The 41,217-nt window shown below is 39.2% G+C and carries 41 protein-coding genes (1 of these 41 running past the window's edge); 26 read left to right on the top strand and 15 right to left on the bottom strand.

The annotated features are described in order from the left end of the window. Positions 1-122 precede the first annotated feature (122 nt). The 6 genes from purE (at position 123) to PAARA_RS11090 (ending at position 6,809) form a co-directional block, all read left to right on the top strand. The gene (gene purE, locus PAARA_RS11115) at positions 123-605 is read left to right on the top strand and encodes a 5-(carboxyamino)imidazole ribonucleotide mutase (RefSeq protein WP_054561454.1); all 483 of its coding nucleotides are present in this window, start codon (positions 123-125) and stop codon (positions 603-605) included. A 1-nt stretch (position 606) separates the two neighbouring features. Next, on the top strand, positions 607-1,755 hold the full coding sequence (locus PAARA_RS11110) for a 5-(carboxyamino)imidazole ribonucleotide synthase (RefSeq protein ID WP_062569099.1): 1,149 nt from the start codon (positions 607-609) through the stop codon (positions 1,753-1,755). 135 nt (positions 1,756-1,890) lie between these two features. Continuing rightward, positions 1,891-2,121 (top strand): DUF2798 domain-containing protein, encoded by a 231-nt coding sequence (locus PAARA_RS11105; RefSeq protein ID WP_062569098.1) that lies wholly within the window; start codon positions 1,891-1,893, stop codon positions 2,119-2,121. Next, positions 2,118-3,050, top strand: a complete 933-nt coding sequence (locus PAARA_RS11100) for a YeiH family protein (RefSeq protein ID WP_083515304.1) — start codon at positions 2,118-2,120, stop codon at positions 3,048-3,050. The genes PAARA_RS11105 and PAARA_RS11100 overlap by 4 nt, the downstream gene beginning before the upstream one ends. Then, on the top strand, positions 3,047-4,210 hold the full coding sequence (locus PAARA_RS11095; protein WP_062569096.1) for an endonuclease/exonuclease/phosphatase family protein: 1,164 nt from the start codon (positions 3,047-3,049) through the stop codon (positions 4,208-4,210). Before PAARA_RS11100 ends, PAARA_RS11095 begins: the two co-directional genes overlap by 4 nt. 106 nt (positions 4,211-4,316) lie before the next feature. After that, positions 4,317-6,809 carry a prolyl oligopeptidase family serine peptidase gene (locus tag PAARA_RS11090; RefSeq protein ID WP_062569095.1) on the top strand — a complete coding sequence of 831 codons (2,493 nt, stop codon included), beginning with the start codon at positions 4,317-4,319 and terminating at the stop codon, positions 6,807-6,809. 29 nt (positions 6,810-6,838) lie between these two features. Here the strand turns inward: PAARA_RS11090 and rrtA are convergent, their stop codons facing one another. Next, on the bottom strand, positions 6,839-7,435 hold the full coding sequence (gene rrtA / locus PAARA_RS11085) for a rhombosortase (protein ID WP_062569094.1): 597 nt from the start codon (positions 7,433-7,435) through the stop codon (positions 6,839-6,841). Positions 7,436-7,519: 84 nt separating this feature from the next. Here rrtA and ggt point away from each other — a divergent pair, with 84 nt between their 5' ends. The 3 genes from ggt (at position 7,520) to PAARA_RS11070 (ending at position 12,004) form a co-directional block, all read left to right on the top strand. After that, positions 7,520-9,277, top strand: coding sequence for a gamma-glutamyltransferase (gene ggt / locus PAARA_RS11080; protein WP_083515303.1), 1,758 nt, complete (start codon positions 7,520-7,522; stop codon positions 9,275-9,277). A gap of 174 nt (positions 9,278-9,451) precedes the next feature. Continuing rightward, positions 9,452-11,146, top strand: a complete 1,695-nt coding sequence (locus PAARA_RS11075; protein WP_062569404.1) for an NAD-dependent malic enzyme — start codon at positions 9,452-9,454, stop codon at positions 11,144-11,146. 141 nt (positions 11,147-11,287) lie between these two features. Beyond that, positions 11,288-12,004 carry an SIMPL domain-containing protein gene (locus PAARA_RS11070; RefSeq protein ID WP_062569093.1) on the top strand — a complete coding sequence of 239 codons (717 nt, stop codon included), beginning with the start codon at positions 11,288-11,290 and terminating at the stop codon, positions 12,002-12,004. On the opposite strand, the gene PAARA_RS11065 is transcribed toward PAARA_RS11070, so the two are convergent. After that, entirely contained in the window at positions 12,001-13,359 is a 1,359-nt protein-coding gene (locus PAARA_RS11065; RefSeq protein WP_062569092.1) for a DUF2254 domain-containing protein, read from the bottom strand. The two genes, PAARA_RS11070 and PAARA_RS11065, sit on opposite strands and share 4 nt — an antisense overlap. A 121-nt stretch (positions 13,360-13,480) precedes the next feature. On the opposite strand from PAARA_RS11065, the gene PAARA_RS11060 reads away from it, so the two are divergent. The 5 genes from PAARA_RS11060 to PAARA_RS11040 all read left to right on the top strand — a co-directional run bounded on the left by PAARA_RS11060 (position 13,481) and on the right by PAARA_RS11040 (position 16,553). Further along, positions 13,481-13,855, top strand: coding sequence for an MAPEG family protein (locus PAARA_RS11060; RefSeq protein ID WP_062569091.1), 375 nt, complete (start codon positions 13,481-13,483; stop codon positions 13,853-13,855). A 3-nt stretch (positions 13,856-13,858) separates the two neighbouring features. Beyond that, positions 13,859-14,770: a substrate-binding periplasmic protein gene (locus PAARA_RS11055; RefSeq protein WP_062569090.1), complete on the top strand. Its 912-nt coding sequence runs from the start codon at positions 13,859-13,861 to the stop codon at positions 14,768-14,770. Next, complete coding sequence (locus PAARA_RS11050; protein WP_062569089.1) at positions 14,760-15,398, top strand: sulfotransferase; 639 nt, start codon at positions 14,760-14,762, stop codon at positions 15,396-15,398. The genes PAARA_RS11055 and PAARA_RS11050 overlap by 11 nt, the downstream gene beginning before the upstream one ends. A gap of 49 nt (positions 15,399-15,447) precedes the next feature. Continuing rightward, a complete protein-coding gene (locus tag PAARA_RS11045; RefSeq protein ID WP_062569088.1) occupies positions 15,448-16,020 on the top strand; it encodes a MiaE family protein in 573 nt (190 codons plus the stop codon). Between the two features lie 161 nt (positions 16,021-16,181). After that, the gene (locus PAARA_RS11040; RefSeq protein WP_062569087.1) at positions 16,182-16,553 is read left to right on the top strand and encodes a hypothetical protein; all 372 of its coding nucleotides are present in this window, start codon (positions 16,182-16,184) and stop codon (positions 16,551-16,553) included. Here PAARA_RS11040 and PAARA_RS11035 read toward each other — a convergent pair. Next, a complete protein-coding gene (locus PAARA_RS11035; RefSeq protein ID WP_245219959.1) occupies positions 16,550-17,248 on the bottom strand; it encodes a metallophosphoesterase in 699 nt (232 codons plus the stop codon). The genes PAARA_RS11040 and PAARA_RS11035 overlap by 4 nt on opposite strands. Before the next feature lie 299 nt (positions 17,249-17,547). Here PAARA_RS11035 and PAARA_RS11030 point away from each other — a divergent pair, with 299 nt between their 5' ends. Continuing rightward, entirely contained in the window at positions 17,548-19,125 is a 1,578-nt protein-coding gene (locus PAARA_RS11030) for an ATP-binding cassette domain-containing protein (protein ID WP_062569085.1), read from the top strand. Between the two features lie 157 nt (positions 19,126-19,282). Here PAARA_RS11030 and PAARA_RS11025 read toward each other — a convergent pair whose 3' ends face one another. Both PAARA_RS11025 and PAARA_RS11020 read right to left on the bottom strand, forming a co-directional pair. Then, positions 19,283-19,636 (bottom strand): type II toxin-antitoxin system PemK/MazF family toxin, encoded by a 354-nt coding sequence (locus tag PAARA_RS11025; RefSeq protein ID WP_062569084.1) that lies wholly within the window; start codon positions 19,634-19,636, stop codon positions 19,283-19,285. Further along, positions 19,636-19,890 (bottom strand): AbrB/MazE/SpoVT family DNA-binding domain-containing protein, encoded by a 255-nt coding sequence (locus PAARA_RS11020; RefSeq protein WP_062569083.1) that lies wholly within the window; start codon positions 19,888-19,890, stop codon positions 19,636-19,638. The genes PAARA_RS11025 and PAARA_RS11020 overlap by 1 nt, the downstream gene beginning before the upstream one ends. Positions 19,891-20,519: 629 nt before the next feature. On the opposite strand from PAARA_RS11020, the gene ppl reads away from it, so the two are divergent. The 6 genes from ppl (at position 20,520) to PAARA_RS10990 (ending at position 29,425) form a co-directional block, all read left to right on the top strand. Next, a complete protein-coding gene (gene ppl / locus PAARA_RS11015) occupies positions 20,520-23,249 on the top strand; it encodes an anti-phage protein Ppl (RefSeq protein ID WP_062569082.1) in 2,730 nt (909 codons plus the stop codon). Positions 23,250-23,891: 642 nt separating this feature from the next. Then, a complete protein-coding gene (locus tag PAARA_RS11010) occupies positions 23,892-24,287 on the top strand; it encodes a response regulator (protein WP_062569081.1) in 396 nt (131 codons plus the stop codon). Positions 24,288-24,294: 7 nt separating this feature from the next. Beyond that, positions 24,295-25,188, top strand: coding sequence for an AAA family ATPase (locus PAARA_RS11005; RefSeq protein WP_062569080.1), 894 nt, complete (start codon positions 24,295-24,297; stop codon positions 25,186-25,188). A gap of 3 nt (positions 25,189-25,191) precedes the next feature. Then, the gene (locus PAARA_RS11000; RefSeq protein WP_062569079.1) at positions 25,192-26,151 is read left to right on the top strand and encodes a DUF58 domain-containing protein; all 960 of its coding nucleotides are present in this window, start codon (positions 25,192-25,194) and stop codon (positions 26,149-26,151) included. Positions 26,152-26,153: 2 nt separating this feature from the next. Then, positions 26,154-28,094, top strand: a complete 1,941-nt coding sequence (locus PAARA_RS10995) for a transglutaminase TgpA family protein (RefSeq protein WP_062569078.1) — start codon at positions 26,154-26,156, stop codon at positions 28,092-28,094. Between the two features lie 8 nt (positions 28,095-28,102). Next, positions 28,103-29,425, top strand: a complete 1,323-nt coding sequence (locus tag PAARA_RS10990) for a Na+/H+ antiporter family protein (protein ID WP_062569077.1) — start codon at positions 28,103-28,105, stop codon at positions 29,423-29,425. A 221-nt stretch (positions 29,426-29,646) separates the two neighbouring features. On the opposite strand, the gene PAARA_RS10985 is transcribed toward PAARA_RS10990, so the two are convergent. From PAARA_RS10985 to PAARA_RS10975, 3 genes are read right to left on the bottom strand one after another with little or no spacing between them, the layout of a single operon-like run. Next, the gene (locus PAARA_RS10985; RefSeq protein ID WP_062569076.1) at positions 29,647-30,081 is read right to left on the bottom strand and encodes an acyl-CoA thioesterase; all 435 of its coding nucleotides are present in this window, start codon (positions 30,079-30,081) and stop codon (positions 29,647-29,649) included. A 5-nt stretch (positions 30,082-30,086) separates the two neighbouring features. Next, positions 30,087-30,905, bottom strand: coding sequence for a M23 family metallopeptidase (locus tag PAARA_RS10980; protein ID WP_062569075.1), 819 nt, complete (start codon positions 30,903-30,905; stop codon positions 30,087-30,089). Next, positions 30,898-31,755 (bottom strand): 6-carboxytetrahydropterin synthase, encoded by an 858-nt coding sequence (locus tag PAARA_RS10975; RefSeq protein WP_062569074.1) that lies wholly within the window; start codon positions 31,753-31,755, stop codon positions 30,898-30,900. Before PAARA_RS10975 ends, PAARA_RS10980 begins: the two co-directional genes overlap by 8 nt. A gap of 207 nt (positions 31,756-31,962) precedes the next feature. Here PAARA_RS10975 and fabA point away from each other — a divergent pair, with 207 nt between their 5' ends. Next, complete coding sequence (gene fabA / locus PAARA_RS10970) at positions 31,963-32,478, top strand: bifunctional 3-hydroxydecanoyl-ACP dehydratase/trans-2-decenoyl-ACP isomerase (protein ID WP_062569073.1); 516 nt, start codon at positions 31,963-31,965, stop codon at positions 32,476-32,478. Positions 32,479-32,549: 71 nt separating this feature from the next. On the opposite strand, the gene rmf is transcribed toward fabA, so the two are convergent. Continuing rightward, positions 32,550-32,720 (bottom strand): ribosome modulation factor, encoded by a 171-nt coding sequence (gene rmf / locus PAARA_RS10965; RefSeq protein ID WP_062569403.1) that lies wholly within the window; start codon positions 32,718-32,720, stop codon positions 32,550-32,552. Between the two features lie 370 nt (positions 32,721-33,090). Between rmf and acuR the strand changes: the two genes are divergently transcribed. From acuR to gloA, 4 genes are all read left to right on the top strand, one after another. Further along, positions 33,091-33,723 (top strand): acrylate utilization transcriptional regulator AcuR, encoded by a 633-nt coding sequence (acuR, locus tag PAARA_RS10960; protein ID WP_062569072.1) that lies wholly within the window; start codon positions 33,091-33,093, stop codon positions 33,721-33,723. 61 nt (positions 33,724-33,784) lie between these two features. Continuing rightward, complete coding sequence (acuI, locus tag PAARA_RS10955; RefSeq protein WP_062569071.1) at positions 33,785-34,777, top strand: acrylyl-CoA reductase (NADPH); 993 nt, start codon at positions 33,785-33,787, stop codon at positions 34,775-34,777. 90 nt (positions 34,778-34,867) lie between these two features. After that, positions 34,868-35,284, top strand: a complete 417-nt coding sequence (locus PAARA_RS10950) for a VF530 family protein (RefSeq protein ID WP_062569070.1) — start codon at positions 34,868-34,870, stop codon at positions 35,282-35,284. A 192-nt stretch (positions 35,285-35,476) separates the two neighbouring features. After that, a complete protein-coding gene (gene gloA / locus PAARA_RS10945; RefSeq protein ID WP_062569069.1) occupies positions 35,477-36,007 on the top strand; it encodes a lactoylglutathione lyase in 531 nt (176 codons plus the stop codon). Between the two features lie 75 nt (positions 36,008-36,082). On the opposite strand, the gene PAARA_RS10940 is transcribed toward gloA, so the two are convergent. The 6 genes from PAARA_RS10940 to PAARA_RS10915 form a co-directional block, all read right to left on the bottom strand. Further along, positions 36,083-36,295: a CPXCG motif-containing cysteine-rich protein gene (locus PAARA_RS10940; RefSeq protein ID WP_062569068.1), complete on the bottom strand. Its 213-nt coding sequence runs from the start codon at positions 36,293-36,295 to the stop codon at positions 36,083-36,085. A gap of 131 nt (positions 36,296-36,426) precedes the next feature. After that, complete coding sequence (locus PAARA_RS10935) at positions 36,427-37,524, bottom strand: serine hydrolase domain-containing protein (RefSeq protein WP_062569067.1); 1,098 nt, start codon at positions 37,522-37,524, stop codon at positions 36,427-36,429. 120 nt (positions 37,525-37,644) lie between these two features. After that, positions 37,645-37,980 (bottom strand): lipoprotein, encoded by a 336-nt coding sequence (locus PAARA_RS10930; RefSeq protein ID WP_062569066.1) that lies wholly within the window; start codon positions 37,978-37,980, stop codon positions 37,645-37,647. Between the two features lie 64 nt (positions 37,981-38,044). Continuing rightward, on the bottom strand, positions 38,045-38,842 hold the full coding sequence (sseB, locus tag PAARA_RS10925) for an enhanced serine sensitivity protein SseB (protein WP_062569065.1): 798 nt from the start codon (positions 38,840-38,842) through the stop codon (positions 38,045-38,047). Positions 38,843-39,098: 256 nt separating this feature from the next. Beyond that, on the bottom strand, positions 39,099-40,922 hold the full coding sequence (locus tag PAARA_RS10920) for a protein kinase domain-containing protein (protein ID WP_062569064.1): 1,824 nt from the start codon (positions 40,920-40,922) through the stop codon (positions 39,099-39,101). A gap of 147 nt (positions 40,923-41,069) precedes the next feature. Continuing rightward, a protein-coding gene (locus PAARA_RS10915; protein ID WP_062569063.1) for an SDR family oxidoreductase crosses the window boundary here: on the bottom strand, positions 41,070-41,217 show its 3' end. The gene runs 614 nt beyond the window's last position; the window shows 148 of its 762 coding nt (coding positions 615-762); its start codon lies beyond the right edge, outside the window; it ends in the stop codon at positions 41,070-41,072.

The following is a 41,217-nucleotide window of genomic DNA, read 5'->3' as shown; positions in this document are numbered from 1 at the left end:
CCTAAATCGCTTTTAATTCCAACTGAAACTCGCATCTTGAGGTGGTTTGGGTATATAATACCCGCCACAAAATAAGGACAAAAGTCCGCTTTTTAGAAAACAATTTTAACTGAGGTGTATTTATGACAGTTGGCATTATTATGGGTTCCAAATCAGACTGGCCAACGATGGAACATGCGGCATTAATGCTAGAAAAATTTGGCATTGAATACGAAACTAAAGTTGTTTCTGCTCACCGTACTCCTCAATTACTTGCTGACTATGCAAGCTCGGCTGCTGAACGCGGCATTAAAATTATTATTGCGGGTGCCGGTGGGGCTGCACACTTGCCTGGTATGGCCGCGGCATTTACTTCACTGCCTGTTTTAGGTGTACCCGTTAAATCAAAAACACTTAATGGTGTAGATTCATTATTATCTATCTGCCAAATGCCTAAAGGTGTTGCGGTAGGTACACTGGCTATCGGCGAAGCAGGCGCTGCAAATGCTGGACTTTTAGCAGCACAAATTTTAGGTTGCCAGCAGCCAGAAATTTTCGCAAAAGTTGAAGCTTTCCGTAAAGAACAAACAGACACTATCTTAGCTAACCCTAATCCCGCAGAGTAATATGAATATTTTAATTTTAGGTGCAGGTCAGTTAGCTCGCATGATGAGCTTAGCGGGTGCACCGCTTGATTTAAATGTTGTTGCCTACGATGTGGGTAGTGAAAAAATCATTCATCCGTTAACCGGTGAAGTTCACAATAGCACATTACAACAAGCTATTGATAACGCAGACGCCATTACAGCTGAGTTTGAACACATTCCTGATGATGTACTAACGCTATGCTGTCAAAGCAATAAGTTTTACCCAGGTAAAGCAGCGATTAAAACCGGTGGCGACCGCGCACTTGAAAAAGCATTACTTGATAAAACAAATGTTGAATGTGCGCCTTACCAATTAATTACAGAAAAAGCGCACCTTATTGCTGCTGTAGAGCGCTTAGGCAAGCCGCTTGTGATTAAAACTTGCCAAGCGGGTTACGATGGTAAAGGGCAGTGGCGCTTAAAGTCTGATGATCAAATTGACCAAATCTGGTCAGAAATGGCAGATTTCATCGCATCAGGCACCGAAACTGCGCCGCATTCTATTATCGCTGAAAAGATGATTCCGTTTGATCGTGAAGTATCTATTATTGGGGCACGCGACAAAGCAGGTAACACAGTAATCTATCCACTCACTGAAAACCAACACACTAACGGTGTACTAACACTTTCAGTAGCGGGTAAAGAAAAAGCAGCAATTCAAGAACAAGCTGAGGTTGCGTTTAACAAGCTTGCGCAAGAGCTTGATTATGTGGGTGTATTAGCAATCGAATTTTTTGATGTGCAAGGCACGTTATTAGTTAACGAAATTGCGCCACGTGTGCATAATTCTGGTCACTGGACACAGCAGGGTACGCATTGCTCACAGTTCGAAAATCATATGCGTGCAGTTGCTGGTTTACCATTAGGTAGTACAGAACTACTTCGTCCTACCGCTATGATCAATGTACTAGGCCAGCCTTCTGTTCCACACTCAGTACTTGCAACGCCTGACGTTACAAGTCACTGGTATGGTAAAACGGCTAAACCTGGTCGTAAGATGGGGCATATTAATGTCTCAGCCGATAATCTTCATCAACTGGGTGAGCGTTTAGCGGCACTTGCTGAAGTGCTGCCAGAACACGATTATCCAGGCGTAGCTGCTACCAGCACCCAACTTATTTTAAACTGATCAGTTTAAATTCTAAGGAGCCGAGTTCATCTCGGCTTTTTAATATCCTAATAGAATAGTACCTCTTGTCTCAAAGCACTTGCGTCAGGTTTTTCTTGCTATAGACTAATATTTTTATATTAATATTAGCTTGTTATGTTACATCCTCGATTTAGAACAGTCGTATTTGCGTTTTTTATGGCGCTGTTTATGTCTGGATTTATGTCTTTAGTGATCAGCATTTTTAACGTTGGTTTAATTGATAACATTGCAACCATTTGGCTTAAAGCATGGGCTTTTGCTTTTTGTGTGGCATTTCCTACCGTTATTTTTGTCGCACCTGTAGTACATAAGTTAACCAATAGATTGATCAGAGCACCGTTGTGATAGCCGAACGCCCAAAACAAGTACTATTTATTACGTTATTTTTAGCATCTGCTTTGCCATTTGTTGGCTCAGCTACGGCACTTGTAGTCGGTGCTTTGTTTGCCATGCTATTAGGTAATCCATTTGCAGCGCAGTCACAAAAAATGAGTAAATGGATGCTAAAGTTGGCGGTAATTGGCTTAGGCTTTGCTGTTGATTTTAGCCAAGTAATAGAAGTAGGGCGTAGCTCTATTGTGCTTACAATCGTTAGTATTACCGCGATTATTGGCCTTGGCGAAATTTTATCGCAGTTATTTAAGTTAAATAAAAATACTGGCGTACTCATCTCATTTGGTACTGCTATTTGTGGAGGTAGCGCCATTGCAGCAATGGCGCCTGTAATTAAGGCCAAAGATCACGAAGTGGCGATATCATTAGCCGTGGTGTTTTTATTAAATGCCCTTGGTTTAGTGTTATTTCCGATGATTGGTCATTATTTTGGCCTGACTGAGCATCAGTTTGGGGTTTGGGCGGCACTGGCTATTCATGACACGAGCAGTGTAGTGGGGGCTTCCGCGGCTTATGGCGCATCTGCGCTTGCCATTGCAACAACCATTAAGCTGACCAGAGCGATGTGGATCATACCGTATACGAGTATCGCAGGTGTATTTTGGAAGTCTGATGAAAAAGCCAGTATCCCCTTGTTTATTATAGGCTTCTTGGCTGCTGCGCTGATTAATTCAAGTTTTCCAGAGTTTCAAACACTGTGGCACGCCCTTAACATAGGTGCTAAGCAAGTTTTGGTAATGACCTTATTTTTAATCGGCAGTGGCTTATCAATTTCAGTTTTAAAACAAGCGGGCATTAAACCTTTTATCATGGCGATGATCTTATGGATCATTGTCAGCAGTATTATTTTACTACTAATAGTAGACGGATTTATTTCATGAAAAATTCCTTATTAAGTTCTTCAATAGCACTTGCTGCAGGCTTGTTTGCTAATAATTTAGCGGCTGCAGATCTGCGTGTTGCCACTTTCAACGTGAGCATGGACGCCACAAATTATGCTAAAAAAGGTGAGGCGGTCGATAAAGATGCTTTAAGCAAAGCATTAGCCAGTAACCACCAGCAAATTCGCAACATAGCAGAAATTATTCAACGTGTAAGACCAGATGTAATTCTACTGAACGAGTTTGATTATATTGATGCTGAAAAAGGCATTAACGTTTTTCGCAAAAACTATCTGCAAGTACCGCAAAATGAGCAGGTTGCAATTGACTATCCATATTATTTTATTGCACCAGTCAATACGGGTTTAGCTACTGAATTTGATCTAGATAACGATGGTGTAAAGGGACATTACAAAGGCGACGCGCAGGGCTTTGGCTTCTTTGAAGGGCATTATGCGATGGCAGTACTGTCACGCTACCCAATTAATTTAGATAAAGCACGTACTTTACAAACATTCAAATATAAAGACATGCCAAATGCGCAAATGCCCATCGACCCTAAAACAGGTAAAAACTGGTATTCTGCTGAGGAATGGCAAGCAATCCACCTAAGCTCTAAATCATTTTGGGATTTACCGATTGATGTAAAAGGAAAAACGGTTCATCTACTAGCTTCACATCCAACACCGCCAGTTTTTGATGGTGATGAAGACCGTAACGGTAAGCGTAATCACGATGAAGTGCGCCTAATTGCTGATTACATCAATAATGCGAACTACATTTATGATGACAAAGGCCAAAAAGGGGGCTTAAAAGCGAAAAGCCGCTTTGTGATTGTTGGGGATTTAAATGCGGCACCTGAAGGTGGTAAAGCTCGTCCTGAAACAACAGACCAAATTTTGAAAAACCCTCTAGTGAATACCTCATTTACCCCTTCTAGCCAAGGGGCTAAACAGTCCTATAAAGAAGAATATGCAAAAAATTACACGGCCTATTGGCAAGCCCGTGCTGATTACGTACTCCCTTCTAATTACGGTATTGAGATCAATGACGGCGGGGTATTTTGGCCAGTAAAAAGCTCAGAATTATACCGTTTGATTAAAGATCGTAATGCCTCATCTGATCATCGTATGGTATGGCTTGATATTAGCTTGAAATAAGCTGTTATTAAACGGAAAAGTTTGGCTGTTTATCCTATAAAAATTGCTATTTCATCAGTGCTTCTGCTTAAATAAGGCGAATTATAATAACCCCGTAAGAAGCACTATGAAATTCAAAACCACTGCTAATAAAACGTTAGTGGCTCTCGCAGTCGCATCTAGCTTTATGCTAGCTGGTTGTCAATCAACCGCCTCAACACCTTCTGAAGAACAAGTAAACAATGTAGCCCCTGTTGTTGTTACCCCTGCTGACACAGGATCAGCTGAAATCACGTTAGAGCAAGCAATGGCTCACCCTGATTGGTTAGGCCGTCAGCCAGAGCGTGCTTTCTGGAATGGTGATTCTAACAGCATTGTTTATGCACAAAAGCAACAGGGTAGTGAGTTACGCGATTTATATGTTCAAGCGGTTAATAGTCAATCTGCATCACAATTAGCGTTAAACAAATTACACACCGTAGGTGCAAAAAATGCAGTTTACTCGGCTGATAAAAAGCAACAGGCTTATGCATTTGAAGGTAATATCTTTGTTAAAAACCTAAGCACTGGTCAAATTACACAAATTACACACGACAGCGCACAACAATCAAAGCCGCAGTTTTTAACGGATGGCAGCCTTGCGTATCGCCAAGGTAATGCATTTTATAAAGTTGATTTGGCAACAGGTCGTCAAGTTGAGTTAGTTAACTTACACCTAGACGATGCGCCTAAAGGTGTGCAAGAGCCAGACACGTATATTGCAAAAGAGCAGCACAAACTAATTGACTACATTGCGCTGACTCACAAAAACAAAAAAGATCGTGAAGCGCGTAAAGAGCAAATTAATGAGCAAAACGACAGTATTGCTAATTCACAGTTCTATTTAGGTAAAGATAAACGTTTGGCAGACGTACAGCTTTCACCAAATGGTCAAGCTCTCGTTGCAGTTACCACTGAAAACCGCTCATGGCGCGATGAAGGCGATATCATGCCTAATTACATTGCCGATGATGCGCGCGTAAAAGCTGAAAAAGTACGTCGTCGCGTTGCGGATGAAAAACCAATTAGCTCAGATGTTATTTACATCGACCTTAAATCAGGCGAGCAAACAACCCTTGCATTCGATACCTTACCTGGTTTTGATGAAGACGTTCTTGCAGCTGTTAAGAAAGAAAACTACGCTCGTGATGGCAAAACTTACAAGCCTGAAAAAGCGCCGCGTGCTATCAACCTAATGATGGATTGGGGTTGGGATCAAAGTGCAATCCAATGGAACACAGATGGTTCACACGTGGCTCTTATGCTTGAAGCATGGGACAACAAAGACCGTTGGCTAGCGACTGTTGATACACAAAACAACAAACTTGTTTCACAGCACCGTTTACATGACGATGCGTGGGTTAACTATGCATACAACGATTTTGGTTGGTTGAACAACTCTGATACGCTTTACTATCTATCTGAAGAGTCTGGTTACAGCCATATTTACAAAAAGCCACTTAACGGTAAAGCAACGCAGCTTACTAAAGGCCAATTTGTTGTTTCTAACTTAACGTTAACGGCTGATAACTCAGCAATTTACTACAAAGCTAACGTTGAGCACCCAGGTCTTTACGAAATCTATCGTGTAAACCCTGCAAACGGTGAGTCTGAGCAAGTCACTAACCTTGATGGCATGACCGACTACCAGTTAAGTCCAGATGAAAGCAAACTTTTGCTAACCCACTCTAAGATTATGTCGCCACCTGAGCTTTACGTTGCTGATGCAAAAGCAAATACCCAAGCAACTCAGTTAACGCACACGGTATCTGATGAGTTTTTAGCGAAGAAGTTAATTGCACCTAAGATTGTTGCTGTGCCTTCAAGCCACACTGATCAGCCAATTTACGCAAAAGTATATTACCCAGCTGATTATAAAGAAGGCGAGACAGGCAAAAACCGTAAAGCGGTTATCTTTAACCATGGTGCAGGTTACTTACAAAACTCACACATGGGTTGGTCTGGTTACTTTCGCGAGTTTATGTTCCACTCACTATTGGCTTCAGAAGGCTACGTAGTCATGGATATGGACTACCGTGCCTCTAAAGGTTATGGCCGTGATTGGCGTACAGCAATTTATCGCCAAATGGGTACGCCAGAAATTCAAGATTTAGCAGACGGCGTAAGCTGGATGGCAGACAACGCTAACGTAGATACAAAAGCGGTAGGCACCTACGGTGGTTCATACGGTGGTTTCATGACATTCATGGCGCTATTTACACAACCTGATTTATTTCAAGCAGGTGCAGCGCTTCGTCCGGTAACTGATTGGGCTCACTACAATGGTCCTTACACGTCGAACATCTTAAATCACCCAGATGTTGACCCAATTGCGTATGAGAAGAGTTCACCAATTTATTTTGCGGAAGGTTTGAAAAATCGCTTATTAATCAACGCACCTATGGTTGATGACAACGTATTCTTCCAAGACTCTGTGCGCCTAGTGCAACGTTTAATTGAGCTTGAAAAAGAAAACTTTGAAACAGCTATTTTCCCAGTTGAACCGCATGGCTTTGTACAGCCATCAAGCTGGTTAGATGAATACCGTCGTATTTATAAGTTGTTCAAAGAAACGCTTTAGTTTTTGGACTTATACAAAACAGCCACTTATTAGTGGCTGTTTTTATATGTAGACTTTAAAACATTTATAAATACTGGCAAAGCCAGTACTGTGCCACCAAGTGCACCAATAAGATGGGCATCTATAGCCACATTTGATGCAATTAATTGGCTTACTGAATCACTAGGGCCTGCAATTTGCTCCCAAATAACTTTCGCCCATGTGCCTACGAACAACAACCAGCCTGAAAAGAGGCCTGCTTGTACGTCTTTTATCGAGCCCCAAATTATTACACCATGCAGTAATGCACTAAGTCCCGTATAAATATAAATATCAGGGCAAAATAACCACACCCCTAATCCACACCAAAGTGCAAGAACAGCGATGTTAAAAGCGTATCTAAATGGTGATGTATGCTCAGCATGTAATGCCCATATTAAAAAAATACCAGCGCAATTTAAGAAAAGATGAGGCCAATTTGCATGAACGAATTGACTCGTGAAAATCCGCCAATATTCACCATTTGTAACTAACAACCGGTTAAATTCTAAATAATCATTAAGATTAAATGCCGCAAAAAAAGTGCTTAGTAAGATTAAACATAAAGGAGGAAGTACATATAGTGGTTTCAGGGGCAGGTTGATCATGTTATTTTTATGGCTTAGAGATTTTTTGCATATTGTGCACGTTTCACACCAAGATGCCAATTAAACAACCGGGATTTAGTTTTTATGTTTTTTAAAACCAAAGCACTTATCGTGCTCTCTTCTTCATTACTGTATTGTTCAACACTTTTAGCTGCACCGGCAAAAATTGAAACAAGAGAACCAGAAGCGGCAACGGGATTTGCTGATAAGCAGGTCGTTGAAGGCGATAAATATATGGTCGCAGCAGCCAATCCTTATGCTGTAAAAGCAGGGCAAAAAATGCTTGAGCTAGGCGGTACAGCAGTTGATGCGGCAATCGCCACTCAACTCGTTCTTACATTAGTTGAACCACAATCATCAGGCATAGGTGGTGGCACCTTTATGATGTACTTTGATAATAAGTCAAAGAGTTTAACAAGTTTTGATGGCCGTGAAACTGCGCCTAGTAATGCGGATGAAACGCTGTTTTTAGATGAGCACGGTAAAGCGGTAAAATGGATTGAAGCGGTGGTTGGTGGTCGCTCAGTGGGTGTTCCGGGTATTTTACATGCCTTTGCATCAGCTCATAAGCGCTACGGCAAGCTTTCTTGGCAAACGCTATTTCAACCTGCAATTGCGCTTGCAGAACAAGGATTTGTTGTGTCACCTCGCCTGCACAAGTTACTAGCTAAAGAACTAAACCCTGGTGTTACAAAGTTGCCCGTTATTCGTGATTACTTTTTTCCAGACGGAAAGCCGCTCGCTATTGGCACTGTTAAGAAAAACCCTGAGCTTGCAGCACTTTATAAAGAAATAGCAAAACGCGGTATTGATGCTTTTTACAAAGGCGAAAATGCACAACAACTTGTTCATGCAGTGCAAAATTCAATTGTAGCGCCAGGCACACTTCGCGTAGAGGATTTAGCAAGCTATCAAAGCAAAGAACGTGCACCTGTGTGTGTTGATTATCATCAATATGAAGTGTGTTCAATGGCTCCACCAAGCAGTGGGGGAGTTGCTGTGTTACAAATTCTAGCCTTGCTTGAGCACAAAGAAATGGCAAAGCTTGAACCTAACTCAGTACAAGCACTTCATTATTTTACTCAAGCATCGCGTTTAGCTTTTGCCGACAGAAATGTATACATGGGTGACCCTGATTTTATGGCAATCCCTACCGAAGGCTTGTTAAACAAAGAGTACATTACCAGTCGCGCTAAACTTATTTCAGAGAAAGATGTTCATGCCGAAGCAGGCACGCCACCTAACTCACTTGCTTATGCACAAGATGATGCGTATGAATTGCCATCAACAAGTCATGTATCTATTGTTGACAGTGAAGGCAATGCAGTTTCGATGACCAGTTCAATTGAGATGGCGTTTGGTTCAACAGTTATGGTAAATGGGTATATTTTAAATAATCAACTGACTGATTTTGCTTTATCGCCAACAAAAGATGGTAAACCTTTAGCAAATCGTGTTGAAGCAGGTAAACGCCCGCGTAGCTCAATGTCGCCAGTCATGGTGTTTAACAAAGACGGTAGCTTGCGCTTAGTGGTTGGTTCACCCGGTGGTAGTCGTATCATTGATTATGTAGCGCAAGTGGTTATTGGTGTTCTCGATTGGAATTTAGACGCGCAAGAGGCGATCAACTTACCACGCATTACAAACCGAAATAATTATACCAGCCTTGAAAAAGGCACCGAGCTTGCAAATCATAAAGCTGAATTTGTTAACCGTGGACACAATGTTCGCATCTTAGATTTAAACTCTGGTTTACATGCTGTTGAACTAAAAGAGGGTAAGCTTTACGGCGCTGCTGATCCGCGTCGTGAAGGTATTGCTTTAAGTGATAAAAGCCATTAAAAACGTGCTCAGCAGCCTTAAAGCTGCTGAGTTTTCATGTATACTAAAGAGTATGCAGTTTAGAGCATAAAATTCATTTTCTTCAATGGTCTGACAAGGTGGTTTGTCATTGCAATTTCACCTTTAACAGTAATAATGTCAGGTCATAATTATGACGCATCAAAGCTTGGAAATATGACTACAAATACCGATCCAAATTATCTATATATTCCTTATTCAGGCCCTGGCCTTATTGAAACGCCGCTATTAAACAAAGGCAGCGCTTTTTCACAAAAAGAAAGAGAAAGTTTCAACCTAGCTGGCTTATTACCTCCTCGTTACGAGACTATCGAAGAGCAGGTTGAGCGTTGTTATCAGCAATATTCAAGCTTTAGCGACAACCTAAATAAGCACATTTACTTACGCGCAATTCAAGATAACAACGAAACCTTATACTACCGCTTAGTGCGTGATCATCTTGAAGAAATGATGCCTATCATTTACACACCAACAGTAGGTGATGCCTGCGAAAAATTCTCGGATATTTACCGCAGTGCCCGTGGTTTATTTATTTCGTATGAAGATCGTTTTCAAATTGATGATATCTTACGTAATGCTACAAAAGGTAAAGTTAAAGTTATCGTTGTAACGGACGGTGAGCGTATTCTTGGTTTAGGTGACCAAGGTATTGGTGGCATGGGTATTCCAATCGGTAAATTATCACTTTACACAGCGTGTGGTGGTATCAGCCCTGCTTATACATTACCTGTAATGCTTGATGTTGGTACGAATAACGAAAAACTGCTAAATGACCCAATGTACATGGGCGCACGTCACAAGCGTATATCACAAGACGAGTATGATGAATTCTTAGAATTATTTATTAAAGCTGTTAAACGTCGCTGGCCTAGTGTGCTGTTGCAGTTTGAAGATTTTGCACAACCGAACGCAATGCCTTTACTGAAACGTTACCGTAACGACATTTGTAGCTTTAATGATGATATCCAAGGAACAGCAGCTGTGACTGTAGGTTCATTACTTGCTGCATGTCGTGTAAAAGGTGCAAAGCTTTCTGAGCAAAAAGTAGTGTTTGTTGGCGCAGGTTCTGCGGGTTGTGGTATCGCTGAGCAAATTATCAGTACTATGGTTGCTGAAGGCATTAGCGATGAGCAAGCTCGTTCTCAAATCTTCATGGTTGACCGTTTTGGTCTACTTACTGAAGGTATGGAAGGTTTACGTGATTTCCAAGATGCACTAGCTCAACCGAAAGCACATTTAAGCGAGTGGACTTACAGTGGTGAGTACGCATCACTCCTTGATGTAATGCACTGTGCACAACCAGACATCTTAATCGGTGTATCTGGTCAACCTGGACTCTTTACAGAGCAAGTTATCCGTGCAATGCATGCATCTTGTGCACAGCCAATTATTTTCCCATTGAGTAATCCTTCGAAGCAAGTTGAAGCACTTCCTGCTGATGTAATCGAGTGGACAGACGGCCAAGCAATTGTTGCTTCAGGTAGCCCATTTGATCCTGTTAATTACAATGGCCAAGTATTTCCAATTCCTCAATGTAACAACAGCTACATCTTCCCAGGTATTGGCTTAGGCGTTATTGCAGCTAAAGCAACCCGTATTACAGATGCAATGTTAATTGTCTCGAGTGAAACGTTAGCAGAGTCTTCGCCTCGCGCTAATACCGGTAAGGGTAGTTTGTTACCTGCCTTAACTGAGATTCAGGCTTTAAGTAAACGTATTGCGTTTGCTGTCGCTAAAAAAGCGATGGAAGAGGGCGTTGCATTAGAATTAAGTGATGAAGCTCTATGGGCTGCAATCGAAAAGAATTACTGGTTACCTGAATACCGTAACTACAAACGTCGTAGTATTTAATTCTTTATTTCTATTTAGAAAAAACAGGCTTTTTAGCCTGTTTTTTTATCGTTATTAAAAAATTTGCGCAATCGCCTTGTTCATATTGAATTAACCCTTTAAGGTGATAATGAACGGAGTTTAAGTTAAGGAACATGAATTATGCGTAAGTTCGTTTTTGCCACAATTGCCAGTGCAATCAGTTTAAATGTATTTGCTCAATCAGCACCTGATTCACCTCATATCTACATTCAAGGCCAAGCAACCGTTACCGCTATTCCTGATAACGTCAAGCTGACAGTGGGTATCGTCGAAGTTGATAAAGACCTAATAGCAGCAAAAAATAAAGCTGACACCACTATGGCTAAAGCGATAAAGTTAGCCAAAAGCCAAGGTGTAGATGAAAAAGGTATTTATGCTTCTAATATCTCGATTGATAGACAAACCGAATATAACAGAGAAACAGGTAAACAAAATTTTGTAGGTTACCGTGTAACGCGAAGCTTATCTCTGACCCTAGAAGACTTAAAAAAATACCCAATATTATTACAGCAACTTGTTGATTCAGGTATTAATGAAATAAATCAAACTCAATTTGTTTCTAGCCGCTATGATGAGCTGCACAAACAAGCACAAAAGCTCGCGATAAAAGATGCCAAAGCAGCAGCAAAAGAGCTTGCAAGTGATTATGGTGTAGAGCTAAAAGGTTTATATACGGCTTCGAATAGTCCTCTAAAGACCGATGTACAACCGTATATGCGTGCTGAAAAAATGATGGTTGCCGCAGATGCATCAGGTAACTACGTGCCGGATGCCTATCAAAGTGGTGAAATCACCATCACGGCCAGTAGTTACGTTGTTTACCTTATCGAAAATTAATCTTCTGAATTGGTGGTAAATTTTGCCACCAATTTTTCCCCTTTGTCTTCAGATATTCTCGCAATTGCTTTTAGCATGTTGGTAATTTGCTCTCTGTCGTAATCATTACTTGTATTACGGTCTATATCCTCTACTATCGCTTCTAAATAAATGAACAGGCTCTCTGTGGCTTCACTGTTTTCAGAGGATCTGAATAGAATATTTTTAAACGCTTCGAGTACATTAACCATTACATAAGCATCACCCTTGGCGTAATTGCGTATAGGGGTAAAGTTATCGTGCAATAGCTCGTCAAAAGATGTTTCGTGCAGATATAAATACGGCTTATCACCCTCAGCATGCTTCAGCGAGTAGTTCACATCGCTAATATTGAGCCTTTTAATGAGTAGAATACTCAACATATCGATCGCTTTTACTGCCGTACCAGGATCATTAATGCCTGGGCTCATTGCTTTTACTGCGATTTCAGAAATTTGCGTCATACCATAGCGGTAATGGTCACGAATGTATTCTTCGATATAAAAAATAAAACAAGCAAGCAGCTCTTCTACAAGTTCAGGTTTATCTGATAAATCCGTATCACACTTTAAAAAGGGATAACCTTTAACCGTAAAAAAACCTTGTTTAACCGAGATATAAATTCTGATGTTATGTTTCTTACACAAAGCACATAATTTATCACTGTGTGCACCTTTAAAGTAACCTTCTGTTTTACTTTTAATGCTATGCCAATCATCAAAGCGAGGAAAGTCGTTAACAGGGTTCTCCTCCTGCATTGAAATAATACTCTTTAGCTCCGCTTTGGTATTCTTGAATAAATCGTTGAGAACATTATCCACTTGAATTGCTTTAGAAATTGAGTGAATAAAGTAAACAAAAAAGCCCAATGAAATAAGGCCAAAAATTAATGAAAACAAGATGCCCAGAGAAGGGATCCCCGTATCTCCATCCCCAATAGTACGGATATTAATAAGCATAATAATGGTGTAAATAATGCTACCTAAATAAAAACCCAGTACAAGTTGATGTGATTTACGAGTAATGAGGCCAGGAAGTACTCTGGGAGACAGGCTGGCACTGGCACTATTTAATACAACCATTACCATCGAAAAGCTAAACACAGTGAGTGAAATAATACTGCCTGCTAGTGTGCTTAAGATGGTTCTGGCGTTTTCTTCACTGTCGACCAGTAACACACCAATGAGCTCTTTAAATTCCATCGATAAAGACGAATACTCAATTGCCGTTGTCACTAAAGCAAAAACTAAAAACATCACCGAGAGCATAGATGGGTAAAACCCTATACTGCTTATCATTTCTCGGTAGTTATCAGCTAATTTTCTTGGCGTAAACATGCACTTCCTTAAGAACAGTTAGACTTTCGATATGATCAAGTCATAATAGTTGAGAATATACAAACAGCCTAGCAATAAACTTGGCTAAGCGTCTAATGTTAAATAAAAATTTGGAAAAAATGTGATTGTTTCAATATTTGCAGCCGTTTTGGCAATAATGTACATCCAGTTAAGTTTTAGGGTAATTAACCTACGCAAAAAAAAGAAAATCTCGTTGGGAGACGGCGGAGACAGCACATTAAATGCTGCAATTCGCACCCATGGAAATTTTATCGAATACGTGCCTTTTTCGTTGATTCTGCTATTTTTAGTAGAGTATCAAGGTCTTTCAAGCCATTACTGCTATGTTTTAGGTTTAATGTTAGTCGTCGGACGCATTTGCCACAGTTACGCACTAGCAGAAAATCAATTGAAATTACGTGTTATTGGAATGGGGCTTACCTTTTTAACTATGATACTAAGCGCAGTTTTATTATTAATCACGCGAGTTATTTAGCTTATGCAAACGTCTGTTTTTACACTTGCCTTTCTTTTATGTTGTCAAAGCGCGCTTGCAAGTGTAGAAATGGACAACTCAACATCAAGCATAACTTCAGATAATCAAACGCTCCGTGTGGTGTACCCTAAGACCATGCCAAATTTAGATGAAGAGGTGCTTTATCCGCTCATTTTACTTCGCTCTGCTTTAGAACATAGTGGTGTAAAGTTCATACTAACTCCTTCTAAACACCTTCTAGGCCAAAGCCGTGTACTAAGACAAATAGAAGTTGGCGGAGAGATCAACGTCAACTGGACCATGACAACGATTGAACGAGAGCAACGATTATTCCCGTTAAGAGTGCCTTTGTTTAAAGGTTTATACGGATGGCGTTTACTTTTAACAACCCAATCGCAATTAAAACAACTAGAGCAACTGCACACGTTAGATGATTTAAAAACGGTTTACTTCGTTCAAGGGCAAGACTGGCCAGATACAAAAATATTACGAGACAACGGACTCGTTGTATCGACCTCTTTAGATTATACGTCACTTTTTAACATGCTAAATAAAGGGCGAGGGCAATTGTTTCCTCGTTCAATTTTGGAAGTGGATATAGAAAAAGAAATGTTTGAAAATGATATGGACCTTGAAGTGTTACCACAACTCATGCTGCAATACCCAAGTCCAATATATTTCTTTTTTAATAAGAACAACACTGACATTGCTGATGCAGTGACTAAAGGTATTAAGATCATGCGTGAAAATGGTGTATTTGATCGCCTTTTTTATAAATATAATGGCGCAGCAATCAATAATGCCAGCATACACACTAAGACTATTATAGAATTAGAAAATAAAGATTTACCTCCACTAACCCCGGTAGACGATGCGTCTTTGTGGTTAACAATACAGACTGTGAATGAAAAATAAGATATTTATAATCGGTTTGCCACGCACAGGCACAACCAGCATATGCCATAGCTTTTTAGAGCTAGGATATAAAACCGCACACACGGCTTATACCCAACAATCAATTCACAGCGCAGAAGTAATTGCCGATACCCCTGTGTTCAATGAATATAAACTACTCGACAAGCACTTTGATAATTGTAGATTTATTAATTTAGAGCGTGAGCTAACTAAATGGTTGCCATCAATAAGACAACTACTTACAAGAATGCACACCAACTTAATGCGAGAAGATGGTGGTTTTAATACTCACCTTAAACGTTGTTACTTAGATACTTTTGGCCGTTTTAATTTGTCCGATATTGAATCTGACGAATACCTAACACAGTGTTATAACCGCCACCAAAATCAAGTTTCTGAGTATTTTAGAGGGCGAGAACACCAGCTCTTGTCTTTGAATGTTGCTGATGAGCATAGTCCTAAACTACTTCAAAACTTTCTTCAAACAGAGCAAACTATCACCTTTAAACCACTGAATATTGCGGGCAAAGTAACAGCTTGGAATGACATAAAACACCCTAACAAAGTGGCCTCTACACGAAATGGAAAAATAGATAAGTCACTGGGTTACAATCACAAGATTTTATAACGTAAATACGCTAAAATCGCCGGCATTATTAGTTAAGTTGTTCGCTATTATGTTTGAATTAAAATATCACACGCCATTTGAATGGACTGAAGGTGTTCTTGCAGACTTTGATACCTTCTTGCAAGACCATGCCGCAGCTGAGAAAAAAGCTTCTGGTATGGCTATGTCAATGCTATCCCATTATCCAGATCGTCGTAAGCTGGTTAAAGCTATGACTGATTTAGCATTAGAAGAGATGATTCATTTTAAACAAGTACTCAAGCTTTTAATGGAACGTGATGTTTCATTAGGTAATGATCAAAAAGATCCTTATATTAAGAATATTCGCGCATTATTCAGAAACGGCCGTGATGAGTTTTTAATGGATCGTTTATTAGTCGCTGGCGTTATTGAAGCGCGAGGTCATGAACGCTTCTCTTTAGTTGCCGAGGCACTTCCTGCTGGTAAAGAAAAAGATTTTTATGTAGCTATCGCTAAATCTGAAGAAAAACATAAAAACTTATTTGTAGAACTTGCATACGAATACTTTGACAAAGCAGAAGTGGATACAAGATTAGAAGAGATCCTCGTTGCCGAAGCAGAAATTTGTAAGCAAATTCCATTTACAGCTGCACTGCATTAACGTTGATAACGTATTAGGTTTTACCTGATACGTTAAACAACATTTAAAACAATAACTAAGTGTTTAGAGAATACTTAACCCACAACAAATTGATTAAATAAACAGCAAGTATTCATCTTTCTCTCCTATAGTTAAAAGTAATTAACTGTGAGGATAGAAGCATGAAATGGATGATGACTCTCACTACGCTTTCATTAATAGGGATTGTAATCACAGGTAACTCGATTTACTCCGAGGTTAAACTCTTTAGCTCAAATGATAAGCCACGCGAAATAACCGCAAGTATGTATCGCTCACTTATGTGGCATAGTGGTATCTACAATAATGAAGAGTTTTTGCAATTCGCTAAAAGCTATTTTAGTGATGGTAAGATTGATACGCTTGAATATACAAAACTGACAAACCTAGCTAAGAAGAGCAGTGGACCTATAATCTACCTACAGCAAACAAATGAGCAACTTTGGCACGCCCGCTATCAATATAAACAATACCTCGAAGAAAACGCAGTGACGAGACTTGCAACTTTACATTAAAAGGCTTTGTACTGATTAATTAAAGGTTCAAGCTCTACAATCGTTGGCTTCCCGCCAAGGTAGTTAGTATCTATATGGTAAGTGTTGCCAAGCCAATAGGCACGTTGAGTTGTGTTATGACCATGAATAGATAAATCAACGCTCTGATTATCTTCAACTATCTTCTGTTTTGCTATTGTTCGTTCCCACAAAAGTGCAGACACAGCAAACTGTTTATTATTTGAAGGGGCCAACCAATTCCAATTATGCGACACAGTGTGTGATAAACCTATTTTAACACCTTGATAATCTAACAAATATGAAAGAGGGCGTTTGCGTAAGTAATTGCAAACAAATTCAAGTTCATCATCACTTGCATCTATATGCCAGCGACCACCATTTTTAACCCATAACGAAAAGTAGGCTTCATCATGTGCCAATAATGATTCCAGTAACATATGCTCGTGATTACCCAATGACATGTAAACACCCAACTCAATAAAGCGTTGAAGAAGTTTTACGCTATCATTACCTCTATCTATAACATCACCAAGCGAAAACAGCACATCGTGATTTTTATCAAAATTAACAGATTCAAGCGCTTGTTCAAATTTTGCTAAGTCAGCATCTAAATCGCCAATAACAAAGACCCGCTTGTTTTTATCTAACTGAAGTTTAATTTGCGTTTGGTTTTGTAATACAACTTGGCAATTCACTAAATTCAAAATGTAGTCCTTCAAGCACTCAATGATTTAAGACTAGCATAACTCGTTGCTATTTAGGTATTAACTGGTTATTATCTAGCCTCACTTATTAGGAGTTACCGCCAACATGAACAACTAAACCTGTTATCCAATTTCATTTTTATTTTTTTGGACCAACAGGGTTAGTAGGCGTTGCTCACTATCACTTGCATTATATTTCTTCTCGTGTGATCAAACGCTTAATACCAATTCGTAATTAAGTAGTCTATTTTGTGGATTGGTATCACTGCCCCTGTAATACAGGAGGCACTATGCCACAACTTCAAGCTTTTAATTTATGTTACCAACATGGCAATGGCGATGTTGTATTTAAAGACCTTTCATTCTCACTCACAGCTAAAGTCACCGCCTTAGTCGGCAGGAACGGCTGCGGTAAATCTATATTAGCGTCAATACTTGCTAAGCAAAAAGAGCCTAGCTCTGGTACGGTTATTTGTAATTCAGCCTTTGGCTTTTACAGGCAAATGAACGATGTAAATCAGGCTGATAACCAAACAATTGCTGAGGCTATTGGGCTAGAGCCAGTGTTTAAAGCCCTTGATGCTATAAACCAAGGGCAAGTTACAGAACAAAACTTAATGTTGGTTGAGGGTAATTGGGACTTAGAAGAGCGCTTTAATGCAGAACTTGTAAGGCTTGGCGTAAACAACAAAACCCCTAACTCCTTAAGCAAGCATTTAAGCGGCGGCCAGCTTAGCCAATTAAAGCTTTGGGCACTATTTACCTGCATTAAGCCCGACATTTTAATACTGGATGAGCCATCAAACCACCTGGATGCAAAAGGCAAAAGCTGGCTTATAAATCAAATACACAACTTTAAAGGGCAGCTATTACTGATAAGTCACGACCAAGAATTGTTAGAACAAGCCCATGAAATTTGGGAGCTAACATCCCTTGGTTTAACTTATTTTGGTACGTGTTTTTCTGAATACCAAACGCAAAAACAGCAGCAAGTTACTGCTCTTGAAAACAAGTTAAACCACGTTGTTAAACAGCAAAATAAACTCAAAGCAGCAGAGCAACTACAAAAGCAAAAAACACAAAAACGTGCAGGCCAAGGCGCAGCCCTTAGACGGTCTGGCAGCCAACCTAAAGTGCTGATAGATTCTAAAAAAGATAAAGCCAGCGCTAATTTGTCATCGCAAAGTAAAAACACCGCCAAGCGGGAAGGTGCGCTCACTCGTAATAAACAAGAGCTTTGTAGCCAGCTTGAACAAACTAAAGCGCAGCAATTTTACTTTGCGCAATCTGTTGAGATTAAACCCCACAAAGTACTTAGCTTGGAGGACGTTCTATTAGCGCACGGCACACAAAAACCGCTTAATTTACAGGTATTCAGTGATGATAAAATTCATTTAACGGGCGCAAATGGCACTGGTAAATCAACCTTACTTAAAACCCTGAACCAAGACATACCAGCAAAAGCAGGGCAGTTACATTGCAATCAAGCACTCTATTATTTAGACCAACATTTTACATTAATTAACGACGAGCTAACCCTGCTTGAAAACATCATGCTTTACTGCAAAAACCTAGATGAGAGTACCGCACGTACTCTACTTGCCAGTATCGGCTTTAGAAAAGATGCTGTTTTTAAACATGCCGCATTTTTAAGTGGTGGCGAGAAAATGAAGCTCGCCATGTGTATCGTCAGTAATATTGAAAGCACCGCATTTTTGTTACTCGATGAGCCCGATAATCATCTCGACCTTGAATCAAAACAGCTTTTAGCTCAGTCATTAAAGGGTTTTAAAGGCGGCTTTATACTCGTAAGCCATGATAAATACTTTGTAGAAAGCATCGGCTGTAGTAGGCAAATTGTTTTATAAATTACTCATTCTAAAGGTTTAATATTTACTATCATGCAAAAAATTGCGCTAACACCCCAAAACTAAAAGAAGGCCGTCTAACAACGGCCTCATAATATTGGCTTTTTATAATCTTCACTAAATTAGTTAGTTTACTCGATGTGTAATATTCCCATTATTATTCATCGAATAACGATTCAGCCCCAATCAACGGGATTAGCCGTAGCAAAACATCTTCCATTACACCATTTTCAGCAGTGGTAATTTTCTTCGCGCTGCGGTCTTTCCACGAAAGTGTTTGGATCAAACTTGACGTTACAACACTTGGTTTGTCGAGGTTATTTACTGGTACTTCAGTAGCTTGACCTCTAATACTTGTACTAATAGGGCAGCAAATTAACAACCCCGTTTGCTGATTGTATTCTTTACTTGAAAGGACTAATGCAGGGCGATACTTCCCGATCTCTTTACCTCTCACGGGCTCAAAATCTAGCCAAATAATTTCATTGCGTGTAGGTACATACTGAGCCATTACTCACCCAACTCTTTACCCGATACTAACGCCAGTTCATCAGCATGCGCTGTATGAGCATCTAAACCATTCAATAGTTCCTTTTCACTGAACGGAAAGCGCTTTTTTTGACGTTTGATTGGTTCAATAATAATTTTTTTTCCATCGGCTTTAACCTCAATGTCAGCGCCTTCAACTAAGCCGAGTTGCTTGATGAAAGCCGCAGGAATTATATTGCCAAGACTATTACCGATTTTTCGTACTTGAGTGCGCATATTTCACCTCATTAGTAGGTACATTGTTATAATATGATTAATTGTACGCCGCCTATTGTTAGTGTCAACTTTGTTATAACTAATGGCTAAATTAGCCGCCACTGATAAGTGTGACGCTAACTCGCGATTAAAGCCGCAACACAACATTTTAATTGATGCTTAAACCATAATAATAGTAGCTAAGGAGTAGGGCATGGCTGTCAATGCTCATTATGTACCACAATCGAAGAATTATAGTTAAAAAGTTTGTTCTGCAGGATGAATATAAAAACGCATTTGAAAATGGAAAACTATAAAAAAGGGTTTTAATATATCAAAGGCGGGGGCATCGTCACCCCAGACGGAATGACAATAAAAAAGGCCGCTTAATCGCGGGCTATTGAGTCAACTTGGAGCCACTATTATATATTTTTAGTGGCTTTTTCTTTAGATAAAAACCTAAGGCTTTGAATTTATTAGCATAATTCACTAACCCAAAAAGCCATGAACGTACAATTATTTATATAAATCAGCAAGTTAAAGCACCTTTAACGATAAGGATTATATATTTACATTTCTATTGACATAAAAAGTTGATATCTTAAGCCATCATTAACTACTTCATTAAGTTAAAAAATTAAGGATGATTTATGCCTGTTGGCTCCAAATGGTTTAAATTTGATTTTCATAATCACACAATTGCTTCTGACGACTACCAAGAGCATTCATTGACAGACCGAGACTGGCTACTGGCATACATGGCTAGAGAAGTAGATGCTGTCATTATTAGTGATCATAACACCGCGTCAAAAATAGAATCCATCAGGAATGAACTATCTCAAATGAAGAGTGAATTTGAGCAGGATGGCTTAGACGGATACAGGCCAATTACAATATTTCCGGGTGTTGAGCTGACAGCAACGGGAAATGTACATGTCTTAGCAATATTCGAGCAAAATACTACACATATAGAGATTGAACGGCTTATAGGTTTTTGTAATGGTTCTAACCCAATTCCCAGAGACGCTCAAAATCACGAATTAGTATTGCGCTCTAGTGTTCCAGAAATAATTTCTTTCATTAACAACGACCCTAATTGTTTAAGTATATTGGCTCACGTAGACGGTAGAAAAGGTGCTTTAGAAATTACAAATGAAGGTGAGTTAAGGGCTATATTTGAAGCATCCCCTAATGCCGTAGAAATTTGCGGGGAGTTGGACGAAATTCATAATGGTTTACATCAAAGCTTAATTTCTGAACTTCCGAAGGTTAGAGGCTCTGATGCTCATCATCCTGAACGTGCGGGTACTCGTACATGTTGGTTGAAAATGTCGATGCTAAATTTTGACGGATTAAAATCAGCTCTTCAGGATTATAAAAATTGTATTTTATTAGATTCTGAGCCACCTAGAGAACCGTTATTAAGAATCAAAAGCCTCAAATTGAAAACTAGGCTATGTCGCTCTGAACTGGGTGAGCCTATAGAAATTGAATTTAGCCCTTTCTACAACGCACTTATAGGTTCTAGAGGAAGCGGAAAGTCAACAATTGTAGAAAGTATTCGTATTGCTCTTCGAAAGGAAAACGGTCTACCCAGTTCAGTAAGTGAGAACCTAAGAAAGTTTAAATCCATTGATAATGGAATGGACCTTAATTCAATAATTGAGTGTGTCTACAGTAAAAACGGAACTGACTTCAAATTTTCTTGGGCACCTAATATTGAGCCAACGCTAGAAAAGCTGACTGATGGGGAATGGGAAGTAGATTCAAATTGGTCAAACGATAGATTTGATCTATCAATTTTTAGTCAAAAAATGTTGTATCTATTAGCTTCGGATCAAAACGCATTCTTAAAAGTTTGCGATGACAGCTCTTTTGTTGACAAGCGCAGTTGGACCGAAAGAAAAGAAGAGTTAGAACGAGACTACAAATCTAATAGAAATACATATAGAGGGTTGTTGAGCCGCAAGATTACTAAATCTGCTTTAGAGGGGCAACTTAGTGATGCGATCAGTTCTATAGACAAGTTAAAGGATAGTCCTTACTACAGTGTAAGAACAAACTTAAGCGAATTAGAAAAAAAATTATTTTTAATAGAAAATAAGATTGCAAAAGAAAATGAATCTTTGGATTCTATTTCAGAACTATTTACTTCGGTAGAAGACCAAATATCAGATCAAGCGCCAGAGCTAGAAGCCACGAACTCCGCTATGCCAGCTGCTGAGGAAGGTAATGATACAGAGTACCTTGCATTAACTGCTGAAATAGACAGCGTTATTAAGGATGCAGAAAATAAATTTAGTGAAATTATCTCAAATACAAGGAGTAGATTAGAGGAGCTATCACAATCCCCCTTTGTTCAAGAGCTAACACAACAAATCAAACAAGCTAAAGCCGAAGTGCAAATCGAAGCTGACAAATTAAAAGAAGAAGGGCTTGACCCAGAGCAGTTAGACTCTTTAGTTGAACACAAAGATAGCCTAGAAGCTAAACTGATAGACTTTGATGGGATAGATGATGAAATTCAGACTTCTGTTCTAGGTGCGGAGAGTATTAAAACAGCTATGGCGGATCATCGCAGAACACTAACTAATCAAAGAAAAGAGTTTATCCGCTCATTAAGCTTAGAGTCACTAGATATCAAGATATTGCCACTAAATGCGAATCCGCAACAGGTTATTGAAAGTTACCAATCAACTGTCGGTATTCCTAGTTTTTCCGACCGTATATACGATACTGAATCGAGAGATGGGTTATTAAAAGAACTCATTGAATTTCAAACCTTCAACCCGTCAGAAGCTACAGTTAATTCAAAGTATGAACGATTAGATAACCTAAAAGAGATTCACAATAAAATAAAAACTGGTGAAACAGATGGGGTGCCAAATATTCATGGCTCTCTTAGAAGTAGGCTTGCATCTTTAACTGAGGCTGATATTGATAATCTTGCTTGTTGGTATCCTGAAGATGGCATTCAGATAAAGTATAGAGCTTTAAGTGGGAACATGGAAAACATTGAGTCAGCTTCTCCGGGGCAGAAAGCTGCTAGTATGCTTGAATTTCTGCTCTCTTATGGTTCAGACCCATTAATTTTGGATCAACCTGAAGATGATTTAGATTGTTTAATGTTAAGCGATAGCGTTATACCATCCATAGAAAGAAACAAGCAGAGAAGGCAGCTCATAATAGTTTCCCACTCAGCGCCTATTGTTGTTAATGGTGATGCTGAATATGTGATTAGTATGCTTAGGGACAGATCTGGTCTTAGACCAAATATATTAGGAAGCTTACAAGAAAGTGAAGTAAAGACTAATATCTGTAATCAAATGGAAGGTGGAGAAAGAGCCTTCAGATCTCGGTTTAACCGAATAGTAAACTAGATGAAGTTTACTATAAACCTAAGAGCATTGTTCTTAAAGCAGTGCTCTTTTAATACCCTAAACTTTAGTTTTATATACCGTATCTATAAGCTCCTTATCTAAGCTAACCTCATACGGTTAGAAAGTCCAATTTGTGTAAGTTGGTAAAAGCAATGATATTCAGCGTCTAGCTTACATATACCAAATCGTACAGCTATCCAATTTGATCTTGCAGGGCATCTTCTTGGCTTCGTTATAACGAACAAACACATTTCAAATCTAGGTTTGTAAAAATTCTCCGTTGTCGACGTCAGTTTGGTTGAAAATTTACAAAGTAAAAATGAGCATCTCATAAAAAGTTAGAAATCATGAAAACCCAAATTAACCAAAAAGGGGCTAAAAAACCTTAAAATCTAACGACTAATGAACCTGCTTATAAAGATAAATATTTAATTTAACATAATATAAATTATAGGAAGCTAATGTATATATGTAGTCATACCTATTACCCATGCATACTAAGTCCAATACTAGACGGTATCGGACATTAAGAAGGTGTTTTATCATATTATTCATTTTATTAGTGTCTGTTTCTTGAGCTTACTTATCTCATGACTTATATTAAAACTATCAACTTGAGATGTAACGATAAGATGTAACAATATGGAATTTGTGAAGCCGTTGGAACCTATTTTGATAATTGATGATATGCAAGACATCAGAGATTATCTAAACCAAATTTTGACTGGTCTTGGCTTTGAAGATATTTTAGAAAGTCGAGATTTTGAATCAGCTAAAACTGTTATCGAAGAAAAGTCACCGAACGTTATCTTTCTTGATATTGAGCTACCTAATACTGATGGTACGGAAATTCTTGAATACTTAAACGACCACCACCCACATACACATGTTGTTATGTGCTCTGGCCATAACAGTCTTGAGAATGTTCAAAACACCTGGGAACTCGGTGCTAAAGGTTTTATCGCCAAACCATTCAACGCAAAAAAAGTCGACTCTGTTATGAAACGTCTAGAATTGATGGAAACCATAACAAATTAAGTAGTTTATGAATTCGACAATCCAACTCGTTATAGATGACCTATCAACGGTTATTTTCGGTAAGCAACAACAAATAAAACTCGCCCTAACGTGTTTATTTAGTGAAGGCCACCTGTTAATTGAAGATTTACCAGGTATGGGAAAAACCACGTTATCTCATGCACTTGCGGCTGTTCTTGGCTTATCGTATCAGCGAATTCAATTCACCAGCGATTTATTACCCTCTGACATACTTGGTACAAACATCTTTGATGCCAAAGAGCATAGCTTTTCATTTCATCAAGGCCCTGTATTTAGCCAAGTTGTTTTAGGCGATGAAATTAATCGTGCTGGTCCTAAAACGCAAAGTGCACTGTTAGAAGCAATGGAAGAAAAACAAGTGACGGTAGATTCTGTTAAGCACGCCCTACCATCACCATTTTTTGTGATTGCTACTCAAAATCCAGTGCATCAATCAGGCACTTATCCTTTACCTGAGTCGCAATTAGATCGCTTTTTTATGCGTATTAGTTTAGGTTTTCCTGACAAACACGCTGAAAAAAATCTCATTTTAGGGTTAAACAACCGTAACTACGATGACTTGCCCGTTCGTATTAATCCTGGTCAACTTGCTGTTATCCAAAAAGAAATTAATACGGTAACGATAAGTAATGCGGTTGTTGACTATATACTTGAGCTAGTTGCGTTTACTCGCCAAGATAACCACTTTGTAAACCCATTATCACCAAGAGCCAGTATTGCGCTTGCCCGTGCTGCAAAGTCATGGGCGTATATTGAAGGCCGTGATTTTGTGCTGCCTGAAGATGTGCAAGCGGTTTTCCCTAGCGTGACCGATCACAGGCTTGGTTTAAACGCTGGTGATAGCGGGTTTGCACTTAAACATGTGCCAGTAAGCTTATAAAACATGTTTAAGTGCCCTGCTTTTATTGAGCAATTTCGTCAGTCAATTTTTAATAAGTTATTAAAAAGCAAACATAGAACCAACGAAATTGAACTTAAGCATAAAACAATTTATGTATTACCCTCTAAACTTGGCGGGCAGTTTTTACTGATTGCGCTGCTTAATTTTGTGATGGGTATTAACTATCAAAACAACCTAATTTTAGCCATGGCGTATTTAATGGTGGTTGTTTTGGTGTTTACGATACTGACCGGCTATAAAAACGTTAGAGGTTTGTCAGTTAACTACCTATTTGTTAATGAAAGTTATGCGCCAAAAGCCCCTTTCGCGCGTTTTCAAGTTCAAGCTAAATCACACTGTGAACTAGTAAAACTCGTTAATAAAAACGTTGAATCTGAAACTGTGTCACTGCAAAGCAAAGAGACAAAAACAGTTGAAATAGCACTTAAATGTAGCGATCGTGGTGCTTATGACTTTGATAGAATTAAAATTATTAGTCATTTTCCATTTGGTTTAGTATCTGTTTGGAGTTATATAGAGCCAATAAGTACCGTTTTTGTTTACCCACAACCAATTACATCAGAAAAGCTTGATACTCAACTCCATGAAAATGACGAACATGATGGCGATAACGCACAAGTTAAAGCCGGTAATGATGACTTTTATCAGCTTACACCGTTTGTGCAAGGTACAGCACTGAATAAAGTATCGTGGAAACACTACGCTAAAACTCAGCAGCTATTAACGAAAGAGTTTACCAGTGATGCATCACAGGAATTAGCGCTTAATTTCAATATGTTAACTGGCAATAACGAACATCGTTTAAGCCAATTATGCTTTTTGGTAAACCAATTAACCGATCAACACATGGCGTTTTCGTTAACCTTGCCTAATAAACACATTGCAAAAGGCTTAGGGGTTCACCATCAAAGAGCCTGCTTACAAGCTTTGGCGGAGTTTTAATTATGAATACCCCGCTTATAAATACTGTTTTATCACTGCTTTTTATTGTTATCAGTGGTTTTTTGTTTACCGAAGTCCCTACTCTATTTTTAGCCATATTGGCTGGCTTAAGCTTTTTAAACCTGTTTTTAAGTAAGTTTTATAAAAAACTAAATGGATTGGTCGCGAATATTTTGGCTGCAGTTAGCTTAATAGCCTTATTTGTTCTTGTTGGTGTGAGCGATACGGTAAAGTTGTTTGTATCCATGATGCTACTTGCTAGCAGCTTTAAATTGCTACAAGCAAAAACAATTAAACAGTATCAAACCGTTTGTTTACTAGTGTTTTTTAACCTTTCAACTGTGTATTTATTTCATCAAGGGCTGTTCGAAACCTTGATTGTGAGTGTACTCTATATTGTTAACTTCGCAGTACTTGGCTACTTAACCAGTCCGCAAAGCTTTAAGGCCGCTAACAAGCAGAGTTTTAAAACAATATTACTAGCCTTACCCATAGCAGCATTTTTGATTTTGTTTTTACCTAAAATACCAGCATTTTGGCAGCTACCTGGGCCAAAGCTTGCGAAAACTGGCTTATCAGAACAAGTGAACCCCTTTTCGATTGCTAAATTAGCTGAGTCTGATGATTTGGTTTTTCGGGTAGAACAACAGCCAGGGCAAACCTTACACGCCCCCTATTATTGGCGAAGCCTCATTCATGATGAGTTTAATGGTAGTGAATGGTTAATATCGGACATTTTAAAATCTAAACAATTTAACCCTATTCGCCACGCCATTAGCCGTAGCAATAGCATTGATTATCATGTTATTGCAGAGCCCTCATCTTCAAATTGGTTATTTGCCCTTGGCTTTGCACAAAGTGCTAATTCAGATGTGCACTCTACTTACAATGGTTTGTTAAAACGCAAAGGTAACTTAAACAAAAACATTAAATACGCGGTAACGAGTAGCCAAGCTTCGCTGAGCCTGAATGCCTTCGAAAAACGTTTATATACCCGCTTACCTAAAATGACTAACCCACAAACAACGGCGCTGGCAAATCAGCTGGCTGCTGAGCATGATAATGCACAAGGTTACTTTAACGCATTACTTAATTACTTTAATCAGCAGCGGTTTGCTTACACATTAACACCAACGCCAATGTATGGTGATAATACGTTAGACCAGTTTGTATTTGATACCAAACGTGGTTTTTGTGGTCATTATGCAAGCACGGCCGCATTTATGTTTCGTGTTGCCGGTTACCCTGCCCGAGTTGTGTCGGGTTATTTAGGGGGCGAACAAACTAAAGCCGCTACGCTCAACATTTATCAATATGATGCGCATGCGTGGGTTGAAGTGTTCTTCGATGAAAAGTGGCACATATTTGATGCTACCGCTGTTGTTGCCCCGGAGCGTTTAAATAGTTCGTTATCACAGCTTGGTGATTTAAATGAAAGTTTTAACAACAATCTTAATTTTGGTTTAAAGCGCTGGAGCCATTTTAAAGCAATAAACTGGCTGCGTATTCAGCTTGAAGAGCTCGACTATAAATGGACTAACTGGGTGCTTACGTTTGACCAAGCATCACAGCAAAGTTTATTTGATTCACTGTTTGGTAATAATTCAGCATGGCTAACGCCATTAGTTGTGTTAGGTACTTTATTACTGAGCTTTACAGGCTATTTTTTATATAGCAAGCGCCCAGTACGAAGTAGCGAACCATTGGTTGATGACATTACTTGGCTTTATCAGTGGGCTAAAAAGCAAGGTGTCTCGCCTGTTTCTACCCACACACCACTACAAAATATTGCTTTGATCAAACAGCAAAAGCCCGCAGTGAAGCCTTATTTAAACGAATTTGAGCAAATAATCATCGAAGTACGCTATCAACAACAATCATATACTCAAAATCGCAAAAACCGTGTGCGAGTTCTGTTAAACTCTCTCAAAACAGCCAAATAGAGAACAATATGAATGCAGTAATTGTCGGCGTTATGTTGATGCTGGTTTTAACGCTTTGTCGAATTAATGTCATTGTCGCGATGACAGTGAGTGCTATTGTTGCGGGTTTGACCGCTGGTCTTGGTTTAACTGAAACTGTTAATGCATTCAATGATGGCTTATCGGGGGGTGCTGAAATAGCGCTTAGCTATGCGATGTTAGGTGCGTTTGCGGTTGCTATTTCTAAGTCGGGTTTAACACGTATTTTAGCGTCTAAGTTACTTAAGCAAGTAAACGAGAATAGTCATAAAGGCGAAACTACGCTTAGTTACCTTATTTTAAGTATTATTTTACTCTGTGCGATTTCATCGCAAAATTTAATACCTGTGCATATAGCCTTTATCCCAATACTTATTCCGCCATTACTGATTGTGTTTAACAAGTTGCGCCTTGATAGACGTGCAATAGCATGTATTTTAACCTTCGGATTAGCCACTTCTTATATGGTGTTACCTTATGGTTTTGGTGGGATTTACTTATATTCCATTTTGCACAAAAACCTCACTGAAAATGGCTTAGATATCGTTAATACTCAAGTCCCCATGGCAATGATAATTCCAGCCATCGGGATGTTATTTGGTTTATTGGTTGCGGTATTTATTAGCTATCGAAAGCGCCGTAGTTATGAGTCTCATAGCTTAACAGAGCCACAACAAGAGGTGCTCATAGAACAGCCTAAAAAGGTACTGGTAGTTGGCATTACCGCTGTACTTTGCTCTTTAGTGGCGCAAAATATCAGTGGCTCAATGATCTTAGGCGGCCTCGTTGGAGTGGCCATATTTACCTTGCTTGGTGTTGTAAAGCTTGAGCAAAACGGCGATGTATTTAGTAAAGGCATCGCGATGATGGCGATGATTGGCTTTATTATGATCTCAGCACAAGGCTTTGCTTCAGTGATGAAAGCAACGGGTGATGTAACTTCGTTAGTCAGCTCTGCAGCGGCTATGATTGAAGGTAACAAACCCCTTGCAGCCGCATTGATTTTATTGGTTGGACTCTTAATAACCATGGGTATTGGTAGCTCGTTTTCAACAGTGCCAATTATAGCCACCCTATTTGTACCACTTTGCATGGAACTTAATTTTTCGGTAATGGCAACGGCGGCACTGGTTGGTACAGCGGGCGCTTTAGGCGATGCTGGCTCCCCTGCTTCTGACTCAACACTTGGACCAACATCTGGCCTAAATGCAGATGGTCAACATGACCATATTTGGGATTCAGTGGTACCTACTTTTATCCACTTTAATATTCCGCTACTAATTGCTGGCTGGGTTGCGGCAATGGTGTTGTAAATAGATAAACAGTGTAGCTTCTTTTTATGGGGCTACACTAAACTATTCTCAATAATAAAAAGAAAGAACTCCCTCATATATCTATCCCTTGTACACACCCTCTTAAATTATTTTTATAGTTGCTAAAGTTAACTTTAAAAAAATAAAGTATGATGTGTTCTTTTTATCTAATAAATTAAGCACCCGAAGGTACTTAATTTATTTATAACTTATAGTAAGTATTATTCGAAGCCGTTGATCATCTTATCGCAAACTACCGGAGTTGGTCTGTGGTTATCATCAACAGCTACAAACGTGAAGCTACCTGAAATAGCTAAATGCTTGTCATCTTTATGCATTCTTTCTAAAAAGATTTCTACGTCTACTTTAAGACTGGTATTGCCAACGTGAACAACTTTTGAAATTAGCTCGGCGAATGTACCTGCTGGAATAGCCTCTTTAAAATCAACACGATCAGACGAAATCGTTACAAGTGGCTTACGACAAAAACGGGTTGCTGCAATAAAGGCGACTTCATCCATCCAAGCTAACGCGTCCCCACCAAATAGTGTGTTATGGTGATTTGTACGGCCTGGGAAAACTGTTTTCGTTACTGACGTTGTTGAGTCAATAATACGCTGTGCAATAATAGCATCACGATCGATTTGTTGTGTCATAGTCTCTACTTTTCATTAGCTAATGTGTCTTGCATCATTAGCGCAGGGTCAAGGCGTTCGTTTTTCCAATTAAAACGCCAGTCTAAATGAGGGCCGGTAACTCGGCCTGTTGCGCCGATCTCAGCAATTTTGTCACCACGCGTAATTTCATCCCCTACTTTTACATCTAATTTGCTTAAATGAATGTAGGTAGAGGTAACACCATGGCCATGGTCAAGAATTAACGTGCCGCCAGAGTAATATAAATCTGCATCAGCAAACACCACCGTACCACTTACTGGTGCATACACTGGGCTGCCTGTTTTATTGGCAATGTCTAACCCAAAATGTGGGCGGCGAGGCTCACCGTTAAAGTAACGCTGGCTACCATAAACACCTGAAATACGCCCACTTGCAGGCTTATAAACCGGCTCTAAAAAATAACGTAAGTCAGAATTTACTTGCCTAGCTTTACGTACTGCAACAGCTTCACGGCTAATACGCTCAGACACTTCTTTAGGTGGCGAAACATATTTTTTTGCAACACCGGTGATTTTATCGATTTTATAATCACGCTTGGTGATTACAATTGCTTTCTCGTGGTTCACACCAGCACTATCAACCCAAGAAAGAGTATGGTTTGTCTTAGCATCACGGCCAAAACCAAAAACAAATTCACCACTTGTTGAAAGCTTAAGTTGCTCACCATTGAAACTAACACTTTTAGCGCCTTCAATTTGGCCAGTTACTAAACCGCCTTGAGTTAAATGTCCTTTTAATTCAACAGCACTGGCAGTTAAAGAAAACAATCCTGCAAACGCTGCTATTAGTAATCCTTTACGCATAACTTATAGACCCCTTGCCCACTCCTTCATAAGCGGTAATTTTTACTTCAGAGTCAGGGTACAGGCTTTTCACTTGTGAGCTTAGATAATCGGCAATGCATTCAACCGTGGTATCGCAAGGTAAAATGTCACAACGTGATTTATCAATCGCCATTTCAAAATAGCCTTGTTGTGATGTATAGGCAAAACACACATCGTTATCTAGTGCAGTTACATGCTTAAGGTCAGATTTATTGATTTCATCTTCTGCTGTCGCTAAGTAAATATCTTGCCATTTATCTGCCCATTCTTTTTGTAAGCGAGGCATCGCCATACCATCAAGGCTAATTCCAATTTGTGAGCGATGACCATGAATAATACGCTGGCAATTACCATCGTGCTTTTTGAGACCGTGGCTGTAATGATAGTAAAAGCTTTGGCTATGTTCTGGCTTTAAACTAATTTCGATTTTTTCGATATTATTAGGAAGCTTGGGCATTATTGTTTTAATTAAAAACTCAGTCACTGAGTTTTCATCAATAATATCTGCATCTATAGGACAAAAGGCTTGATTTGGTGCACTCATTGCTAAGTGATAATTATCACCGAAGTGACAATCTAGCACGCTCTGCTCTGCATGCTGTGTTAGTGAACCATTTAATTTTGCTGGTACAGCAAGTTTATGGTCAATACATTCATCAATAATGCCTTTAATTTGCTTTTTAACTAAACCAAAATCCAGCACCATCGACTCATCATTCAACTGACCATGTAGAGTTAAATCCACAATCCAGCTCTCGCCAACTGCGCCGCGTTTATTACACAAGTAAGAAAAATCAATCACTGTTAGTGAGTTTACAAAAAGGATCATAAATTTCCTTTAGACTGGTTAAAGAATCACAGCAATTATAATGATTTTTACTTCACAATGCGCGGTTTTATCTCCCTTTATCTGTAACAGTTTAATTAAGTGGTCATAAAACAAGCTGAAAATATAAATTATTTAACTGCTCCGAGTTGTTTAGCGTACAAGTGTACGCTAAAGTACAGGGCAATTTCTAAGCGACGAATAAGAGTTATGGAACCTAAAAACAGCTATACAAAAGAAGAACTAATCCTTTGCGGTCAAGGTGAAATGTTTGGTGAAGGCAACTGCCGCCTACCTAGCGACAACATGCTAATGATGGATCGCATCGTTTCAATTACTGAAGATGGCGGCGAGCACGGTAAAGGCCAGATCGTTGCCGAGTTAGATATTAACCCTGATCTTTGGTTCTTTGACTGCCACTTTAAAGGTGACCCTGTTATGCCTGGTTGTCTAGGCCTTGATGCAATGTGGCAATTAGTTGGTTTCTTCCTTGGTTGGTCTGGTGGTCCTGGACTTGGCCGTGCACTCGGTGTAGGTGAAGTTAAATTCACAGGTCAGATCCTGCCAACAGCAAAAAAAGTTACTTATCGTTTAGACATGAAACGTGTTATCAAACGTAAATTATTCATGGGTATGGCTGATGGTACTGTAGAAGTAGATGGCCGCGTAATCTATGAAGCGAAAGATCTTAAGGTAGGTCTTTTCCAAGATACAACTGCATTCTAATTTTTACTTGTTTGCAGATACAAAAAAGCCCCTGCATGGGGCTTTTTTGCGTAAATTAACAGGTGCCTATATTAAGTTTTAAACATATTGCGGTTTTCAATTGCTTCGCGCCAGCCGCCTAACCATTCAGATTTAGGGTCGATTTGTTGATAAGGGCATTGATCTTTGGAACGGCCTGCCAAGCCTGCTTTATAACCTTGAGAATGAGCTCTTTCTAAACGATCTCTTTTCTGTCTCTTCATAGGTAACATCCTCACCTTTTATATTTATAGATATGTAGCGAAATTGACATCTACATTTAATGAATAGTTAATAAAACTGTTAAATTCAAATAGCAAAAAGCAATTAAATAAATTGACAATAACTAACATGCTGATGCTCAACTGAATTAACATTTTAAATGACTAAGTGGTCGTACCTCTCATCTAAAACCACCTATAAATACACTTAAATTAGGCTAAAAATTTTTATCTTTTTTAGCTTCATAATTGTGACCTAAGCCGTTTCGGCAAAGTTCCCATTTAAATTGTAATCACGACAAATTTATGATGATTACAATTTATGCAATTAATTACTTGCACATTAAAGACCAATCGGTCTAATATAGTATTCATGCAAACAAATAACTCTGTGCCAAGCCGTCGCGGCAGGCCACCTAAAATAGCGCGTTCAAATGCAGATACTCGCGCCTTATTAATTAATACGGGTTTAGCTGTATTAACCGAAAAAGGCTTTAGCGCAACCGGCATTGATTTAATTTTAAAATCAGCCCAAGTACCTAAAGGCTCTTTTTATCATTACTTCAAAAGTAAAAATGATTTTGGCTTAGCACTTATAGATGCTTACGACAGCTATTTTCAAGCAAAGTTAAAACGCCATCTAACTGATGAAAAAATAAACCCGCTTGAAAGAGTTGTAGTGTTTGCTAACGACGCCAAACAAGGCATGGCAAAATTTGAGTTTAATCGTGGCTGCTTAATTGGCAATTTAAATCAAGAACTCAGTTACCTTGATGAGCCAATGATTGACCGTATTAAACAGGCTTACACCAGCTGGCAAGCTTTAATTGAGCAGTGCTTAGTTGACGCAAAGCAGCAAAAGCAAATACCTCAATCATCAGATTGTAAAATGCTAGCTGAGTTCTTCTGGATCGGCTGGGAAGGCGCTGTAATGCGCTCTAAACTTGATAAATCAAGTGAACCACTTACCCTTTATACAGCACAATTTTTACGCTTAATTTTATAAAGCCGTTTTAATACGGTTTTATTTCAACCATTAAAAGACGATCGGTCTAAAAGGAGTCAACATGACAACATCAGTAAAATCGGTAGTTATCAACAAAGATGATCAAGGCTACCGTGCCCAGTACACAGATTTCCCTGTAGAGAGCATTCACCAGCACGATGTAAATATTGATGTTGACTACAGTACGTTAAATTACAAAGATGCTTTAGCGATTACAGGTAAAGGTCCTGTGGTAAGAACATTTCCTATGATCCCAGGCATTGACCTTGCAGGCACAGTGACAGAGTCTAAGAGCGATGAATTTAAAATTGATGATAAAGTCCTGTTAAATGGCTTTGGTGTTGGGGAAAAATACTTAGGTGGTCTAAGTTCAAAAGCGTCTATGAACAGTGACTGGCTTATCCCCCTACCCGCTAATTTAACACCAAAACAGGCAATGCAAATTGGTACAGCAGGTTATACCGCAATGCTCAGTATTATCGCCTTAGAAAAACAAGGTATCACACCACAAAGCGGCGAAATACTTGTCACCGGTGCTAATGGTGGTGTAGGTAGTTTTGCTATCTACTTATTAAATAAACTTGGCTTTGATGTAGTTGCAACAACGGGTCGAATGAATGAAGCAGAGCACCTAAAAAAACTAGGCGCAAAACGCGTTCTATCTCGCGATGAATTCTCCAAACCTGGTAAACCGCTCGCAAAAGAGCAATTTGCTGGCGCGATTGATTCTGTTGGTAGCCACACCCTTGCCAATGTGTGTGCATCGATTAAATACGGTGGTGTTGTAACAGCCTGTGGATTAGCACAAGGTATGGACTTTCCGGCAACGGTAGCGCCATTTATCCTTCGTGGCATTAGTCTAATGGGAATAGACAGTGTAATGCGCCCTAAAGCCGACCGAATTGAAGCATGGCAACGTTTAAGTGAGTTAGTAGAAGCTGAGTACCTCGATGCTATTTCGCAAGAAATTCCACTTTCTGATGCCGTTGCCAATGCCGAAGCCCTATTAAAAGGTGAAATTCGCGGCCGTGTAGTGGTTAATTGTAAAGAATAGGCGCGTATATAAACATTCTTTGCAAGTTAGCTATAAAACTAGGGTAAAGGCAATTATACTTACCCTAGTTTTGTAATACCGGACAGCCTAATGAGTAATAAAGAAATTTTCAGCAATAACCCACTGCAAGGTGTTGGTATCGAGCAAGTTGTGATAGAGCTTGTCGAACAATATGGCTGGGAATTACTCCACGCCTATATGCGTTTGAACTGCTTTAAGAATAACCCAGATGTTAAATCAGCGGTTAAGTTTTTACGTAAAACCCAATGGGCACAAGAAAAAGTCGAGAATTTTTATTTGTATCGTCTTAAAAACTTACCACGCCCTGACGATGTAAACTACGAATTACCACCTCGCGATCGTGTGATCCCTGCTGATCAAAAACCAGGTGAACCGTGTGAGCTTAGCTTTACTGATGCAAAACGCATTCATGAGAAAAAAGAAGCGAAGCAAAAAGCCCGTGCGCGTAAGCAGCGATCAAATGCGAGTAACCCTTGGGGTAATTGATCGACAAAAGCTGTAAGTTTTAAGCTATAAGTTGAAATGAGCCGCCTGTTGGGCGGTTTTTTTATGTGAGTTAGTAAGTTAAGAATTGAAGTGCTATCTAAACACGTCAATAATATTTGTTATTAATTTAAGGGCAACCTGATTATGTTAGACTGATTACATCATCAATAATTTGAGTTAAAAAGGATGTGTATGTCTAACTACAACGAGTCACCAGAACAAATCGCAAATGCAACGCAAGATTACGTAATGCAACAAACAATGTTGCGGATTAAAGATCCAAAGCCTTCATTAGACTTCTACCAAAACGTTTTAGGCATGAAGTTATTGGGTAAATATGACTTCCCTAAAATGGAGTTTACGCTGTACTTTTTAGGCTATGAGCAAGACATGCCAACAGGCACCGATAAGGAAAAAGCACAGTGGGTGTTTCGTCGCCCTGCTCTTATCGAGCTTACACATAATTGGGGCACAGAAAACGACGAGAGCTTTGCTGGGTACCATAGTGGTAATGATGAACCAAAAGGCTTTGGTCATATCGGTATTAGCGTGCCAGACGTTTACGCAGCATGCGAGCGCTTTGCAAAATACGATGTTGAGTTTGTAAAAAAGCCTGACGATGGCTCTATGAAAGGCCTAGCCTTTATTAAAGACCCAGATGGTTATTGGATAGAAATACTCTCAGCTGAAGGGATCACTGAGATAATTGAAGATCACAAATAAGAAAACCTTATATTAAAACCTGCCATCTCGCAGGTTTTAATATTTAATGAATTAGAAATCTTAGTATTTCATTTTTTAATAGTTAGAAAAGCCACAACTTTCATCATCGCTTGATACAGTAACGGAAAGTTCTTCATCACTGTTTTCAAAAACTAAAAAATTTATTGGCTTACAACAAACTTGGCAATCTTCGATGTATTGTTGATTTAAGTCTGCGGGGTCAAGTAAAACATCTATATGTTCTCCACAATATGGACATGCAATCGTTTTTTCAGTTAATTGATTCATCAGTACGACTCCCTAAAATTGAGTTCTATACTAAGTAGATTGTTCTTACCTCTATGCTTTTCAACATAACCACCTTATTAAATATCAAAAATACCTATTAAGTAAGCTTAGTTGCCATAAACTACTCACTTTTAAGACTTGCGCAGTTTAGATAAAATAAGACTATCAATATCATTACTAACGCCTCCTATGCTGCTATTGGTAAGTATGACGTAGCCTCTATTTTGGTCTGTAATCGACCGTGTTAAGGCTATCCAACCTTGATTAAATCCAGCGAACCCTAAACTTTTATTTTCTGAATCGACAACATAACTCATACTCCAGCGCCCCCCCGTGTTTGCTACAGGTGTAATCATTTCTGTAATTAGAACTTGTGATATAAGACGGTAGCCATTGTATTTATTTTCCTTATTTTTAAGCACGGCTAAATTAAATCGTGCTAAATCAATAGCAGTTGTTTGTAAACCCGCAGCGGCTTGCTCAGCAAAGTAGATCATGGATGTTTTCTTGGCATTTTCATCATACGGTGTTGCTGACTTACTCATAACAGCAGGTGTTACATTAAATGTTGAGTTATTCATTCCGAGCGGCTCAAGTACATTTTTCTGCATATAGTCTTCAAAACTTAAGCCCGATACATCTTCTATGAGTAACTGAACAATAGAGTACCCACCCCCTGAGTATGACCATTTTGTATTTGGTGTATGTATTAATTTTACATCGCCTGCACCATTATTCTTGCCATTTAATGAATCAACGATCGAAGGAACATCAGTCGGTGAGCCCCAGCCAAAATAAGGACCGAGAGACAAGCCAGATGTATGCGACAGAACATTTCTTAACGTTACATTTTCTGTTCCAAATTCAGACTTAGGTATCTTCCAGCGTTTTAAATAATTATTTATTGGTTTATCAAGTTCAACTTTACCTTGCTCAACCAACTGCATAACCCCCCACGAAGTTACTACTTTTGATATTGAGCCCACATTAAACATGGTATTCTCTGTAATCGCTTTTTGACTTTCAATATCAGCAAAGCCATAAGAAAGAAATCCGGTAACCTCTTCGCCTTGAACAAAGGCAATGGCCACACCTGGGGCTTTATGCTTATCTAAAATCTTTGGTACAGCCTGATCAAGCTCGGCTTTTAATTCTGAGAAATAAGTCGCGTCAGCTGCTTGAGCATTACTAATAACGAAAAAAACAATAAAAAATAATAATTTATTCATAACATCCCTTTAAAAAGCTAAATATCGTAAGTACACGCTTCTAAAGTAAGAATCTCTTTAATAAAAAACACCCGACTATTAATTATTTAAGTAAATTCCTATTAATATTTACAGCAATTTCTAATAACCTTGGTTTTTTGTTAGCCTCACGCCATCAACAACCATTACCCATTGGTCATCAACCAAGTGTGGTACTTCTGTTACATCGAAATTAGTGGTTAAAAAAGCGACTCCTACTACAAAGTCATCTCCTCTAAACTCTTTTAACGGCGCGTTTATGGATGTTGCCCCTCCATCCTGAACCCTCTCATATACCACTGTTCCATCTTGGAGGATAAGCAAATACATTTCTTTGCTTTCCCACTCACCTACGTAAGATAACTTATCCGCTGGCAAAGGCTTGCTACAAGAAGTCAGAGTAAGCACAGCTAAAACCAGTAAAATAAACTTTTTCATAATCCCTCACGATTAACTAAACATCACATTGTGCAATAACTAAGTAATTAAATACCAAAGAGTTTTATGCCTTGCCTGAGCCAAGCGTAGAACAAAGTTTCGTTCCCCATCTTTTCTCATAAAAGGGCTTAATTTGAGTAAGCAAAAACTCACTCAAACCAGAGTCATTTTCTTTGATTTGATAAAAATCTATTGATTCACCTTTAGGTAATGTATCTATGGCGACAGAGCCTGCTTCTGTTATCACTTTTTTAGCGTCACCATCTGTTTCAATGCCAATAATTAAATGCGGCTTTTCATCAACGGATTTATCGTGCATTAAAGCAAGGTAGGCGCTATTCACATTTCTATGCTTTGCGAATAACTGAATTAAAGAGTCAATCATTTTATGAGGATAATTAGCGGGCTCTCCCAGTAGGACTTTTGTTTCTTCCTCAACAACTCTTTGTACAGGAGATTGACTAATACCTGTGGTTAATAGCTGAGCCACTTCCTGTGGTAAAAACTCTTTACCATACTTTGACTTAGGATTGAGGAATAATGTAGCTCCTTGTGTCATTTCAAATAAAGAGCGGGCTGGCAGCATCAAATACGACTGTTCAGTATCAATGGATTTCTGAAGCACTTCTAAAGACGAAAAAAACGGGATTACAGATAAGCCATCGGCTCTTTGCCAGTGTTGTATTTGAATGTGACTACCAGCTTCAAGATTGTTATGCCCATAAGCTTCTACTTGTTCTGTAGCACCCAGTAAAAACACGTTTGAATTAAGTAAGGTTTCACAAAATTGTGGCCGATGAGCAGGTTCATCTGCCGCAAGCCTTAATAGTTCTTCTAGTTTATTTTCTTCGATTATTTCCACAACTCTTCCTTAAGCTGGATTTCACCTAAAATGGCAGGTTGAAGCGAGTAATGCTTAGCTTTTTGATTTAGCTAATTTCAAAATTTTTTTGAAATTAGCTGCTTGCATTAAACCACGATTATCGCGCGTGTACAAAAAGTGACAATATTTTACTTACTAAAAAACAATCTATCTCTAAAAATAAATGCTTGTTCTATATTTTTATTTTGGAAAGTTATATTTTCTAACCGTTTACAATGAGTCTTAATTAAAGAACTCATTCCATCAAAATTCTTTTTGGATCTCGTGGATAAAACTCATCGGCTTGTTTAGCACATAAATCAAATTCACGGGTATTTTTGTAAGGTAGTTTCATAAAGCCAGCTACACCTACATCAGTTATACTTACCGCATATTGCATCAACTTACTTAGCAAACGTTTAAATTCAGGCTCTTTACTGGCATCTAATAGTCGATAGTAGTGGTGTATCTTCATCCTATCTGGCAACGCCTCAAAAATGATACACCCCGTATGGTGTATTTGGTTTAGCTCAAATACGCACTTTATAACCTTTTTTGGGAGCTGCAATTGCTCATCAGGATCTTTACCATCTTCAAAGTAAGAGTGTGGTCTGGTTACATCTGAGGCTTGTACATCCATCACTTCATAATCAAGTTCAGGTAAATGTTCAAATTTAAATGCGCCAGTGCCATCCCGTTCTAGCTGAATGGTCTTACGGGCATCAAATAAGCAACATTTAAATAGACCTTTTTGTTCAATCCCTTGGGCAAGCATGACGGTGTTGTTAATCGCATCTGTAAAGGCAGTGCCGAGTGTTTCATCATGCAGAATCAGCGATGATTCAACAAACAGTGAGTTTTCTTTCCAGTGAAAACTCAGACCCCCTACTACTGGGTACTTTGCTAGCCGGCTAATCGAGGCTAAAAATGCTTTTTCGGTGTCGCCGGTATCAAATAAAAATTCTTTGTAGTACCTATCGAGCTGGGCATCGTTTACATCAAGTAGTTGTTGATTATGGTCGGCTTGTCGTAAAAATTGCTTACGCGAGCTATAAACAACCGTATCTGGGTGCTCATCAAACTCACTAAACCAATAAGGAATATAAGGTCGAATTAGTTTACGGGGCAGCTCAGGTAAGTAAGCTTTGGCCATTGTAGGCATGTTACGCATAAAATAATCACCCGCACTATCGCGAGTGGCCTTATTTTTTGAAAGCATACCGTCAATAACTCGTGCAAGCTCCATAGGTAAATTTAGGCTTGTAGCCGGAATAACCGCAGCACCAAATCGGCAAGATTGGGCAGAGGCCAGTGCATAAAGAGTTGAGGCGACACCTTGCTCATCAAATCGTGGCGAGGACTGTCCACCTGACATTTGCTCATCACCAATAAAATACACATCACCCATGCGTGCATTCGTGGTGCTTATATCAGCAGACATAAGATCCATAAAATTGCTGGCAACCGGATTCCCTTCAGCGTCTATTTGCGCATAAACAGAGCTGCCCCAGTCTACCAACGACAATTTATTAGTTTGTTCATCATAAACAATGTTAGAAGGTTTAATATCACCATGTACAATCGGTTGCGGGCTGATGCCGTTTTTGTGTTCGCGTAAGTCAATAAGAACATTGCGAAGCTTAAGCGCCAGCGCCATGATTTTCGCTGCGCTAAAACGCCCCTGTTTGATGGAGATTTTTTCTAAGTCTTCACCTAGGGCGCGCTCCATCATTAAAATGCCTTGCTTTTTAATGCGCTCAAAAGCATAAAATTTTGGCACGAGCGGATTATGCACTTGCGAGAGCATGTAGGCTTCGTCTTCTAAACGGTCACGTACACTCTGCGCAAGGGTTATGCGTGAAAACTTAAAGACCCAAGGCATACCTTCGTCATCAATACCCGCAAATACAAAGCCAAATGCACCAGAACCAATCAATTCAACATCGCTGTAACCAAGCAAGGTTAGCTGTTTAATACAAATGTTAAGCCATTGGCGGTGCTTTTTAGCATCATGGTGAGACAGCAAATAAACAGACTGTTCTTCATTGATATAAAAATTGCGGATTTGTTTGGAATTCACTGCATCTCTCAAGGTAGAAAACGACTTTAATTATTGAATGTAGGAAAGTTAATTACAAGGGCTGAGTTAAATTAAGGTTTGTTGCGACTTAAAGCAAAAAAACGGCAAGCAAAGCTTACCGTTTTGGGACTCAATGGGTAGTTGAAATTAAAGTCTTATACCACCGTCAATTTCTACAACACGACCGGTAAAGAAGTCGTTTTCTACAATGTACTGTGCTGTTTGGGCAATTTCTTGTGCTTCACCAAAACGACCCACTGGCGTTACCGCCATCATGCGTTGTTTTGCTTCTGGT

It is taken from the genome of Pseudoalteromonas arabiensis, from assembly GCF_001550155.1.
GTDB lineage: Bacteria > Pseudomonadota > Gammaproteobacteria > Enterobacterales > Alteromonadaceae > Pseudoalteromonas > Pseudoalteromonas arabiensis.
This window is presented reverse-complemented; position numbering and strand designations above follow the sequence as displayed.

Excerpts from the sequence above, each read along its gene's own strand:
- purE (WP_054561454.1), top strand. The coding sequence starts at position 123 with ATGACAGTTGGCATTATTATGGGTTCCAAATCAGACTGGCCAACGATG.
- PAARA_RS11110 (WP_062569099.1), top strand. The coding sequence starts at position 607 with ATGAATATTTTAATTTTAGGTGCAGGTCAGTTAGCTCGCATGATGAGC.
- PAARA_RS11105 (WP_062569098.1), top strand. The coding sequence starts at position 1,891 with ATGTTACATCCTCGATTTAGAACAGTCGTATTTGCGTTTTTTATGGCG.
- PAARA_RS11095 (WP_062569096.1), top strand. The coding sequence starts at position 3,047 with ATGAAAAATTCCTTATTAAGTTCTTCAATAGCACTTGCTGCAGGCTTG.
- PAARA_RS11090 (WP_062569095.1), top strand. The coding sequence starts at position 4,317 with ATGAAATTCAAAACCACTGCTAATAAAACGTTAGTGGCTCTCGCAGTC.
- rrtA (WP_062569094.1), bottom strand. The coding sequence starts at position 7,435 with ATGATCAACCTGCCCCTGAAACCACTATATGTACTTCCTCCTTTATGT.
- ggt (WP_083515303.1), top strand. The coding sequence starts at position 7,520 with ATGTTTTTTAAAACCAAAGCACTTATCGTGCTCTCTTCTTCATTACTG.
- PAARA_RS11075 (WP_062569404.1), top strand. The coding sequence starts at position 9,452 with ATGACTACAAATACCGATCCAAATTATCTATATATTCCTTATTCAGGC.
- PAARA_RS11070 (WP_062569093.1), top strand. The coding sequence starts at position 11,288 with ATGCGTAAGTTCGTTTTTGCCACAATTGCCAGTGCAATCAGTTTAAAT.
- PAARA_RS11065 (WP_062569092.1), bottom strand. The coding sequence starts at position 13,359 with ATGTTTACGCCAAGAAAATTAGCTGATAACTACCGAGAAATGATAAGC.
- PAARA_RS11055 (WP_062569090.1), top strand. The coding sequence starts at position 13,859 with ATGCAAACGTCTGTTTTTACACTTGCCTTTCTTTTATGTTGTCAAAGC.
- PAARA_RS11050 (WP_062569089.1), top strand. The coding sequence starts at position 14,760 with ATGAAAAATAAGATATTTATAATCGGTTTGCCACGCACAGGCACAACC.
- PAARA_RS11045 (WP_062569088.1), top strand. The coding sequence starts at position 15,448 with ATGTTTGAATTAAAATATCACACGCCATTTGAATGGACTGAAGGTGTT.
- PAARA_RS11040 (WP_062569087.1), top strand. The coding sequence starts at position 16,182 with ATGAAATGGATGATGACTCTCACTACGCTTTCATTAATAGGGATTGTA.
- PAARA_RS11030 (WP_062569085.1), top strand. The coding sequence starts at position 17,548 with ATGCCACAACTTCAAGCTTTTAATTTATGTTACCAACATGGCAATGGC.
- PAARA_RS11025 (WP_062569084.1), bottom strand. The coding sequence starts at position 19,636 with ATGGCTCAGTATGTACCTACACGCAATGAAATTATTTGGCTAGATTTT.
- PAARA_RS11020 (WP_062569083.1), bottom strand. The coding sequence starts at position 19,890 with ATGCGCACTCAAGTACGAAAAATCGGTAATAGTCTTGGCAATATAATT.
- ppl (WP_062569082.1), top strand. The coding sequence starts at position 20,520 with ATGCCTGTTGGCTCCAAATGGTTTAAATTTGATTTTCATAATCACACA.
- PAARA_RS11010 (WP_062569081.1), top strand. The coding sequence starts at position 23,892 with ATGGAATTTGTGAAGCCGTTGGAACCTATTTTGATAATTGATGATATG.
- PAARA_RS11005 (WP_062569080.1), top strand. The coding sequence starts at position 24,295 with ATGAATTCGACAATCCAACTCGTTATAGATGACCTATCAACGGTTATT.
- PAARA_RS11000 (WP_062569079.1), top strand. The coding sequence starts at position 25,192 with ATGTTTAAGTGCCCTGCTTTTATTGAGCAATTTCGTCAGTCAATTTTT.
- PAARA_RS10995 (WP_062569078.1), top strand. The coding sequence starts at position 26,154 with ATGAATACCCCGCTTATAAATACTGTTTTATCACTGCTTTTTATTGTT.
- PAARA_RS10990 (WP_062569077.1), top strand. The coding sequence starts at position 28,103 with ATGAATGCAGTAATTGTCGGCGTTATGTTGATGCTGGTTTTAACGCTT.
- PAARA_RS10985 (WP_062569076.1), bottom strand. The coding sequence starts at position 30,081 with ATGACACAACAAATCGATCGTGATGCTATTATTGCACAGCGTATTATT.
- PAARA_RS10980 (WP_062569075.1), bottom strand. The coding sequence starts at position 30,905 with ATGCGTAAAGGATTACTAATAGCAGCGTTTGCAGGATTGTTTTCTTTA.
- PAARA_RS10975 (WP_062569074.1), bottom strand. The coding sequence starts at position 31,755 with ATGATCCTTTTTGTAAACTCACTAACAGTGATTGATTTTTCTTACTTG.
- fabA (WP_062569073.1), top strand. The coding sequence starts at position 31,963 with ATGGAACCTAAAAACAGCTATACAAAAGAAGAACTAATCCTTTGCGGT.
- rmf (WP_062569403.1), bottom strand. The coding sequence starts at position 32,720 with ATGAAGAGACAGAAAAGAGATCGTTTAGAAAGAGCTCATTCTCAAGGT.
- acuR (WP_062569072.1), top strand. The coding sequence starts at position 33,091 with ATGCAAACAAATAACTCTGTGCCAAGCCGTCGCGGCAGGCCACCTAAA.
- acuI (WP_062569071.1), top strand. The coding sequence starts at position 33,785 with ATGACAACATCAGTAAAATCGGTAGTTATCAACAAAGATGATCAAGGC.
- PAARA_RS10950 (WP_062569070.1), top strand. The coding sequence starts at position 34,868 with ATGAGTAATAAAGAAATTTTCAGCAATAACCCACTGCAAGGTGTTGGT.
- gloA (WP_062569069.1), top strand. The coding sequence starts at position 35,477 with ATGTCTAACTACAACGAGTCACCAGAACAAATCGCAAATGCAACGCAA.
- PAARA_RS10940 (WP_062569068.1), bottom strand. The coding sequence starts at position 36,295 with ATGAATCAATTAACTGAAAAAACGATTGCATGTCCATATTGTGGAGAA.
- PAARA_RS10935 (WP_062569067.1), bottom strand. The coding sequence starts at position 37,524 with ATGAATAAATTATTATTTTTTATTGTTTTTTTCGTTATTAGTAATGCT.
- PAARA_RS10930 (WP_062569066.1), bottom strand. The coding sequence starts at position 37,980 with ATGAAAAAGTTTATTTTACTGGTTTTAGCTGTGCTTACTCTGACTTCT.